The sequence below is a fragment of the Prevotella sp. LCP21S3_D2 genome, assembly GCF_052118345.1.
GTDB lineage: Bacteria > Bacteroidota > Bacteroidia > Bacteroidales > Bacteroidaceae > Prevotella.
The window spans coordinates 57,672-113,704 of record NZ_JBQKHJ010000007.1 but is presented as its reverse complement, the minus strand read 5'-3'; the positions used below and the strand labels follow the sequence as shown (position 1 = coordinate 113,704).

The 56,033-nt window shown below is 44.4% G+C and carries 62 protein-coding genes and 5 tRNA genes (2 of these 67 cut by a window edge); 62 read left to right on the top strand and 5 right to left on the bottom strand.

Annotated elements, in window-relative coordinates:
* Together ACTQ16_RS07010 and ACTQ16_RS07005 are read left to right on the top strand one after the other, a co-directional pair.
* Positions 1-1,075: the 3' portion of a carcinine hydrolase/isopenicillin-N N-acyltransferase family protein gene (locus tag ACTQ16_RS07010; RefSeq protein ID WP_295023654.1), read on the top strand. 152 nt of this gene lie to the left of the window's left edge; only the last 1,075 of its 1,227 coding nucleotides appear in the window; its start codon lies beyond the left edge, outside the window; its stop codon occupies positions 1,073-1,075.
* Positions 1,076-1,087: 12 nt separating this feature from the next.
* Positions 1,088-2,581 carry a hypothetical protein gene (locus ACTQ16_RS07005; protein WP_235389781.1) on the top strand — a complete coding sequence of 498 codons (1,494 nt, stop codon included), beginning with the start codon at positions 1,088-1,090 and terminating at the stop codon, positions 2,579-2,581.
* A 315-nt stretch (positions 2,582-2,896) separates the two neighbouring features.
* Here the strand turns inward: ACTQ16_RS07005 and ACTQ16_RS07000 are convergent, their stop codons facing one another.
* The 4 genes from ACTQ16_RS07000 to ACTQ16_RS06985 all read right to left on the bottom strand — a co-directional run bounded on the left by ACTQ16_RS07000 (position 2,897) and on the right by ACTQ16_RS06985 (position 7,033).
* Positions 2,897-3,421 (bottom strand): nitroreductase family protein, encoded by a 525-nt coding sequence (locus ACTQ16_RS07000; RefSeq protein WP_218416625.1) that lies wholly within the window; start codon positions 3,419-3,421, stop codon positions 2,897-2,899.
* Between the two features lie 76 nt (positions 3,422-3,497).
* Complete coding sequence (locus tag ACTQ16_RS06995) at positions 3,498-4,700, bottom strand: MalY/PatB family protein (protein WP_441936740.1); 1,203 nt, start codon at positions 4,698-4,700, stop codon at positions 3,498-3,500.
* Positions 4,701-4,963: 263 nt separating this feature from the next.
* Complete coding sequence (locus ACTQ16_RS06990; RefSeq protein WP_441936739.1) at positions 4,964-5,818, bottom strand: DUF3737 family protein; 855 nt, start codon at positions 5,816-5,818, stop codon at positions 4,964-4,966.
* Between the two features lie 222 nt (positions 5,819-6,040).
* The gene (locus ACTQ16_RS06985) at positions 6,041-7,033 is read right to left on the bottom strand and encodes a malate dehydrogenase (protein WP_441936737.1); all 993 of its coding nucleotides are present in this window, start codon (positions 7,031-7,033) and stop codon (positions 6,041-6,043) included.
* Between the two features lie 304 nt (positions 7,034-7,337).
* On the opposite strand from ACTQ16_RS06985, the gene ACTQ16_RS06980 reads away from it, so the two are divergent.
* The 56 genes from ACTQ16_RS06980 (at position 7,338) to ACTQ16_RS06705 (ending at position 47,891) form a co-directional block, all read left to right on the top strand.
* A complete protein-coding gene (locus tag ACTQ16_RS06980) occupies positions 7,338-9,125 on the top strand; it encodes an aminopeptidase P family protein (protein ID WP_295348176.1) in 1,788 nt (595 codons plus the stop codon).
* Between the two features lie 138 nt (positions 9,126-9,263).
* A complete protein-coding gene (gene rpsU / locus ACTQ16_RS06975; RefSeq protein WP_006848852.1) occupies positions 9,264-9,455 on the top strand; it encodes a 30S ribosomal protein S21 in 192 nt (63 codons plus the stop codon).
* Between the two features lie 83 nt (positions 9,456-9,538).
* Positions 9,539-10,420 carry a tyrosine-type recombinase/integrase gene (locus ACTQ16_RS06970; protein WP_441936748.1) on the top strand — a complete coding sequence of 294 codons (882 nt, stop codon included), beginning with the start codon at positions 9,539-9,541 and terminating at the stop codon, positions 10,418-10,420.
* 22 nt (positions 10,421-10,442) lie between these two features.
* Complete coding sequence (gene hpf / locus ACTQ16_RS06965; protein ID WP_217760866.1) at positions 10,443-10,742, top strand: ribosome hibernation-promoting factor, HPF/YfiA family; 300 nt, start codon at positions 10,443-10,445, stop codon at positions 10,740-10,742.
* Between the two features lie 100 nt (positions 10,743-10,842).
* Positions 10,843-10,916 (top strand) — tRNA-Thr (locus ACTQ16_RS06960).
* Positions 10,917-10,932: 16 nt separating this feature from the next.
* Positions 10,933-11,014: transfer RNA gene (locus tag ACTQ16_RS06955), tRNA-Tyr, on the top strand.
* Positions 11,015-11,027: 13 nt separating this feature from the next.
* Positions 11,028-11,100, top strand: a tRNA-Gly gene (locus ACTQ16_RS06950).
* Positions 11,101-11,114: 14 nt separating this feature from the next.
* Positions 11,115-11,186, top strand: a tRNA-Thr gene (locus tag ACTQ16_RS06945).
* Positions 11,187-11,255: 69 nt separating this feature from the next.
* A complete protein-coding gene (tuf, locus tag ACTQ16_RS06940) occupies positions 11,256-12,452 on the top strand; it encodes an elongation factor Tu (protein ID WP_441933164.1) in 1,197 nt (398 codons plus the stop codon).
* 62 nt (positions 12,453-12,514) lie between these two features.
* Positions 12,515-12,587 (top strand) — tRNA-Trp (locus ACTQ16_RS06935).
* A 16-nt stretch (positions 12,588-12,603) separates the two neighbouring features.
* Positions 12,604-12,792 (top strand): preprotein translocase subunit SecE, encoded by a 189-nt coding sequence (gene secE, locus ACTQ16_RS06930; RefSeq protein ID WP_006848848.1) that lies wholly within the window; start codon positions 12,604-12,606, stop codon positions 12,790-12,792.
* A 12-nt stretch (positions 12,793-12,804) separates the two neighbouring features.
* A complete protein-coding gene (nusG, locus tag ACTQ16_RS06925) occupies positions 12,805-13,347 on the top strand; it encodes a transcription termination/antitermination protein NusG (protein WP_153125275.1) in 543 nt (180 codons plus the stop codon).
* Positions 13,348-13,408: 61 nt separating this feature from the next.
* Positions 13,409-13,849: a 50S ribosomal protein L11 gene (gene rplK / locus ACTQ16_RS06920; protein ID WP_089543938.1), complete on the top strand. Its 441-nt coding sequence runs from the start codon at positions 13,409-13,411 to the stop codon at positions 13,847-13,849.
* Between the two features lie 21 nt (positions 13,850-13,870).
* On the top strand, positions 13,871-14,563 hold the full coding sequence (gene rplA / locus ACTQ16_RS06915) for a 50S ribosomal protein L1 (RefSeq protein WP_294700320.1): 693 nt from the start codon (positions 13,871-13,873) through the stop codon (positions 14,561-14,563).
* An 18-nt stretch (positions 14,564-14,581) separates the two neighbouring features.
* On the top strand, positions 14,582-15,100 hold the full coding sequence (gene rplJ / locus ACTQ16_RS06910) for a 50S ribosomal protein L10 (protein ID WP_294969765.1): 519 nt from the start codon (positions 14,582-14,584) through the stop codon (positions 15,098-15,100).
* A gap of 55 nt (positions 15,101-15,155) precedes the next feature.
* Positions 15,156-15,533, top strand: a complete 378-nt coding sequence (gene rplL / locus ACTQ16_RS06905) for a 50S ribosomal protein L7/L12 (protein WP_089543935.1) — start codon at positions 15,156-15,158, stop codon at positions 15,531-15,533.
* 111 nt (positions 15,534-15,644) lie between these two features.
* The gene (rpoB, locus tag ACTQ16_RS06900) at positions 15,645-19,457 is read left to right on the top strand and encodes a DNA-directed RNA polymerase subunit beta (protein ID WP_294969762.1); all 3,813 of its coding nucleotides are present in this window, start codon (positions 15,645-15,647) and stop codon (positions 19,455-19,457) included.
* A gap of 31 nt (positions 19,458-19,488) precedes the next feature.
* Positions 19,489-23,820 (top strand): DNA-directed RNA polymerase subunit beta', encoded by a 4,332-nt coding sequence (gene rpoC, locus ACTQ16_RS06895; protein ID WP_294969760.1) that lies wholly within the window; start codon positions 19,489-19,491, stop codon positions 23,818-23,820.
* A 311-nt stretch (positions 23,821-24,131) separates the two neighbouring features.
* Complete coding sequence (locus ACTQ16_RS06890; protein WP_441936736.1) at positions 24,132-24,647, top strand: sigma-70 family RNA polymerase sigma factor; 516 nt, start codon at positions 24,132-24,134, stop codon at positions 24,645-24,647.
* Positions 24,640-25,281, top strand: coding sequence for a DUF4974 domain-containing protein (locus tag ACTQ16_RS06885; protein WP_441936735.1), 642 nt, complete (start codon positions 24,640-24,642; stop codon positions 25,279-25,281). The genes ACTQ16_RS06890 and ACTQ16_RS06885 overlap by 8 nt, the downstream gene beginning before the upstream one ends.
* 68 nt (positions 25,282-25,349) lie before the next feature.
* Positions 25,350-27,896: an outer membrane beta-barrel family protein gene (locus tag ACTQ16_RS06880; RefSeq protein WP_441936733.1), complete on the top strand. Its 2,547-nt coding sequence runs from the start codon at positions 25,350-25,352 to the stop codon at positions 27,894-27,896.
* Between the two features lie 191 nt (positions 27,897-28,087).
* Positions 28,088-28,414: a DUF3467 domain-containing protein gene (locus tag ACTQ16_RS06875; RefSeq protein ID WP_153125293.1), complete on the top strand. Its 327-nt coding sequence runs from the start codon at positions 28,088-28,090 to the stop codon at positions 28,412-28,414.
* Between the two features lie 241 nt (positions 28,415-28,655).
* Positions 28,656-29,036: a 30S ribosomal protein S12 gene (gene rpsL / locus ACTQ16_RS06870; protein ID WP_006848839.1), complete on the top strand. Its 381-nt coding sequence runs from the start codon at positions 28,656-28,658 to the stop codon at positions 29,034-29,036.
* A 186-nt stretch (positions 29,037-29,222) separates the two neighbouring features.
* On the top strand, positions 29,223-29,699 hold the full coding sequence (gene rpsG / locus ACTQ16_RS06865; protein ID WP_153125295.1) for a 30S ribosomal protein S7: 477 nt from the start codon (positions 29,223-29,225) through the stop codon (positions 29,697-29,699).
* Positions 29,700-29,728: 29 nt separating this feature from the next.
* Positions 29,729-31,843 carry an elongation factor G gene (gene fusA / locus ACTQ16_RS06860; protein ID WP_294969745.1) on the top strand — a complete coding sequence of 705 codons (2,115 nt, stop codon included), beginning with the start codon at positions 29,729-29,731 and terminating at the stop codon, positions 31,841-31,843.
* 113 nt (positions 31,844-31,956) lie between these two features.
* Positions 31,957-32,262, top strand: coding sequence for a 30S ribosomal protein S10 (rpsJ, locus tag ACTQ16_RS06855; RefSeq protein ID WP_006283658.1), 306 nt, complete (start codon positions 31,957-31,959; stop codon positions 32,260-32,262).
* Positions 32,263-32,282: 20 nt separating this feature from the next.
* Positions 32,283-32,897: a 50S ribosomal protein L3 gene (gene rplC / locus ACTQ16_RS06850; protein ID WP_294686191.1), complete on the top strand. Its 615-nt coding sequence runs from the start codon at positions 32,283-32,285 to the stop codon at positions 32,895-32,897.
* On the top strand, positions 32,897-33,526 hold the full coding sequence (rplD, locus tag ACTQ16_RS06845; protein WP_153125301.1) for a 50S ribosomal protein L4: 630 nt from the start codon (positions 32,897-32,899) through the stop codon (positions 33,524-33,526). Before rplC ends, rplD begins: the two co-directional genes overlap by 1 nt.
* Positions 33,527-33,543: 17 nt before the next feature.
* Positions 33,544-33,837: a 50S ribosomal protein L23 gene (gene rplW, locus ACTQ16_RS06840; protein ID WP_006848834.1), complete on the top strand. Its 294-nt coding sequence runs from the start codon at positions 33,544-33,546 to the stop codon at positions 33,835-33,837.
* 8 nt (positions 33,838-33,845) lie between these two features.
* Positions 33,846-34,673 carry a 50S ribosomal protein L2 gene (gene rplB, locus ACTQ16_RS06835; protein ID WP_089543925.1) on the top strand — a complete coding sequence of 276 codons (828 nt, stop codon included), beginning with the start codon at positions 33,846-33,848 and terminating at the stop codon, positions 34,671-34,673.
* A gap of 10 nt (positions 34,674-34,683) precedes the next feature.
* Positions 34,684-34,950, top strand: a complete 267-nt coding sequence (rpsS, locus tag ACTQ16_RS06830; RefSeq protein WP_006848832.1) for a 30S ribosomal protein S19 — start codon at positions 34,684-34,686, stop codon at positions 34,948-34,950.
* Positions 34,951-34,986: 36 nt separating this feature from the next.
* Positions 34,987-35,391 (top strand): 50S ribosomal protein L22, encoded by a 405-nt coding sequence (gene rplV / locus ACTQ16_RS06825; protein ID WP_006848831.1) that lies wholly within the window; start codon positions 34,987-34,989, stop codon positions 35,389-35,391.
* Positions 35,392-35,400: 9 nt separating this feature from the next.
* Positions 35,401-36,138, top strand: a complete 738-nt coding sequence (gene rpsC, locus ACTQ16_RS06820) for a 30S ribosomal protein S3 (RefSeq protein WP_153125305.1) — start codon at positions 35,401-35,403, stop codon at positions 36,136-36,138.
* 16 nt (positions 36,139-36,154) lie between these two features.
* Complete coding sequence (rplP, locus tag ACTQ16_RS06815; RefSeq protein ID WP_006848829.1) at positions 36,155-36,583, top strand: 50S ribosomal protein L16; 429 nt, start codon at positions 36,155-36,157, stop codon at positions 36,581-36,583.
* Positions 36,584-36,585: 2 nt separating this feature from the next.
* On the top strand, positions 36,586-36,780 hold the full coding sequence (gene rpmC / locus ACTQ16_RS06810) for a 50S ribosomal protein L29 (RefSeq protein ID WP_006848828.1): 195 nt from the start codon (positions 36,586-36,588) through the stop codon (positions 36,778-36,780).
* A 2-nt stretch (positions 36,781-36,782) separates the two neighbouring features.
* Positions 36,783-37,049: a 30S ribosomal protein S17 gene (rpsQ, locus tag ACTQ16_RS06805; RefSeq protein ID WP_006848827.1), complete on the top strand. Its 267-nt coding sequence runs from the start codon at positions 36,783-36,785 to the stop codon at positions 37,047-37,049.
* A 2-nt stretch (positions 37,050-37,051) separates the two neighbouring features.
* Entirely contained in the window at positions 37,052-37,417 is a 366-nt protein-coding gene (gene rplN / locus ACTQ16_RS06800) for a 50S ribosomal protein L14 (protein ID WP_294969736.1), read from the top strand.
* A 20-nt stretch (positions 37,418-37,437) separates the two neighbouring features.
* Entirely contained in the window at positions 37,438-37,755 is a 318-nt protein-coding gene (rplX, locus tag ACTQ16_RS06795; protein ID WP_089543922.1) for a 50S ribosomal protein L24, read from the top strand.
* Positions 37,755-38,309 (top strand): 50S ribosomal protein L5, encoded by a 555-nt coding sequence (gene rplE / locus ACTQ16_RS06790; RefSeq protein ID WP_288231472.1) that lies wholly within the window; start codon positions 37,755-37,757, stop codon positions 38,307-38,309. The genes rplX and rplE overlap by 1 nt, the downstream gene beginning before the upstream one ends.
* 5 nt (positions 38,310-38,314) lie before the next feature.
* Positions 38,315-38,617 carry a 30S ribosomal protein S14 gene (gene rpsN, locus ACTQ16_RS06785; protein WP_089543921.1) on the top strand — a complete coding sequence of 101 codons (303 nt, stop codon included), beginning with the start codon at positions 38,315-38,317 and terminating at the stop codon, positions 38,615-38,617.
* 71 nt (positions 38,618-38,688) lie between these two features.
* Positions 38,689-39,084 (top strand): 30S ribosomal protein S8, encoded by a 396-nt coding sequence (gene rpsH / locus ACTQ16_RS06780; RefSeq protein ID WP_006848822.1) that lies wholly within the window; start codon positions 38,689-38,691, stop codon positions 39,082-39,084.
* A gap of 14 nt (positions 39,085-39,098) precedes the next feature.
* Positions 39,099-39,671, top strand: a complete 573-nt coding sequence (rplF, locus tag ACTQ16_RS06775; protein WP_153125309.1) for a 50S ribosomal protein L6 — start codon at positions 39,099-39,101, stop codon at positions 39,669-39,671.
* Positions 39,672-39,689: 18 nt separating this feature from the next.
* Complete coding sequence (rplR, locus tag ACTQ16_RS06770) at positions 39,690-40,034, top strand: 50S ribosomal protein L18 (RefSeq protein WP_022122151.1); 345 nt, start codon at positions 39,690-39,692, stop codon at positions 40,032-40,034.
* A gap of 6 nt (positions 40,035-40,040) precedes the next feature.
* Entirely contained in the window at positions 40,041-40,553 is a 513-nt protein-coding gene (rpsE, locus tag ACTQ16_RS06765) for a 30S ribosomal protein S5 (protein WP_117662536.1), read from the top strand.
* A 16-nt stretch (positions 40,554-40,569) separates the two neighbouring features.
* Positions 40,570-40,746: a 50S ribosomal protein L30 gene (gene rpmD, locus ACTQ16_RS06760; protein WP_153125311.1), complete on the top strand. Its 177-nt coding sequence runs from the start codon at positions 40,570-40,572 to the stop codon at positions 40,744-40,746.
* 26 nt (positions 40,747-40,772) lie between these two features.
* On the top strand, positions 40,773-41,219 hold the full coding sequence (gene rplO, locus ACTQ16_RS06755; RefSeq protein ID WP_294969726.1) for a 50S ribosomal protein L15: 447 nt from the start codon (positions 40,773-40,775) through the stop codon (positions 41,217-41,219).
* 4 nt (positions 41,220-41,223) lie between these two features.
* Complete coding sequence (gene secY / locus ACTQ16_RS06750) at positions 41,224-42,561, top strand: preprotein translocase subunit SecY (protein WP_118116704.1); 1,338 nt, start codon at positions 41,224-41,226, stop codon at positions 42,559-42,561.
* A 15-nt stretch (positions 42,562-42,576) separates the two neighbouring features.
* Complete coding sequence (gene map / locus ACTQ16_RS06745; RefSeq protein ID WP_441936731.1) at positions 42,577-43,377, top strand: type I methionyl aminopeptidase; 801 nt, start codon at positions 42,577-42,579, stop codon at positions 43,375-43,377.
* A 2-nt stretch (positions 43,378-43,379) separates the two neighbouring features.
* The gene (gene infA / locus ACTQ16_RS06740) at positions 43,380-43,598 is read left to right on the top strand and encodes a translation initiation factor IF-1 (RefSeq protein ID WP_006848815.1); all 219 of its coding nucleotides are present in this window, start codon (positions 43,380-43,382) and stop codon (positions 43,596-43,598) included.
* Between the two features lie 17 nt (positions 43,599-43,615).
* Positions 43,616-43,732, top strand: coding sequence for a 50S ribosomal protein L36 (gene rpmJ, locus ACTQ16_RS06735; RefSeq protein WP_006848814.1), 117 nt, complete (start codon positions 43,616-43,618; stop codon positions 43,730-43,732).
* A gap of 101 nt (positions 43,733-43,833) precedes the next feature.
* Entirely contained in the window at positions 43,834-44,214 is a 381-nt protein-coding gene (rpsM, locus tag ACTQ16_RS06730; protein ID WP_022252022.1) for a 30S ribosomal protein S13, read from the top strand.
* Between the two features lie 20 nt (positions 44,215-44,234).
* Positions 44,235-44,624 (top strand): 30S ribosomal protein S11, encoded by a 390-nt coding sequence (gene rpsK, locus ACTQ16_RS06725; RefSeq protein WP_294969718.1) that lies wholly within the window; start codon positions 44,235-44,237, stop codon positions 44,622-44,624.
* A 42-nt stretch (positions 44,625-44,666) separates the two neighbouring features.
* Complete coding sequence (gene rpsD, locus ACTQ16_RS06720) at positions 44,667-45,272, top strand: 30S ribosomal protein S4 (RefSeq protein ID WP_217760887.1); 606 nt, start codon at positions 44,667-44,669, stop codon at positions 45,270-45,272.
* Between the two features lie 12 nt (positions 45,273-45,284).
* Entirely contained in the window at positions 45,285-46,280 is a 996-nt protein-coding gene (locus tag ACTQ16_RS06715; RefSeq protein ID WP_153125320.1) for a DNA-directed RNA polymerase subunit alpha, read from the top strand.
* A 33-nt stretch (positions 46,281-46,313) separates the two neighbouring features.
* Complete coding sequence (rplQ, locus tag ACTQ16_RS06710) at positions 46,314-46,796, top strand: 50S ribosomal protein L17 (protein ID WP_294969712.1); 483 nt, start codon at positions 46,314-46,316, stop codon at positions 46,794-46,796.
* Positions 46,797-46,967: 171 nt separating this feature from the next.
* Positions 46,968-47,891: a hypothetical protein gene (locus ACTQ16_RS06705; protein WP_441936730.1), complete on the top strand. Its 924-nt coding sequence runs from the start codon at positions 46,968-46,970 to the stop codon at positions 47,889-47,891.
* Between the two features lie 193 nt (positions 47,892-48,084).
* Here ACTQ16_RS06705 and ACTQ16_RS06700 read toward each other — a convergent pair whose 3' ends face one another.
* Positions 48,085-48,702, bottom strand: coding sequence for a septal ring lytic transglycosylase RlpA family protein (locus ACTQ16_RS06700; protein ID WP_441936728.1), 618 nt, complete (start codon positions 48,700-48,702; stop codon positions 48,085-48,087).
* Between the two features lie 99 nt (positions 48,703-48,801).
* Here ACTQ16_RS06700 and ACTQ16_RS06695 point away from each other — a divergent pair, with 99 nt between their 5' ends.
* From ACTQ16_RS06695 to ACTQ16_RS06680, 4 genes are all read left to right on the top strand, one after another.
* Positions 48,802-51,843 carry a PEP/pyruvate-binding domain-containing protein gene (locus tag ACTQ16_RS06695; protein ID WP_153125328.1) on the top strand — a complete coding sequence of 1,014 codons (3,042 nt, stop codon included), beginning with the start codon at positions 48,802-48,804 and terminating at the stop codon, positions 51,841-51,843.
* 269 nt (positions 51,844-52,112) lie between these two features.
* Positions 52,113-53,675: a glycoside hydrolase family 43 protein gene (locus ACTQ16_RS06690; protein ID WP_441936726.1), complete on the top strand. Its 1,563-nt coding sequence runs from the start codon at positions 52,113-52,115 to the stop codon at positions 53,673-53,675.
* Between the two features lie 69 nt (positions 53,676-53,744).
* Positions 53,745-54,965: an MFS transporter gene (locus ACTQ16_RS06685; RefSeq protein WP_294969694.1), complete on the top strand. Its 1,221-nt coding sequence runs from the start codon at positions 53,745-53,747 to the stop codon at positions 54,963-54,965.
* A gap of 203 nt (positions 54,966-55,168) precedes the next feature.
* Positions 55,169-56,033: the 5' portion of a class II fructose-bisphosphate aldolase gene (locus tag ACTQ16_RS06680; RefSeq protein WP_040553598.1), read on the top strand. 149 nt of this gene lie beyond the right edge of the window; the window shows 865 of its 1,014 coding nt (coding positions 1-865); it begins with the start codon at positions 55,169-55,171; its stop codon lies beyond the right edge, outside the window.

The following is a 56,033-nucleotide window of genomic DNA, read 5'->3' as shown; positions in this document are numbered from 1 at the left end:
AGCCTACATCAAAGACGACGGCAAACTGGCAATGCTGCATGCCATGAGGGATGTTGACGGGACCGGCCGACTGTACGAAATCGACTATACGGCCGATTACAGACTGGATGACGTACTGAAGGCCGGTTACACACAAACCGACCAGCTCTTCAGCTACATCGCCTACCTGCTCTATGACAGTATTCCTAAAAGTCAGGCAAAGGTCTCTCTTGGCACAGGCTGTAGCGCCTTCGCTGCACCTGAGCGTCAAAGCGGCAACTTCATGATGGGACGCAACTACGACTACCGTCATTCCACTGCCGACGGAAAGAGCTACAAGTCAATAGCGGCCATCTTAGTGCATACGGCACCGGCTGGCGGGAAACGGTCCATTTCGATGGTCGATGGCATGAACTTAGGCTATGGCAAGGGGTTCTATACCGATGGAACAACTGATCTCTCACTCTTGATGGGACTGCCTTATGCCGCCCTCGACGGCATCAATGAGGACGGCTTTGCCATCGGTGTGCTGTCACTTAACGAGAACCAGACCAACCAGCAGACAGGCAAGCCGCGCATTGGTACGACGACAGCTATAAGAATGTTGCTCGACAAGGCCTCAACCGTGAATGAGGCAATACAGCTCCTGGGCAGTTACGATATGGACATGCGCGGCAGCGGACGCGGCAACTACCACTACTTCATGGCCGATGCCACTGGCGACTATGCCATTGTGGAATATACCCGTTCCAAAGGCGAGACCACACCGAGAGTAATGGAGGTGCTGAAAGGGAACGACACCCTGCGCTGTGTCACCAATTTCTATGTCTCGCCGACGATGGTTGGCACTACCGACGGCTGGGGATCAAAACACGGCAAGGTGCGTTATGATACACTGAGAAACACCCTGCGTGCCAACAACTATGTACTGAAAGCGGCCGATGCCATGCCGCTGCTTCAGGCCGTCTCACAGCCTCCGACCGAGGAACTCACGTCGCAGACCCAATGGTCAGCCCTCTACGACCTTTCTGAAAAGACGCTCCGTCTGTCCATTCTTCGCGAATATGGCAAGACGTTTAACTTCAAGATAAAATAATTTAACACTGGCATGATGAACAAGACCTTATTCAAACTTATTCCGGCACTAAGGCAAGCCAATTGCTTTCATTGGCTAGCTATCATGCTGATAATCCCTGCCTTCTTTGTAACAGGTTGCTCAGACGACGCAGCATCCCCGGGAGGCAGCGGGGCTGAGACGGCTGACTCATCCGCTATCTCACTGACCTACCACCACTTCACGGCATCCGATGATGTCATTATCCTAAATGCCGACACCACACGGATTGCTGTCAGCAAGGCATTGGCCGACAAGATGGGCATCACCCGCTTCTCTGGCAGACCAATGGCGGTATGGCAAAAAGTGAACAGCCTTCCTTACATCCGGCGCGTCACATCTGAAATGCTGGATAACGGCCGCTATGTGCTCACTGTTGACAAGAGCGCTTCGTTGGCAGACGTACTGCCGGAGGATGCGGAGATAAATTTCGATACAAAAATCCATGTCAACCATCAAGCCGCAAAAGCCTGGACGCGCGCCGGTGGCACCAATGCCGTTGAAGACATGTCCGCCCGATATATGGAGGGAGACACCATCCATCCGGCAGTTATCCTCTATACCGACAATGGTGGCGCTGGAGAGGACGTGCAGGTGACGGAAGACATGGCACTTGCACGCAGCCAGTTCACCCGGGCCTCCGGGACGGACGGCTATGCTTATGCAACGGCCGAGGATCTGGACAAGTCTGACATCGACTGGGCTATTGTCAATAAGGATGTCACGCTGAAAGCAAACATCAAGTTGGATTCAAAAGCGGATGCGAGCATCGGACTGAAAGTTCCCGTTAAGGCAAAGGTCAACGCCAAGCTGCAATTAAAGACCGGCTTCTCGTTTAAGAAAGGCATAACGTTAAAGAAATTTGATGCCGGTGTCTATGGCGGACTCGCTTTCAAGCCCGAAATGAACTTGAATGTTGGCAAGAGCCTTACATTGCCAAAAGACAAGTTCACCAAGCGGCTGATAAGTTTTCCCGGCTATACCGCGGTCTTCATGGCTGGCATTGTCCCCGTGAGCATCACTTTCAGTCCTGGTGTCATTTTCAAGGTTGACGGTACGCTGACAGGCAGCCTCAGCACCGGCCTGTCGTATAGGTTTGAGAATAAACTCAAGGCCGGTGTCCTCTATGAGGGCTCATGGAAGGCCTATGGTGAATACAGGCAGATAGAGAACAAGTTTTCCATGGATGTCATCAAGGGCAACGTGAACTTGAGAACAGGCATAGGCTTCTATGTCTCTTGCGATGCGATGATCTACGGTTTCGCCGGTCCGGAAATCGCTGTCGGCCCGCGGTTAGGACTTGATGCCGATGCTTCCATCACGGTGCCGGCAAAAGGTGATCCGACATTCGCATTCAATGCAAGCCTGAAATGCGGGGTGCAGTCACTGATAGGCGCAAAACTGAAGATTTGGAAGTGGACGCTGGCTGACTGGAATACTACTTTCGCCATATCGCCCCAATGGACAATTTGGCAATATAAGACATGATTTTCGGCTTTATCAGCATTCCCTATTCCACATGATTCATCCCATGAGTCTTAATTTTGCATCCATAACAGTTACTCTTTAAATCGTTGTTTTTTTTCTTTAGCGATTACAAAGATACAACTTTTTATTGAGAAACAGTTATTTTTACCCCATTATTTTGGGGTGGGAAACTTTAGTTACATTATATAATATATAGAATCTTATATATAAATAAAAGGTCTCATGGTTTTTGAAATCCTGAGACCTTTTTTTTGATGTTTGGCATAGAATTCTATTTGTTTCCTTCCATGCTTGCATTGTTCTTTTTGCTTTTTTTTATTTGATGATGCGGTAGTAATCCTCCTTGCGAGGCTTTACGGTATGAGGATGTGCAGATGCGTAACCCAATGCCAGGGCTCCGACGCCCATTAATCCCTCTGGCAGATTCCAGTCCTTCATCAACTTCTTGCCTTCTTCTGATGCGAACATACCGTCTTCACGGTTAATCCAGCAAGATGCAAGGCCGATGGAGTGGGCTGCAAGCATCATATTGCCCAAGATGAGGCTGCCGTCTTTTACTCCGTTCACATTACTTTCTGGAGCCAGGACGATGACGATGGTTGGCGCTCCGTAGTATGGATCACTCTCTACACCCATGATGTCTGCGTTCATCTTGCGAAGCTGTGCGCAAATCTCAGGATTCTGAACGGCAATGATGAAAGGCTCCTGGGTTCCATGACCTGTTGCTGCCCATGTGCCGGCCTCCAATACAGTCTTCAACTCTTCGTCGGTAATCTGGTCTGCCTTGAAACGACGAATACTTCTTCTCTCCTTGATGGCTTTCAAAACTTCATTTTCCATATTATCTTGTTTTAAACATTGTATTTAGTATTCTTTTCTCTTTCTTCGCTCTTTTATGCAGGGCATCCGCTCTTTTTTATGCAGGGCATCCGCTCAAATCCTCTTCATCCATATACTGGCTGAGAACTCGTGCGATGCGAATCAAACCCTGCATCAGGGTCTTGCGAGGACAGGCGATGTTGAGGCGCAGGTAGCCCTGACCAGCCTTTCTGCCATACATAGTTCCACTGTTGACGAATACCTTGCCATCATTCATCAGCTTCTCATAAGCCTCGTCGCTTGACAGTTCGAATGGCAGGATATCGAGCCATACCAGGTAGGTGCCTTCAAGGCGGGTAACGCGAACTTGTGGCAATTCGGTATTGAAGAATTCCTTTACTGCCTGATAGTTCTCGTAGAGATATTGGTTCAATTCATCCAACCATTCTTCTCCCTCATTGTAAGCTGCCTGGAGAGCGATAACGCCGAATGGGTTTACGTCACAAACCTCGTTGATGTTGATGGCACGGTTGATGCGGCGGCGCAATGTTGCATCCGGACTGATAATGTTGGCTATCTGAAGTCCTGCAATATTGAATGACTTTGATGGAGAGTTCAATACCACGCAGTTGTCACGGCAAGCCTCGCTGATGCTGGCAAACGGAGTGTATTGATTGCCAGGCATGATGAGTTCGCAATGAATTTCATCTGCGATGACTTTTACCCCATGTTTGAGACAGATGTCGTTCATTCGCTCCAGTTCCTCTTTCTTCCACACTCTTCCGGCTGGATTGTGAGGATTGCAGAGGATGAAGGCTGTGGTCTTCTCGTCGGCACATTTGCGCTCGAAGTCTTCGAAATCAATCTCATAAGTGCAGTTGCCCACACGTTTCAGTTCGTTTTCTACTACTTCGCAGCCGCTGTTTGTAATGCAGGAGAAGAAGCAGTTGTAGACAGGTGTCTGTACCAATACCTTTTCGCCAGGCATGCAGATGGCTTTCAGACAGCAAGAAATGGCTGGTACAACGCCTGAAGTATAGAGAATCCAGTCTTTCTCTATCTTCCACTGGTGGCGGCGGGAGAACCAGCTGATGATAGCCTCGTAATAAGAATCAGGTACGAGGGTATAGCCGAAGATGCCGTGAGCTACGCGCTTCTGCAGAGCTTCGATGATGCAGGGAGCAGTCTGGAAGTCCATATCTGCTACCCACATCGGAATAACGCCGTCTTCCTTCACCAGATCCCATTTGTATGAGTTGGTTCCACGACGTTCGATGATTTCATCAAAATTGTATTTCATATTTGTTTTCTATCTATGTTGTTTCTTCTATCTATATAGGATAAATCTCTTATTTATATAGGATGATTCTCTTTTTCTCCTAATCGAAATCTTCGTTCATAGACTTTGAATCTCCGTTCAAAGACATTGAACGTACATTCAAAGCTTTTGAACGGCCGTTCAGTGTCTATGAACGGAGATTTCAGTTAAGTGTAAGAATAATTAGTTATGGGAACAATAAGTAATTTACTTGATTGTTGTCATTTCTGTAATTACCTCTTAAACTATTTCGATTTATCTGTGATTTTACATGCACCCTTTGGCGCTTTGGCAAACTCTGTATATGTTACGCTTCCCACTTCGTCTGCCTCGATTCTTCCGGAGATAGGGTTCTTGATATTGGTGATACTTCCCTTAATCTGTGCATCGATGTTGGTGCAATCCTCGAAGGCACGGTCGCATTCCTTATCAAAGGTGCAATCCTCCAGAGTTACATGGTCCATGTAGCAGAGAGGCTGCTCGCCGCTGATGTGGCAACGTACGAACTTGATGTTCTTGCTGTGCCAGGCCAGATACTCACCATTCAGTTCCGAATCATAGACGGTTACATTCTCGCATTCCCAGAAACTGTCCTTGGTTGTAATCTTTGCGTTGTGAATCTCCACATTCCTGCAGTATTGGAATACATACTTGGAATCGCTCTCCAGTCCATCTACATAGATGTTCTTGGAAAACATGAATGGATAGGTGCCGTCGTGGAGCTTTACGTTCTTCAGTTTCAGTCCATCTACCTTCCAGAAAGTCTCGTCTGCATCCGTGATGTTGACGTTCTCCAATTCCAGGTTCTTCATTTCGCGGAAGAACTTAGGTCCATCGATGGTGCAGTCTTTCATCACCATATTATCACTATACCAGATGGCGGAACGGCTCTCTGGGGCGAAGTAGCAGCCTGTGATGAGGGAACCATCCACATGCCACCAAGGGTATTTGCCATAAAACTTGGAATGGTGGCATTCTATGTTTTGGCAGCACTTGATGCCCGATTCGCCATCTGTAATCGTAATATCTTCTAAACGCACATCGTGAGCACCGAAGAGAGGGCGCTCGCCTCCGAATGATTTGTTCTTTATCAATTCCATAATTTTCTATTATCCTTTTTTATTTGTTATTTCTGTTTGCAAAATTACAAAAATAATGCCAAAGTCGTATAACCTGATTTACTGAAAAGTGTAACTTTATGGCGTATTTGCGGATAAAGTTGCTGAAGGCAGGAAAAATGGAAATCAAAAAAGGCTGAATCATGAAGCATTTTCACGATTCAGCCCTTATCGGGTTAACTTCTAAAAATCCGAAGTGGAGAATTACAAGTTAGGGTTCATCTCTTTCCACTCAGCTACTGGAGGTACGATGCCAAGCTCTACGATCTCATCGCGCATCTTGCAAAGGTGCTCGTAAGACTTCTGGAGGCTAGCGAGCTCTTCCTCAGTACCTGTAGGCTCTGTGAAGTGAACACCAGTCTTGTCGATAGTAGTAGGCATAGCCATCATTACGTTCTTGAAACCGCACTTGTCGCAGTTTACATAGCAACCTGCTGGCAATGTGAACTTCTCACCACCCATAGCAGCCTGGATCATCTTAACTGCGTTGTAAGCTGGGCTCTGGAATGAAGAACGGCCACGGAGCTTGATGATGTTAGAACCACCCTGTACTGTGTGGTGCTTGATCTCCTCCCAACGCTCGTCAGAAAGACCCATCTCTGCCAATGGCTTGCCGTCAACCTTAACCTGAGAAGCAAATACTGCCATCTGCTCGCCGTGACCACCATAAGTGTGAGCACCAGTAACCTTATCCTGCTGTACACCGAACTCGAGAGCCAAAGCCTGCTGCAAACGAGTAGAGTCGAGAGCTGCGAGTGAAGTCAACTGATTTGGCTTCAAACCAGAGTGGATAAGAGCTGTCAAAGCTGTAACGTCAGCTGGGTTGAAGATAACAACTACATGCTCAACCTCTGGGCAGTACTTCTTGATATTGTCACCGAACTCAGCAGCGATCTTGCAGTTACCCTTGAGAAGGTCCTCACGAGTCATACCCTCCTTACGAGGAGCACCACCAGAAGAGATGATGTACTTAGCACCAGTGAAAGCTTCCTCTGGATTTACTGTATAAGTAACGTTAACACCAGGGAATGCGCACTGCTGAATCTCATCGAATACACCGTGAACACCCGGCTCGAAGATGTCGTAGAGACAAATATTAGGAGTAAGACCGAGCATCAAAGCGCTCTGAACCATGTTTGAACCAATCATACCGCCTGCACCGACGATAACGAGCTTGTCATTTGTTAAAAATTCCATAACTACAATATTTTATTTAAGATGTTTATAAATTTCTTGCTTACTGAGTTGCAATGTGTTGCAACTTTTGTTTTGCTGGATTGTCATCAGATAAAAAGACCGTAAATCTCGCTCTTTTGGCTTTCCGACCGCAAAATTACTAAAAAGTAATGTAAAACGTGCATTTATTTCCGCTTAAATTTGTGATTAATTCTTAAAATTCGTATCTTTGTAATCTCTAATTAGCAAAATACTATATTTTCTTCTCTTTCCAGAGAGGAATGGTAGTAATAAACGAAATGCATAATTATAATAATGTGTGCCGATGAATATGATTAATCAAAGATTGGAAAGTTTAAGGGAGGTTATGAAGCGTGAGCATCTTGCTGCGTTCATTTTTCCTAGTACTGATGCTCATCAAAGTGAGTATGTTGCTGACCATTGGATGGGTAGGGCTTGGATATCAGGCTTTGATGGTTCTGCAGGAACAGCGGTCGTGACCATGCATTCTGCTGCGTTGTGGACAGACTCCCGCTATTTTCTTGCTGCTGAGGAACAGTTGAAAGGTACTGAGTTTCAGTTGATGAAATTGAAAATTCCGGGAACTCTTTCGATTGCAGAATGGCTGGGGAAGGAGCTGCAGGATGTAGACTCTCCAGAAGTGGGTTTGGACGGATGGGTTAATTCCTATTCCTCAACTTCTGGATTGATTGCTGATTTGCGTAAAGCAGGTGGCATCACGGTTCGTACCAATTTTGATCCGTTGGAGGAAATTTGGAAAGATCGTCCTTCCATTCCTTTGAAACCTGTAGAAATTCAGCCAATGGAATTTGCTGGTGAGGATGTTTCTTCTAAGATTAAGCGTATCAGACAGGCTTTAAGAGCTCAGCATGCTGATGGCATGTTGGTTTCTGCCCTGGATGATATCGCCTGGACTCTGAATCTGCGTGGTACTGACGTGCATTGCGTCCCTGTGTTTGTCAGCTATCTCCTGATAGCTTCGGACAAGGTGTCACTTTTTGTTGATGAAGCTAAAGTCAGCTCCGAGATACGTGCATATCTGGAATCCAACGGTGTCTCTATATATAAATATAATAAGGTGGAAGAGGGGCTGAAGGCTTATTCTGAATATAATATTCTCCTGGATGGTAACGAAACCAGCTATTATCTTTGGAAAGCAGTAAGATGTCAGGAGATAGTTCAAGCTTCTTCCCCAATACCGGCAATGAAGGCTGTGAAGAATGAGGCCGAGATTGCCGGATATCGTAGTGCGATGTTGAAAGACGGTGTGGCGATGGTGAAATTCCTCAAATGGCTGCTTCCGGCTGTTGAGGCTGGAGGGGAAACCGAAATCTCAATCGATAAGAAGTTGACTGCTTTGCGTGCAGAACAGAAATTGTTCCGTGATATCTCATTTGACACAATTGCCGGATATCAGGCTCATGGAGCTATCGTTCATTATGAGGCAACGCCAGAAACTGATATTCCTTTGAAGCCGGAGGGATTGCTGCTCCTTGATTCTGGTGCACAATATCAGGATGGCACTACTGATATTACCCGTACCATTGCTCTGGGGCCGATTACCGAGGAAATGAAACACATCTATACGTTGGTACTGAAGGCTCATATACAGTTGGAATTGGCTAAATTCCCTGATGGCGCTTCCGGTACTCAACTCGATGCTTTGGGACGAGAGTGCATGTGGAGAGAAGGATTCAATTTCCTGCATGGTACAGGTCACGGTGTTGGATCCTATCTGAGCGTGCATGAAGGACCTCACCAAATCCGAATGGAGTATATGCCGACTCCATTACGTGCCGGCATGACTTTGACGGATGAACCAGGACTCTATCTGGCGGGAAAGTTTGGAGTACGTATCGAAAACACAGTCTTGCTTTCCGATTATATGAAAACGGAATTCGGTAAGTTCTTACAGATAGAACCTCTAACCCTTTGTCCAATAGATACAGCACCAATTGATTTGACAATGCTCATGCCGGAAGAGCTGGCTTGGCTCAATGAATATCATGCTAAGGTGTATGCAGAATTGGCTCCTTATCTTGATGAAGAGGAGAAAAAATGGCTGGAAAATGCCACAAAAACCATAAAATGAAGGCGTTAAAACAAAAAAAACGTCTAAATTCTTGGTTATCTGAAAAATAAGATGTAATTTTGCACCCGCAAATTGTGGCATCATGCCCATTACGCAAGAAATAATATAAGTTTAACATTATAAATTAAAAGCAAAAAAATGATTATTGTACCAGTTAAGGACGGTGAGAACATCGAGAGAGCTCTCAAGAAGTTTAAGAGAAAGTTTGAAAAGACAGGTGTTGTTAAGGAGTTGCGTGCTCGTCAGCAGTACGACAAGCCATCTGTTTTGAAGCGTCTCAAGATGGAACACGCCATTTACGTACAGCAGTTGCGCGCAAACGAGGAATAATAGTAAAAAATCCTCAAAAAATTTGGTAGTTTGAATTAATTTTCGTAACTTCGTTGCCGAATAACAGAATGAGCAACCTTATGCTGAATATTGGCAAGTTCTTAGAATACTTAGAGTGCGAACTGAATAGGTCGCAAAGGACAGTAGAAAGCTATCGGGATGATTTGAAACACTTCGAGAAGTTTGCTAGGGACTTGTCTGATTCCTTCTCTTGGGAAACCGTTGATGCTGATCTCGTCCGTAACTGGATGGCTCAGATGATTGACGAGGGAAATAAGGCTACTTCAGTCTGTAGAAGGTTGAGTGCTTTGAAGACTTTTTATCGTTTTGCCTTGTCGAGGCATTATGTGGGAAGTGATCCTGTTTATCAAGTCCAAGGGCCGAAAAAAGAAAAACCTCTGCCGCAATTCTTGAAAGAGAGTGAGTTGGAGGATTTGCTGGATAAGCAACAGTGGGGGACTGATTATAATAGTGTACGTGCGCGTACCTTAATTATAACGTTCTATGAAACTGGGATGCGAGTCTCGGAACTGGTTGGTTTGAATGATGAGGATGTCAACTTTCTGAATAAAGAGTTGAAGGTCACGGGAAAGGGAAATAAGCAGCGTGTCATTCCGTTTGGTGACGAGCTTTGTGAAACTTTACAAGGATATATAAGGCTAAGGAATCTTAGCTTGGAGCGAAAGTCGGATGCTTTGTTTCTTTCTAGAAAGGGGATGAGGATGAGTACTGCAAATGTTCGCTCTATTGTGAAGGAAAACCTCTCGAGGGTCTGCTCGTTGAAAAAGAAAAGCCCACATGTCTTGAGGCATACGTTTGCTACGGCAATGTTGAATCATCATGTTGGTATTGAAAGTTTGAAAAAACTGTTGGGACATGCCAAGCTCTCTACTACGGAGATTTATACGCATACAACGTTCGAACAGTTAAAGCGAGTTTATAATGAAGCCCATCCAAGGGCATAACCTTTTAAAATTGGAGGTCACTATGGAAATTAAGATTCAGTCGATTCATTTCGACGCTACTGAGAAGTTACAGGCGTTTATCGAGAAGAAAATCGCCAAGTTGGAGAAAACTTATGAAGATATACAGAAAGTAGAGGTGCAATTAAAGGTCGTAAAACCTGCTACTGCCCTTAACAAGGAAGTCCATCTCGATGTTGCAGTCCCAGGAACCCATTTGTTTGTGGAGAAGACATGCGATACTTTTGAGGAGGGAGTTGACCAGGCAGTGGATTCTATGAAGGTTCAATTGACCAAATTTAAAGAAAAAACAAGGAATCGATAAAAAAAACACGAAAAAATTTTGTGGATTCAAAAAATAGTTGTATCTTTGCAGCCGTTTTCCGATAGGTCGAAAACTTAGCCGTATTGCGGCTGTAAAGATTGCCTCTTTAGCTCAGTTGGCCAGAGCACGTGATTTGTAATCTCGGGGTCGTTGGTTCGAATCCGACAAGAGGCTCGAAAGGAAAGTTTATGGGTAGTTACCAGAGTGGCCAAATGGGGCAGACTGTAAATCTGCTGGCTATGCCTTCGGTGGTTCGAATCCATCACTACCCACTTTCTTTGATAAGCGGAAATAGCTCAGTTGATAGAGCACTAGCCTTCCAAGCTGGGGGTCGCGGGTTTGAGCCCCGTTTTCCGCTCAATTTATTAACTTGCTGTAATAGCTCAGTGGTAGAGCACTTCCTTGGTAAGGAAGAGGTCCTGAGTTCAACTCTCAGTTACAGCTCTATCGTTCTAGATGCTTTAGGATGGTAGAGGAACAGATTATTCATTTATATAAATAAAAAGAAAAGCTATGGCTAAAGAAGAATTCGTGCGTACCAAACCGCATGTTAACATTGGTACAATTGGTCATGTTGACCATGGTAAGACTACTCTGACCGCTGCTATCTCTAAGGTATTGAATGAGAAGCTCGGTACAACTGAGGAAGTTAAGTCATTCGATCAGATTGATAATGCTCCTGAGGAGAAAGAGCGTGGTATCACTATCAACTCTGCTCACATCGAGTATGAGACTGCAAAGCGTCACTATGCGCACGTTGACTGTCCTGGACACGCTGACTATGTAAAGAACATGGTTACTGGTGCTGCTCAGATGGATGGTGCTATCTTGGTTTGTGCTGCTACTGATGGTCCTATGCCACAGACACGTGAGCACGTACTTCTTGCACGTCAGGTAAACGTTCCTCGCTTGGTTGTTTTCTTGAACAAGTGTGATATGGTTGACGATGAGGAGATGCTTGAGCTCGTTGAGATGGAGCTTCATGAGATCCTCGAACAGTACGGTTATGAGGAGGATACTCCAATCGTACGCGGTTCTGCTCTCGGTGCTTTGAACGGTGTAGAGAAGTGGGTTAAGTCTGTTGAGAACTTGATGGACGTAGTTGATGAGTGGATTCAGGAGCCTGAGCGTGAGGTTGACAAGCCATTCTTGATGCCTATCGAGGACGTATTCTCAATCACAGGTCGTGGTACTGTTGCTACTGGTCGTATCGAGACTGGTCGTTGTAAGGTAGGTGACGAAGTTCAGTTGCTCGGTCTTGGTGAGGATAAGAAGTCTGTTATCACTGGTGTTGAGATGTTCCGTAAGGTACTCGCTGAGGGTGAGGCAGGTGATAACGTAGGTTTGCTTCTCCGTGGTATTGACAAGGCAGAAGTTAAGCGTGGTATGGTTGTTGTACATCCAGGTGCTATTACTCCTCACGATCACTTCAAGGCTTCTATCTATGTATTGAAGAAGGAAGAGGGTGGACGTCATACTCCATTCGGTAACAAGTATCGTCCTCAGTTCTATCTCCGTACTATGGACTGTACAGGTGAAATCAAGCTTCCAGAGGGAGTTGAGATGGTAATGCCTGGTGATAACGTAGAGATTGAGGTAGTGTTGATCTACAAGGTTGCTTTGAACGAGGGTCTTCGTTTCGCTATCCGTGAGGGTGGTCGTACAGTAGGTTCTGGTCAGATTACAGCACTCCTCGACGATATTCAGTAATTTTAGAATTATCTAGACTTACTATATATGACTTCCGCTTCTGCGGAGGCGGAAGTCAACTTACGGGTTTAGCTCAGTTGGTAGAGCACTGGTCTCCAAAACCAGGTGTCGAGGGTTCGAGCCCTTCAACCCGTGCAAAATAGAAGATAATATGAATAAAATAGTAAATTATTGCAAGGCATGTTACGATGAACTTGCGCATAAGACTACTTGGCCATCACGTGCCGAACTTACTCATAGTGCAATGGTTGTATTATCTGCTTCCCTAGTCATTGCATTGGTGGTGTTCGCGATGGACTCTATATTCAAAGCCTTTATGGGTGTTGTTTATCCAGGTTAATTTTTAAAGGAAATGGCAGACGCAGGAAATAAATGGTATGTGCTCAAGGCCGTAAGCGGTAAAGAGGCTAAGGTGAAAGAATACATCGAAGCTGAGATGAAGCACAATGACTTACTTGCAGCAAATGTTTCTCAGGTGCTTATACCAGTTGAGAAGCATGCGGCTGTGCGTAATGGTAAGAGAGTAGTTAAAGAAAAAGTATCTCTTCCAGGTTATGTTTTTGTGGAGGCTAAACTGAAGGGTGATGTTGCGCATACACTGCGTTTCATGCCTAATGTTCTAGGTTTCCTTGGAGGATTGGATGAGCCTACACCTGTCCCACAGAGAGATATAAATCGAATGTTGGGAGCAGCAGAAGAGACTGAATTTGAGGAGAATCTAGATTGTCCTTATCTCGTTAATGATACTGTTAAGGTAATGGAAGGTCCATTCAGTGGATTCAGCGGTGTTATCGAAGAGGTTAACTTGGAGAAACATAAGCTGAAGGTAACGGTTAAGATCTTCGGACGTAAAACTCCGTTGGAATTAGGTTTTATGCAAGTAGAAAAGGAATAGGATTCTGTTACGAGAATTTTAGATCCTTTTATAAGTTTCAATTTTAAATATTAACAAGAAAATGGCTAAAGAAGTTGCTGGATTAATCAAATTACAGATTAAAGGTGGCGCTGCAAATCCTTCACCTCCAGTAGGACCTGCTCTGGGTTCTAAAGGTATTAATATCATGGGATTCTGCAAGGAGTTCAACGCCCGTACCCAGGACAAAGCAGGTAAGGTATTGCCAGTTGTTATTACATACTACACTGACAAGTCGTTCGATTTCGTTATCAAGACTCCTCCTGCTGCTGTACAGTTGAAAGAGGCTGCAAAGATCAAGAGTGGTTCTGCTCAGCCTAATCGTCAGAAGGTTGCTTCTCTTACTTGGGATCAGGTAAAGGTAATCGCTGAGGATAAGATGAAGGACTTGAACTGCTTTACTGTAGAGTCAGCTATGAAGCTCATCGCTGGTACTGCAAGAAGTATGGGTATTACTGTAAAGGGAGACTTCCCTGGTAAATAATTTAAAACTTCAATTAGAAAAATGAGTAAACTGACAAAAAATCAAAAATCAGTAGCTGATAAGGTTGAAGCAGGGAAGATGTACACTTTGAAAGAGGCTGCAGAGTTGGTTAAGGAAATTACCACAACCAAGTTTGATGCATCTCTTGATATTGATGTACGTTTAGGTGTTGACCCACGTAAGGCTAACCAGATGGTTCGTGGCGTTGTTTCATTGCCAAACGGTACCGGTAAGGTTACTCGCGTGCTCGCTCTCTGTACTCCTGATCAGGAAGCTGCTGCTAAGGAAGCAGGCGCTGACTACGTAGGTCTCGACGAATATGTTGAGAAGATTAAGGGTGGTTGGACAGATATTGATGTCATCATCACAATGCCATCTTGCATGGGTAAGATTGGTCCTTTGGGTCGTGTTCTCGGTCCTCGTGGATTGATGCCAAACCCTAAGAGTGGCACTGTAACTATGGATGTTGCTAAGGCAGTTAAGGAAGTTAAGCAAGGTAAGATTGACTTTAAGGTTGATAAGGCTGGTATTATCCACACTTCAATCGGTAAGGTTAGTATGACCTCAGAGCAGATCTACGGAAATGCTAAGGAGTTCATCAATACAGTTATCAAGTTGAAGCCTGCTGCTGCTAAAGGTACATATATCAAGAGTATCTTTATTTCTAGCACTATGAGTAAGGGTATCAAGATTGATCCTAAATCAGTTGAATAACTCTAAAAGTTTTGTAAAATGAAGAAAGAAGTTAAAGATACTATCATCACCAAACTTGGACAGTTGCTTCAGGAATTCCCTCACTTCTATCTTGTAGATGTTACAGGATTGGATGCAGAGAAGACAAGCAATCTTCGTCGCAAGTGTTTCAAGAGTGAGATTAAGATGGTTGTTGTTAAGAATACCTTGCTTCACAAGGCATTTGAGGCATCAGACATCGATTTCTCTGAGCTTTATGGCAGCTTGAAGGGTACTACAGCAGTTATGTTCACTAACGTAGCTAATGTACCAGCTAAGTTGTTGAAGGAATACGAGAAGGAAGGCATCCCAGCATTGAAGGCTGCTTATGCAGAGGAAGGATTTTATGTTGGTGCAGACAAGCTCGCAGAACTTTCAGCAATCAAGAGCAAGAGCGAGGTTATCGCAGAGATTGTTGCTTTGCTCCAGTCTCCAGCAAAGAACGTTGTTTCTGCTCTTCAATCAGGAAGCAACACTATTCACGGTGTGCTTAAGACATTGGGCGAGCGTCCTGAGTAATCAATCACAATGTTATCAATTTTAATAGTATAAACAAATAAAAATTTAGAATAAAATGGCAGATATCAAAGCTATTGCAGAAGAGTTAGTAAATCTTACTGTTAAGGAAGTTAATGAGTTGGCAACAGTCCTCAAGGACGAGTATGGAATTGAGCCTGCTGCTGCAGCTGTAGCTGTAGCTGCTGGTCCTGCTGCTGGTGGTGCAGCTGCAGCTGAGGAGAAGTCTTCATTCGACGTAGTTCTCGCTGAAGTTGGTGGCGCTAAGCTCCAGGTAGTAAAGGCTGTTAAGGAGGCTTGTGGTCTCGGTTTGAAAGAGGCTAAGGATCTCGTAGACGGTGCTCCTTCTACAATCAAGGAGGGTGTATCTAAGGACGAGGCTGAGAACCTTAAGAAGGCTATCGAAGAGGCTGGTGCTAAGGTAGAGCTCAAGTAATTAGATTAATTACATCTCTTACATAATGGTTAGGATTCTCCTAGTAGGCGAGTCCTAACCTTTTTGTGTCTTTTATTATCATGTTAATAAAACCCCATTTAATAACTTCTAATGGCTACAAAAATTGTTGATAACAGAGTAAATTTTGCCAGCGTCCATAATCCGTACCCATATCCGGATTTTCTCGATGTGCAGTTAAAGTCTTTTAAGGACTTCTTACAGTTGGATACTCCGCCTGAGGAACGCAAGAATGACGGTTTGTATAAGGTGTTCTCTGAGAATTTCCCTATCACCGATACTCGTAATAATTTCGTTCTTGAGTTCTTGGATTACTATATTGACCCTCCTCGTTATTCTATCGATGAGTGCTTGGAGCGCGGTCTTACATATAGCGTACCTTTGAAGGCTAAGATGAAACTGTATTGTACTGATCCTGACCATGAGGATTTCGGTACTTTCATTCAAGATGTATTCTTGGGTACTATCCCTTACATGACTTCTAACGGTACATTCGTCATCAATGGTGCTGAGCGTGTTGTTGTTTCTCAGTTGCACCGTTCACCTGGTGTGTTCTTTGGACAGGGTGTTCATGCAAATGGCACTCTTCTCTATTCTGCCCGTATCATTCCTTTCAAGGGTAGCTGGATTGAGTTTGCTACTGACATCAATAATGTGATGTATGCTTACATCGACCGTAAGAAGAAGTTGCCTGTTACTACCTTGCTTCGTGCTATCGGCTATGAGCAGGATAAGGATATTCTCCAGATTTTCGACCTTGCTGAGGAGGTTAAGGTTAACAAGAAGAATATGAAGGCTGCTATCGGTCGCAAGCTTGCTGCACGTGTCCTGAAGAGTTGGTATGAGGACTTCGTTGATGAGGATACTGGTGAAGTTGTATCTATCGAACGTAACGAGGTTATCATGGAACGTGAAACCGAGTTGACTGTCGATAACATCGAGGAGATTGTTGAGAGTGGTGCTTCTACTGTTCTTCTTCACAAGAATGAAGAGGCTGCTAACAAGTTTACCATCATCTTCAATACATTGGCAAAGGACCCAAGTAACTCTGAAAAAGAGGCTGTCAACTACATTTATCGTCAGTTGCGTAATGCTGATCCTGCTGATGATGCCAGTGCACGCGAAGTATTCCAGAACTTGTTCTTCTCAGACAAGCGTTATGATTTGGGTGAGGTAGGTCGCTACCGTATTAATAAGAAGTTGGGTCTCGATACAGATATGGATGTCCGCGTTTTGACTAAGGACGATATCATCGAGATTATCAAATATTTGATTCAGCTCATCAACTCAAGTGCTACAGTTGATGATATCGACCACTTGTCTAACCGTCGTGTTCGTACCGTTGGCGAGCAGTTGGCTAACCAGTTCTCTATCGGTTTGGCACGTATGAGCCGTACAATCCGTGAGCGTATGAACGTTCGTGACAATGAGGTGTTTACACCAACAGATTTGATCAATGCCAAGACCATCTCTAGTGTTATCAACTCATTCTTCGGTACAAACCCATTGTCTCAGTTCATGGACCAGACCAACCCATTGGCTGAGGTAACTCACAAGCGTCGTCTTTCTGCCCTCGGTCCTGGTGGTTTGTCTCGTGAGCGTGCAGGTTTCGAGGTTCGTGACGTACACTATACTCACTATGGTCGTCTTTGTCCTATTGAGAGTCCTGAAGGTCCAAACATCGGTTTGATTTCTTCTCTCTGTATGTATGCAAAGATCAATGACCTTGGCTTTATCGTTACTCCTTACCGTAAGGTTAACGACAGCAAGGTTGACATGGATAATGCTGATGTCGTATTCTTGACCGCTGAGGATGAAGAGGCTAAGATTATTGGTCAGGGTAATGCTCCTTTGACAGAAGAAGGTGAATTTATCCGTGACGTTGTTAAGTGCCGTCAGGATGCTGATTACCCTGTTGTTCCTCCTGCAGACGTTGATTATGTTGACGTGTCACCTCAGCAGATTGCTTCTGTATCAGCAGGTTTGATTCCATTCTTGGAGCATGATGACGGTCACCGTGCGTTGATGGGATGTAACATGATGCGCCAGGCTGTTCCATTGCTTCACAATGATGCACCTATCGTAGGTACTGGTCTTGAGAAGCAGGTTTGTGAAGATTCACGTACTATGGTTACTGCAGAAGGCGAGGGTGTTATCGAATATGTAGATGCTACAACCATCCGTATTCTTTACGATCGTACAGAGGATGATGAGTTCGTAAGCTTCGAGCCTGCTTTGAAGGAGTATCGTATTCCTAAGTTCCGTCGTACCAACCAGAATATGACCATCGACTTGCGTCCTATCTGCAATAAGGGTCAACGTGTGAAGGCTGGCGATATCCTGACTGAGGGTTATGCTACTGAAAATGGTGAGTTGGCTTTGGGTCGTAACTTGCTCGTTGCTTATATCCCTTGGAAGGGTTATAACTATGAGGATGCCGTCGTTATCTCTGAGCGCATGGTTCGCGATGACGTGTTGACTTCTGTTCACGTAGACGAGTATTCTCTTGATGTTCGTGAGACTAAGCGTGGTGTAGAGGAATTTACTTCCGATATTCCAAACGTAAGCGAAGAAGCTACAAAGGACCTCGATGATAATGGTATCGTTCGCGTAGGTGCTAGAATTGAACCAGGCGATATCATGATTGGTAAGATTTCACCTAAGGGTGAGAGCGATCCTTCACCAGAAGAGAAGTTGCTCCGTGCTATCTTCGGTGACAAGGCTGGTGATGTGAAGGATTCTTCATTGAAGGCTAATCCATCTTTGAGTGGTGTTGTTATTGACAAGAAGTTGTTCTCACGTGCAGTGAAGACTCGTGAATCCAAGAAGCAGGATAAGATTATACTTGCAAAGATTGATGAGGAGTACGAGGCAAAGGGAGACGACTTGAAGGATATCCTCGTTGATAAGTTGCTCACTCTGACAGAGGGAAAGACTTCTGAGGGCGTCAAGGATTATACAGGTGCTGAAATCATTACCAAGGGTAGCAAGTTCACTGCTACTGCCTTGAAGAACCTGGAGTATGATGGTGTTCAGTCTAATGGTTGGACAGATGATGACCATACCAATGGTTTGATCCAGCGTTTGATCATGAACTATATCCGCAAGTACAAGCAGCTTGATGCTGAGTTGAAGCGTCGCAAGTTCGCTATTACTATCGGTGATGAGCTTCCATCAGGAATTCTTCAGATGGCTAAGGTTTACATCGCTAAGAAGCGTAAGATTCAGGTAGGTGATAAGCTTGCTGGTCGTCACGGTAATAAGGGTATCGTTTCTAAGGTAGTTCGTCTTGAGGATATGCCATTCATGGCAGACGGTCGTCCTGTTGATATGGTATTGAACCCTTTGGGTGTGCCTTCTCGAATGAACCTTGGTCAGATCTTTGAGTGTATCCTCGGTGCTGCAGGTAAGAAGTTGGGTGTTAAGTTCGCTACTCCTATCTTTGACGGTGCTAAGCTGGAAGACCTTTCTGAATGGACAGATAAGGCTGGTTTGCCTCGCTTCTGTTCTACTTACCTCTATGATGGTGAGACAGGTGAGCAGTTCGACCAGCCAGCTACAGTTGGTATGACTTACTTCTTGAAGTTGGGTCACATGGTTGAGGATAAGATGCACGCACGTTCCATCGGTCCTTACTCTCTGATTACTCAGCAGCCACTTGGTGGTAAGGCACAGTTTGGTGGTCAGCGATTCGGAGAGATGGAGGTTTGGGCCATCGAGGCATTCGGTGCCAGCCACGTATTGCAGGAGATTCTGACTATCAAGTCAGATGACGTTGTAGGACGTAGCAAGGCATACGAGGCAATCGTGAAGGGTGATCCAATGCCAACACCTGGCATTCCAGAGTCACTCAACGTATTGCTCCATGAGCTTCGCGGCCTTGGCTTGAGCATCAAGCTGGATTAATTTTGAGAACCCCTAATTAAGATATAGAAACATGGCTTTCAAAAAAGATACAAAGGTAAAGAATAATTTTACGAAGATTACCATCGGTCTCGCTTCCCCTGAGGAGATCCTGGAAAATTCGTATGGTGAGGTTACTAAGCCTGAAACCATTAATTATCGAACATACAAGCCGGAGCGTGATGGTCTCTTCTGCGAGCGCATTTTTGGTCCTACCAAGGACTATGAGTGCGCCTGCGGTAAGTACAAGCGCATCCGCTACAAGGGAATCGTCTGCGACCGATGCGGTGTAGAGGTTACTGAGAAGAAGGTTCGTCGTGAGCGTTCTGGTCACATCGAACTCGTTGTTCCTGTAGCTCACATCTGGTATTTCCGTTCTCTTCCTAACAAGATTGGTTACCTCCTCGGTATGCCAACCAAGAAACTTGATGCTGTTATCTACTACGAGAAGTATGTAGTTATCCAGCCTGGTGTGATGGAAGGTAAGACAGATGCTGATGGATTGGAAGTAAACGGTTCTCATAAGCTCGATCTCCTGACAGAAGATGAGTATATCGACATTATCGACAACCAGATCAGCGAGGAAAATGATCGTTTGGATGATTCAGATCCTAACAAGTTCATTGCCAAGATGGGTGCAGAGGCTATCTATGAGCTTCTTCAGGATGTAGACCTCGACAATCTGTCATACGAACTTCGTGACCGAGCTAACAACGATTCTAGCCAGCAGCGTAAGACTGAGGCTTTGAAGCGTCTTCAGGTAGTAGAGGGTTTCCGTGCCAGCAAGGGTATTAACAAGCCTGAATGGATGATCATGAAGATTATTCCTGTTACTCCTCCAGAGCTTCGCCCATTGGTACCGCTGGACGGTGGTCGTTTCGCTACATCAGACTTGAACGACCTCTATCGTCGTGTTATCATCCGTAACAACCGTTTGAAGAGATTGGTTGAAATCAAGGCTCCTGAAGTGATTCTCCGAAACGAGAAGCGTATGTTGCAGGAGGCTGTTGACAGCTTGTTCGACAACTCTCGCAAGAGTTCTGCTGTCAAGAGTGAGAGCAATCGTCCATTGAAGTCTCTCTCTGACTCTTTGAAGGGTAAGCAGGGTCGTTTCCGTCAGAACTTGTTGGGTAAGCGTGTTGACTACTCTGCTCGTTCGGTAATCGTTGTAGGTCCTGAGTTGAAGATGGGTGAGTGTGGTCTTCCTAAGTTGATGGCTGCTGAGCTTTACAAACCATTTATCATCCGCAAGTTGATTGAGCGTGGTATTGTCAAGACTGTTAAGAGTGCCAAGAAGATTGTTGACCGTCGCGAGCCTGTTATCTGGGATATCCTCGAGAACGTGATGAAGGGTCATCCGGTTATGTTGAACCGTGCCCCTACACTTCACCGTCTCGGTATTCAGGCTTTCCAGCCTAAGATGATTGAGGGTAAGGCTATCCAGTTGCACCCATTGGCATGTACAGCGTTCAACGCCGACTTCGATGGTGACCAGATGGCTGTTCACCTTCCATTGAGCAATGAGGCTATCTTGGAGACTCAGATTCTGATGCTCCAGAGCCATAACATTCTGAACCCTGCTAATGGTGCACCTATCACCGTTCCTTCTCAGGATATGGTGCTTGGTCTCTACTATATTACAAAGATTCGTCCAGGTGCAAAGGGCGAGGGATTGACATTCTACGGTCCTGAGGAGGCTTTGATTGCCCGTAACGAGGGGCGTTGTGATCTCCACGCTTTGGTAAAGGTTGTCGTTGACGACTTGGTTGACGGTAAGATTCAGAAGCGTATGGTTGAGACTTCTGTAGGTCGTGTTATCGTGAATGGTATCATCCCTGATGAGGTAGGATTCTTCAACGATGTCATTTCCAAGAAGACTCTCCGTGGCTTGATTTCTAGTGTAATCAAGGCCGTAGGTATGGCTGAGGCATGTGAATTCCTCGATGGTATCAAGAACTTGGGTTATCGTATGGCATACGTTGCAGGTTTGTCATTTAACCTTGGTGATATCATTATCCCACCAGAGAAGGAGGCTATCGTTGAGCGTGGTCGCAAGGAGGTTGAGGAAATCACCAACAACTATAACATGGGTTTCATCACCAACAAGGAGCGTTACAACCAGGTTATCGATGCATGGACTCACGTAAATACCGATTTGGGTAACATCTTGATGAAGGAGATGACTGAAGCTGACCAGGGATTCAACGCAGTATACATGATGCTTGATTCCGGAGCCCGTGGTTCTAAGGATCAGATTAAGCAGTTGTCAGGTATGCGTGGTTTGATGGCTAAGCCTCAGAAGGCTGGTGCAGAGGGTGCGCAGATCATTGAGAACCCTATCCTTTCTAACTTTAAGGAGGGTATGTCAGTGTTGGAGTACTTTATCGCTTCTCATGGTGCCCGTAAGGGTCTTGCGGATACCGCTATGAAGACTGCCGATGCTGGTTACCTGACTCGTCGTCTTGTTGACGTTTCTCATGACGTCATCATTACTGAGGAGGATTGTGGTACATTGCGCGGTCTGGTATGTACAGCATTGAAGAATGGTGATGAGATTATTTCTTCACTCTATGAGCGTATCCTGGGTCGTGTATCAGTTCATGACATTATCCACCCAACTACAGGTGAGTTGATAGTCAAGGCAGGTGAGGAAATTACAGAGCCAAAGGCTAAGGCAATCGATGAGTCTCCTATCGAGAGCGTTGAGATTCGTTCCGTACTTACCTGTGAGAGCAAGAAGGGTGTCTGCATGAAGTGTTACGGTCGTAACTTGGCTACAGCCCGCATGGTTCAGCTTGGTGAGGCTGTCGGTGTCATCGCAGCTCAGGCTATTGGTGAGCCTGGTACTCAGCTTACTCTCCGTACATTCCACGCCGGTGGTATTGCGTCTAACGCTGCTGCCAATGCTAAGATTGCTGCGAAGAACAAGTCTCGTATCGAGTTTGATGAATTGAGCACTGTTCCTTTCATCGAGGAAGATGAGGAAGGAAATGATATCAAGTGCGAGAAGGTAGTAAGCCACTTGGCCGAAATCCGTTTCGTTGATCCAAATACAAACATCATCCTTGCTACATTGAATGTTCCTTACGGTTCTTCTCTGTATCATAAGGAAGGTGAAGTTGTTGAAAAGGATACTGTGATTGCCCGTTGGGACCCATTCAACGCCGTTATCGTCAGCCAGTATGCCGGTACATTGAAGTTCAATGACGTTCAGAAGGATCAGACCTACCGTGCCGAGGTCGATGAGACCACTGGTTTGGAGGAGAAGATCATCACTGATTCAAAGAATAAGGCGATGGTTCCTTCTTGTGATGTTATCGATGCTAATGGTGAGGTAGTTGGTACATACAACTTCCCTGTAGGTGGTCACCTCATTGTTGAGGATGGTCAGACTATCAAGACCGGTGAGGTGTTGGTTAAGATTCCTCGTGCGGTTGGTGGTGCTGGTGATATCACCGGTGGTCTTCCACGTGTTACCGAGCTTCTCGAGGCTCGTAACCCATCTAACCCTGCTGTCGTATCAGAAATCGATGGTGAGGTAACCATGGGTAAGGTAAAGCGTGGTAACCGTGAGATCATCGTAACATCTAAGACTGGTGATCAGAAGAAGTATCTCGTTTCTCTCTCTAAGCAGATCCTGGTACAGGAGCATGATGCTGTACGTGCAGGTACTCCTCTTTCTGATGGTAGTGTAACTCCTGGCGATATCCTCGCCATCATGGGTCCTACTGCTGTTCAGGAGTATATCGTTAACCAGATTCAGGACGTTTACCGTCTCCAGGGTGTGGCTATCAACGATAAGCACTTCGAGGTTGTGGTACGTCAGATGATGCGTAAGGTTCGTATCGACGATCCAGGTGATACAACATTCCTGGAGCAGGAGTTGGTTGACAAGCTCGACTTCGCTGAGGAAAATGATCGTATCTGGGGTAAGAAGGTTGTTACCGATGCCGGCGACAGCACCGAACTTAAGCCAGGTCAGATTATCACAGCACGCAGATTGCGTGATGAGAACTCTGCATTGAAGCGTCGTGACAAGAAACTTGTACAGGTTCGTGATGCAGTTGCTGCTACTTCTACTCAGATTCTTCAGGGTATCACCCGTGCTGCTCTTGGTACAAAGAGCTTCATGAGTGCTGCTTCCTTCCAGGAAACTACTAAGGTCTTGAACGAGGCTGCTATCCGTGGTAAGGTTGATTACCTTGAGGGTATGAAGGAGAATGTAATCTGCGGTCACTTGATTCCTGCAGGTACTGGTCTCCGTCAGTGGGAGAAGCTCATCGTCGGCTCTAAGGAAGAGTACGAGCGTATGCAAGCTAATAGAAAGAATGTACTCGACTATGCAGATACTCCTATCGTGGACTAATCAGTAGAATAGAGTCACATATATAATAAGGAGGGTGTGTCATAAGATTATGATGCACCCTCTTTTTCTTTTGTATGCTATTGATATATTGTTGGAAAAGACAGCTAAAGTTTTTGGAAAAGCTAGTATCTCTGGTCGCACAACAGCTGTTGTGCGCTTGCATATCAGCTGATATGCGCTTGCATGACAGGTGATGTGCATGCGGTGGTCTACTGTTATGCGCTAACTTTTTTATATTTTTTCTTCTTCATGGGTTGGGAATTTTGTACTTTGATGTGTTCTTGGGATAAACAATACAGATAAAAATAGAAATGGAAAAGATAGAACAACTTTTTCGCCAGCATTATTCAAAGATGTTTCTCGTTTCGAGGATGATTCTAGGCGATGAAGAGACCGCAAGGGATGTGGTGAGCGATATTTTTGCAGATTTGCTCAGTGGAAAGCTTCGGCTTCCACCTAAAAGTACGGAAGGTTACTTTCTCGTTCTTACTCGAAACCGATGTTTGAATTATCTCAGAAAGATGACCCTTCACGAAAAGGTCAAGGCTGGTCTTAAAGTGGACCATACGGTAGATATCGTGCATGATGAAAACCGAATCATTCGCGAGATAGACCATGAGATGAGCAAGGCAGATCAGATGCTTCGTTTTGTAGATGAAGAATTGACGCTCCAAACCCGGCGCGTGGTCAATATGCATTATCGCCAGAAACTCACTTATCATGAAATCTCAGAAGAGTTAGGTATCAGTGAGGCTGCCGTCTATAAGCATCTTGCTCAAGGTATCAAACGAATAAAAGAACATTTTAATCCCAAGAACAATGGATAAGTTAACACAAGTAATCGACATGATTGAGCACCCAGAGCATTATTCTGAGTCTCAGATGAAAGAGATTCTCCAAGATGAGAAGTCTCGCCAGACCTATCTCACGATGATGGAGATGCGTATGGCTTTTGATAAAGAAGCGACAGAGAAAGATTTGGATGTAGATAAGGAATGGCAATTGTTTGCTGAACAGCATCCGGTAGTGAAGTCCCGTTTTGATTGGCGCAAACTCGCTGCTTCCTTTATAGGTGTATGTTTGCTGTCTTGCATCGCCTTTGCTGCCATTCATACATTCAGTTCGCATCGTCAGGTAGAAGAAACATCGGCAGGGGATACGTCTCAGGTAAAAGTAGTATCCTGTCCAAATACTGCTGCTGTCAGTGATAAAGCTACGTCATCTGATGTCAAGAAGGAAATTGTGCATAAGACTTTCGACAATGTTTCCTTAGAAACGATGCTCGGAGAAATGGCAGAGTATTATGGAGTGAAGATTGTGTTCCAGAACCAGGAAGCCAAGCAGCTTCGTTTCTATTATGAATGGAACAGCGAGAACAGTCTGCAGAGTGTAGTGGATGAATTGAATCATTCACAGCAGATAGTTCTCTCTTTGGACAATGAGCAACTTGTTGTAGAATAACCCAGTCGCTGACAGGTCTGTTTACAAGTTGGCTTATTTGTAATATGTATCAAATCAATATAAAGATTATGAAGAAATATATGTTCGCTTTCCTGATGTGTCTGTTGGTACAGGCATCGTTTGGACAGCGCATCTCTCGAAGCTATAGCAACCGTTCAATGTCCGAAGTCCTGAAGGATTTAGACAAGGCAACCCGTCGATATAAAATCAGTTTTATCTATAATGAACTGGAAGATTTCACCGTCACTACCTCTTTCCGTAATCTCGATTTGCAGGAAGCTTTGGGGCGGGTCTTTGGATTTTATCCGATGAAGGCTACGATAGAGGATAGCTTGATATTCGTGGAATGTACCCAAAAGGAACCTACCAAATTGATGGGACGGGTGATTGATGAACGTCATCGACCAGTGGATTTTGCCAATGTGGCTTTACTCAATCCTAGGGATTCTTCCTTTCTCACAGGTGGTGTGACCAATGCCAGCGGCAATTTCGTGATACCTTGTGGCATGAAGAAGGTTCTCGCCAAAGTAAGTTGTGTTGGTTATTACACCTTATATAATATATATAATGTGGGAAAAGTCGGAAATGTGGTATTGAAGGAGAGTACCATGCATATCAATGGTGTTACGGTGAAGGCGAAATTGCCATCTTTCAAGATGGGACGTGAAGGAATGCTCATAGACATACAGCATTCTGATTTGTCAAAAGTAGGAGATGCCGTTGATGTACTCCGACAATTACCTCGCATCAATGTAAGTAGTACCGATGTCATCAGCGTTTATGGCAAGGGTACACCTATTATATATATCAACAATAAGCAGGTGAGAGATTCCAGGGAATTGCAGCGCCTGAAGTCTGATGCCATCAAGAATGTGGAAATCATTACTTCGCCTGGTGCAAGATATGATGCCACGGTCAGTTCGGTGATTCGTATCCGGACCGTCAAGAAGCAAGGTGAAGGTATGAGTGGTTCCTTGAATTCCATGGTATGGTATAATGGATATCTGGGAGGGTCAGAACAGCTTAGTCTCAATTATCAGAGTGAAAAGCTCAACATGTTTGGGTCTCTTTGGGGATATACAAGAGGGCATAAGGAGGCTACTTCGCTAATTCAGCATATTGAAGGAACGAAGAATGTTACCGTAAACCAGTATGATCCCTTATCCTATCGCAATACAATGGGAGAAGTAAACTTTGGTTTCAATTATGATCTCAATGATGAAAACTCTATCGGTGCTTCTTATGATTTAGAATGCGAACCCTATGCGAAAGGGCATGTTGATGGACAGCAGGAAATATTCAATGAGGGACAACCTGTGGATATCATCAAACAGAAAGCATTGGTCGATGATATAGGTGGTCCTACCCATGAGTTGAATGCTTACTATGTGGGAAAGGTCAATAAACTGGGAATAGACTTTAATGGAACCTATCTCTGGCAAAAAACTGGGCGGGATATGTTGGAAACAGAAGAGGCTACCGTATTGGAAAATCGGGAAATCCATACTGCGAGTCGCCGCCATAATCAGTTGCTTGCAGGCAAACTGGTTCTTTCTTATCCCATAGCCAAGGGGCAGTTGGAGTTAGGAAGCGAAGTGAGCCATACCCACAGTAGCGGAGAATATAGCAATGCGGAAGGCATTGTGGCGGATGCTTCTACCGATATGAAGGAAGATAATTTGGCGGGATTTCTTGCCTTTTCATATCCTTTAGGCTCGTTTTCAATGGATGCAGGATTGAGATACGAGTATGTGTCTGCCAAGTATTATTCTTTCGGTAAGTATGAAGAAGAGCCTAGCAGGAATTATAGCAATTGGTTTCCCAACCTGACCCTGTCATGGAATAAGGAACCATGGGCGGCATCTCTGGCGTATACCTGCAAGACAAAGCGTCCTTCTTATAGTTCCTTGCGCAATGAGGTGCAGTATGATAATCGCTATATGTATGAAGGTGGCGATCCTTATCTTCGTCCTACCATTGCTCATGATGTTTCATTGGATGTGATGTGCAACTGGGTTTCGTTTGGTGTGGAGTATCTTTATGAGGACAATCCCATCATCTGGTATGTTACCCTTTATAATCATCAGGATATAGCCTTCTTGAGAAATGTGAACTTTTCCAGCAAGCAGACGATGACAGCGTATGTCATAGCTGCTCCCAAGTTCGATTGGTATCAGCCTACATGGCAAGTCTTCTTTCAGAAGCCTTTTTTTGATGCGGAAAAATATGGTGCTCCTCGTGGTTTGTCGAAGCCTGCCTTGGGTATTACATGGAACAACCAGTTTAAGTTGAGCTCCACTTGGACTTCATGGGTAACTCTTCATGCCAATACTACATCCTATAATGCTTTCCGCCGGTATCGCTCTGGTTATTATGCCTCCATGCGAATGGTTAAGACATTTTTGGATGAAGCTTTGACTGTTAATTTCTATGCAGACGATATCTTCAGAAGTCAGAAAGACCAATGGACCATGTATGGTGACCATGCAACCTTGACGAAGGATAGTTATAATAGTGCCCGTGAAATTGGTGTCAGGGTGGTCTATAAATTCAATTCCGGTCATAGAAAGTATAAGGGCTCAGGTGCTGGTAATGCAGAGAAGAGCCGCTTCTGACAGACCGGTTCTTCAGATAAAAAAGAATTTATATTTCAAAAGTCCTTTCATACTAAGCTTGTGTCTTTGAAGCGTTTTAGTGTGAAAGGACTTTTAACACAAAATAATTGGCAGATTATTCGTTTTTTCCAGATATTATGTGTAAATTTGCATCATAAATTAAAGTTTAACCCTATTAACTTGATAAAATTATGGAAGAAAATAAGAATAAGGAACAGCAGAATCAGTTCCAGATGGGTATCAGCCCAGAAGTAGCAGAAGGTACATATTCAAACTTGGCATTGATTACCCATTCTAGCTCAGATTTCATTTTGGATTTTGCTTGTGCACTCCCAGGAATGCCGGCACCTCAGATCAAGAGCCGTGTCATCATGGCACCAGAGCACGCTAAGCGTTTGCTTCAGGCCTTGCAGAGTAATGTATATAATTATGAGCAGACTTTCGGTAAGATTAAGATGGCAGAAGAGCAGCAGGATCGTACTATCGCTCCATTCGGCACACCAAAAGGTGAGGCTTAATCCATAAAACATACATACTAAGACTAAATTTCCTGCTAAATTCCACTTTTTCTTTATAAGTTTTGTTTTTAATAGTTATATAAAGTTAAAATTTAGAATCCTTTTTCAAAAGTTACCTATAATATTAGGTAGTTTGCAGAAAAAATCGTAACTTTGCACCCCGAAAAACCCCATAATGTGGTGGCTTATACGGAAATAAGACAATAATAAAAAACAAAATAATAAATTAAAAAGTAAAATTATGCCTACTATTTCACAGTTAGTAAGAAAAGGCAGAAGAGTTTTGGTAGACAAGAGCAAGTCTCCAGCTTTGGATTCATGTCCTCAGCGTCGTGGTGTTTGCGTTCGTGTTTACACAACAACTCCAAAGAAGCCTAATTCGGCAATGCGTAAGGTTGCCCGTGTACGTTTGACAAACTCTAAGGAGGTTAACTCTTACATTCCAGGAGAGGGACACAACTTGCAGGAGCACTCAATCGTATTGGTTCGTGGTGGTCGTGTAAAGGACCTTCCTGGTGTTCGTTATCACATCGTTCGTGGTACTCTTGATACCGCAGGTGTTGCAAACCGCACACAGCGTCGTTCTAAGTACGGTGCTAAGCGTCCAAAGGCTAAGAAGTAATTCTAAATCCGGACAAAATTAAAAGAAATCCGAAAACTCACGGTCGGAGAAGGTCGAGAGTTTAGGTAAAAAGATTATTTTATTAAACGTTTTGCTGGAGAAGTAACAGGTTGAGTAAATACTCGGGTGCGAGTGTTGAAGAACGATATACAGCCCCATGCAGAATTTAAATTTTTTCGATTAAAAATGAGAAAAGCAAAACCAAAGAAGAGAGTGATCCTCCCAGATCCAGTCTTCAACGACCAGAAGGTCTCTAAATTCGTAAATCATTTGATGTATGATGGTAAGAAGAATACATCTTATGAGATTTTCTACAATGCACTCGATACCGTAAAGGCTAAGATGGCTAACGAGGAGAAGTCTGCACTTGAAATTTGGAAGCAGGCTCTCGATAATATTACTCCACAGGTTGAGGTTAAGAGCCGCCGTATTGGTGGTGCTACCTTCCAGGTTCCTACAGAAATTCGTCCTGACCGTAAGGAAAGTATCTCTATGAAGAACCTTATCAGCTTCGCTCGCAAGCGTGGTGGTAAGACTATGGCAGACAAGCTTGCTGCTGAGATTATGGATGCTTATAACAATCAGGGTGGCGCTTTCAAGCGTAAGGAGGATATGCATCGTATGGCTGAGGCTAACCGTGCATTTGCTCACTTCAGATTCTAATTTAACATATAAAATAGGTTTAAAAGAAAATGGCAAATCGCGATTTACATTTGACACGTAACATCGGTATCATGGCGCACATCGATGCCGGAAAGACAACAACATCTGAGCGTATCTTGTTCTATACAGGTAAGACTCATAAGATCGGTGAGGTACACGATGGTGCTGCTACAATGGACTGGATGGTCCAGGAGCAGGAGCGTGGTATTACTATCACTTCTGCAGCTACAACTTGTAACTGGAACTATCTCGGTAAGTCTTATAAGATTAACTTGATCGATACTCCGGGACACGTTGACTTCACTGCTGAGGTTGAGCGTTCACTCCGTGTACTCGATGGTGCTGTTGCTACATATTCTGCAGCTGACGGTGTACAGCCACAGTCAGAGACAGTATGGCGCCAGGCTGACAAGTACAATGTACCTCGTATCGGTTATGTAAACAAGATGGACCGTTCAGGTGCTAACTTCTTTGAGACAGTTCAGCAGATGAAGGATATCTTGGGTGCTAATCCTATTGCTATTCAGATTCCTATTGGTGCAGAGGAGAACTTCAAGGGTGTAGTTGACCTGATCAAGATGAAGGCTATTCTCTGGCACGATGAGACTATGGGTGCTGAGTATGACGTAGAGGAAATTCCTGCTGATTTGGCTGACGAGGCTGCAGAGTGGCGTGATAAGCTTCTTGAGGGTGCTGCTAACTTCGATGACGAGGTTATGGAGCTCTATCTCGATGGTCAGGATATTCCAGAGGAGAAACTCCTTGCTGCTATCCGTAAGGGTTGCTGCGCTATGGAATGCTGCCCAATGTTGCTCGGTTCTTCATACAAGAACAAGGGTGTTCAGCCATTGCTCGACTATGTATGTGCATTCTTGCCATCACCAATGGATACTCCAAATATCATCGGTACTAACCCTGATACAGAAGAGGAAGAGGATCGTAAGCCATCTGAGGATGAGCCAACATCTGCTCTCGCATTTAAGATTGCTACTGACCCATTCATGGGCCGCTTGGTATTCTTCCGCGTTTACTCAGGTAAGGTTGTTGCTGGTTCTTATGTTTACAACCCACGTTCTGGCAAGCGCGAGCGTATCAGCCGTCTGTTCCAGATGAACTCTAAGCAGGAAATTCCAATGGAGTCAATCGACGCAGGTGATATCGGTGCAGGTGTAGGTTTCAAGGATATCCGTACTGGTGATACACTCTGTGATGAGGATCACCCAATTGTATTGGAGTCTATGACATTCCCTGATACTGTAATCTCTATCGCAGTTGAGCCTAAGAGCCAGGCTGACATCGCTAAGTTGGATAACGGTCTCGCTAAGTTGGCTGAGGAGGATCCAACCTTTACAGTACGTACTGATGAGCAGAGCGGTCAGACAATCATCTCTGGTATGGGTGAGCTCCACTTGGATATCATCATCGACCGTTTGAAGCGTGAGTTCAAGGTTGAGTGTAACCAGGGTAAACCTCAGGTTAACTACAAGGAGGCTATCACTAAGACAGCTCAGAGCCGTGAGACTTACAAGAAGCAGTCTGGTGGTCGTGGTAAGTTCGCTTGTATCGATGTAACCATCGGTCCTAAGGACGAGGATTACAAGGAGGGCGACTTGCAGTTCATCAACGAGGTTAAGGGTGGTAACGTTCCTAAGGAATTCATCCCATCAGTACAGAAGGGCTTCGCTGACTGTTTGTCAAATGGTGTACTCGGTGGCTTCCCAATGACAGGTTTGAAGGTAACTTTGACCGATGGTAGCTTCCACCCAGTTGACTCTGACCAGTTGTCATTCGAGTTGGTAGCACATCAGGCATTCAAGGTACTTTGCCCTAAGGCTGGTCCTGTTTTGATGGAGCCTATCATGAAGGTAGAGGTTGTTACTCCAGAAGAGAACATGGGTGACGTAATCGGTGACTTGAATAAGCGCCGTGGTCTCGTTCAGGGTATGGAAGAAGGTCGTAGCGGTGCTCGCATCGTAAAGGCAATGGTTCCATTGGCTGAGATGTTCGGTTATGTAACAGCTTTGCGTACTATCACTTCTGGTCGTGCAACAAGTTCTATGGAGTACGATCATCATGCACCTCTTTCTTCAACAATTGCTAAGGCTGTGTTGGAGGAGGTTAAGGGTCACGCAGAACTTCTTTAATAACAAAGAAATAATGGTAAGATGAGGCGCTGCTTAGCGAATGACTCTTAAGCAGCGTACCTCTTCTTCCTTTAGACTAAAATAATTCATATAATAATAACTTAATTTTAAAAATGAGTCAGAAAATCAGAATTAAGCTGAAGTCTTACGACCACCAGTTGGTTGACAAGTCAGCTGAGAAGATTGTGAAGGCTGTAAAGGCAACAGGCGCTATCGTTAGTGGTCCTATTCCACTGCCAACACACAAGCGTATTTTTACTGTAAACCGTAGTACTTTCGTTAACAAGAAGTCTCGCGAGCAGTTCCAGCTCTCAGATTTCAAGCGTCTCATTGACATCTACAGCTCAACAGCTAAGACAGTTGATGCCTTGATGAAGCTTGAATTGCCAAGTGGTGTAGAAGTAGAAATCAAAGTCTAATTATTAAAAATTAAATTGAAATGCCAGGATTAATTGGAAAGAAAATCGGAATGACATCCGTTTTCAGTGCCGACGGTAAGAACATTCCGTGCACTGTTATCGAAGTAGGTCCTTGTGTTGTAACCCAGGTTAAGACCGTAGAAAAGGATGGTTACAAGGCTTATCAGTTAGGTTTCGAAGAGGCAAAGGAGAAGCGTACTTCTCAGCCTATGATGGGAATCTTCAAGAAGGCAGGCACAACACCTAAGAAGCACTTGGCCGAGTTCAAGTTTGATGAGGAGTACAACCTCGGTGACACCATTACAGTTGAAATCTTCAACGGCTGCAAGTTCGTTGACGTAATTGGTACATCAAAGGGTAAAGGCTTCCAGGGCGTTGTTAAGCGTCACGGATTCGGTGGTGTAGGTCAGTCTACTCATGGTCAGGATGACCGCGCCCGTAAGCCGGGATCTATTGGTGCATGTTCTTACCCTGCTAAGGTATTCAAGGGTATGCGCATGGGCGGCCAAATGGGAGGTGATAGAGTAACAACTCAGAACCTTCAGGTGTTAAAGGTAATTCCAGAGCAGAATCTCCTTATCGTTAAGGGTTCTTTCGCTGGATGCAAAGGTTCAACTGTTTTAATTGAGAAATAATGGAAGTTAGCGTATTAGATATCAAAGGTCAGGAGACCGGCCGCAAGGTAGCTCTTAATGATGCAGTCTTCGGCATTGAGCCTAACGATCACGTTCTCTACCTCGACGTAAAGCAGTATCTCGCTAACCAGCGTCAGGGTACAGCTAAGTCTAAGGAGAGAAGCGAGATGAGCGGTTCTACTCGTAAGCTTGGTCGTCAGAAGGGCGGCGGCGGTGCTCGCCGTGGTGATATTAACTCACCTGTACTCGTAGGTGGTGCTCGCGTATTTGGTCCTAAACCACGTGATTACCGCTTCAAGCTCAACAAAAAAGTAAAGATTCTTGCTCGTAAGTCTGCTTTGTCTTACAAGGCACAGGAGAGCGCAATCGTAATGTTGGAAGATTTCACATTCGAGGCTCCAAAGACTAAAGAATTCTTAAGTGTTCTTAAGAATCTTAAAATCGAGGGCAAAAAAGTACTCTTTGTTTTGCCAGAATCAAATAAAAACGTATATTTGTCTGCACGTAACTTACAGCGCGCTGAGGTTATCCTCGCATCTAACGTCAATTCGTACAAAATTTTGAACGCAGATGTTGTAGTGATTACAGAAAAGTCGCTTGAGACTATCGACCAGATCTTAACAAAGTAAAAAGGAGATATTAGAATATGGCATTTATTATCAAACCATTGGTTACTGAGAAGATGACCAAGATTACAGACAAGCAGCCTAACCGCTATGGCTTCGTTGTTCGTCCTGAGGCTAATAAGCTCGAGATTAAGAAGGAAGTTGAGAGTCTGTATAATGTTACAGTAGTTGACGTGAACACTATTCGCTACGCTGGCAAGCGCTCTGCTCGTTACACAAAGGCAGGTCTTGTTAAGGGTCAGAAGAATGCGTTCAAGAAGGCAATCGTTACTCTTAAGGAGGGCGATACAATTGATTTTTACAGCAATATTTAAAATAAAAAATGGCAGTACGTAAATTAAAACCGGTTACTCCGGGTCAAAGACACAAGGTTATTGGCACGTTCGAGGATATTACTGCATCCGTGCCAGAGAAGTCTCTCGTTTACGGTAAGCGTTCTACCGGCGGTCGAAACAACACCGGTAAGATGACCGTTCGCTACATTGGCGGTGGTCATAAGCAGAAGTATCGTTTAATCGACTTCAAACGTGAGAAAGATGGTGTTCCAGCAGTTGTTAAGACAATCGAGTACGATCCAAACCGTTCGGCTCGTATCGCTTTGCTTTACTACGCTGATGGTGAAAAACGTTACATTATTGCTCCTAACGGACTTCAGGTAGGCGCTACTTTGATGTCAGGTGCAGAGGCTGCTCCTGAAATCGGTAACTGTCTTCCATTGGCAAACATCCCTGTAGGTACAGTGATCCACAACATCGAGTTGCGTCCTGGTCAGGGTGCTTTGTTGGTTCGTTCGGCTGGTAATTTTGCTCAGTTGACTTCTCGTGAGGGCAGTTATTGTGTAATTAAGCTCCCTTCTGGTGAAACACGCCAGATTTTGAGTGCTTGTAAGGCTACAGTTGGTAGTGTTGGTAACTCTGACCATGCTCTTGAGCAGTCTGGTAAGGCTGGTCGTTCACGCTGGTTGGGTCGTCGTCCACACAACCGTGGTGTTGTTATGAACCCTGTTGATCACCCAATGGGTGGTGGTGAAGGTCGCCAGAGTGGTGGTCATCCACGTTCACGTAAGGGCTTGTACGCTAAGGGTCTTAAGACTCGCGCACCTAAGAAGCTTTCTAACAAGTATATTATTGAAAGAGCTAACAAAAAATAAAGAGTAAATTATGAGTCGTTCACTTAAAAAGGGTCCATACATCAACGTTTCTCTCGAGAAGAAGATTCTCGCTATGAACGAGAGTGGCAAGAAGAATGTTGTTAAGACATGGGCTAGAGCTTCAATGATATCTCCTGATTTCGTAGGACATACTGTTGCAGTTCATAACGGTAATAAATTTATCCCTGTTTATGTTACAGAGAATATGGTTGGCCACAAGCTTGGAGAGTTCGCTCCAACACGTCGCTTTGGCGGTCACTCTGGTAACAGAAAGTAAGCTAAGGGTTAAACCATTTAAAAATTTAAGTAAATAATGGGAGCAAGAAAACATATTGCGGCTGAGAAATTGAAAGAAGCCCGTAAAAACTTGTACTTCGCTAAGTTGGTAGGCGTTCCTTCTTCTCCACGTAAGATGCGCTACGTTGTAGACATGATTCGTGGTATGGAGGTAAACCGTGCACTCGGAGTACTTCGCTTCTCTAAGAAGCAGGCATCTGCTGACGTTGAGAAATTACTCCGTTCAGCTATAGCTAACTGGGAAGCAAAGAATAATCGCAAGGCTGAAGACGGTGAGCTTTATATCAGTAAGGTCTTCGTTGACGAAGGCGTTACAATGAAACGTATGAGACCTGCACCACAGGGTCGTGGTTATAGAATCCGTAAGCGTTCTAACCATGTAACTCTCTTTGTTGATGCAAAAACTAATGACGAAAAATAATTAAGTAGAATGGGACAGAAAGTTAATCCGATTAGTAACCGACTTGGTGTTATCCGTGGTTGGGATTCAAATTGGTTCGGTGGTAAGAACTTCGGTGACAACCTCGTAGAGGATCAGAAAATCCGTAAGTATCTTAACGAGCGCCTTGCTAAGGCAAGTGTTTCTCGTATCGTTATCGAACGTACATTGAAACTTGTTACCATTACTATTTGCACAGCCCGTCCAGGTATTGTCATTGGTAAAGGTGGTCAGGATGTAGATAAGTTGAAGGAAGAGTTGAAGAAGCTCTACAAGAAGGAGATTCAAATCAACATCTTCGAGGTTAAGAAGCCTGAGCTTGATGCTACCATCGTTGGTAAGAACATCGCGAGCCAGATTGAGCACATGATTGCTTATCGTCGCGCTATCAAGATGGCAGTTGCTAACACCATGCGTGCTGGTGCTGAGGGTATCAAGATTCAGATTACAGGTCGTCTGAACGGTGCTGAAATGGCACGTAAGGAAATGTACAAAGAGGGTCGTACTCCTCTTCACACTTTCCGTGCAGACATCGACTATTGCCAGTGCGAGGCTCTTACTAAGGTAGGTTTGCTTGGCATCAAGGTTTGGATTTGCCGTGGTGAGGTTTATGGTAAGGCTGATCTTACTCCAAATTTCGCTCAGGACAACAAGAGCAACAATAATAACCGTGGAAACGGTCGCTCTAACAACCGTGGTGGTAATCGTAAAAGAAACAATAACCGTTAAATTTTAGAAAGCTATCATGTTACAGCCAAAAAGAGTAAAATATAGAAGACCTCAAGATGGTCGTGGCAACAAAGGCAACGCTCACAGAGGTACACAATTGGCATTCGGTTCTTTCGGCATCAAGACTCTTGAGTCAAAGTGGATCGATAGCCGTCAGATTGAGGCAGCTCGTGTGGCATTGAACCGCTACATGAACCGTCAGGGTCAGGTCTGGATCCGAATTTTCCCTGATAAGCCAATCACTCGTAAGCCTGCAGATGTCCGAATGGGTAAAGGTAAGGGTGATCCAGCAGGATGGGTTGCACCTGTTACACCAGGTCGTATTCTCTTCGAAGTAGAGGGTGTAAGTTTCGATATCGCTAAAGAAGGCCTTCGCCTTTGTGCTCAGAAACTTCCAGTGAAGACTAAGTTTATTGTTAGACGTGATTACGATAAAAACGCTTAATTATGAAGATTGCAGAAATTAAAAATATCGAGACCAAGGAATTGGTTGAGAAGTTGGAGGCAGCTGTTGACGCTTTGAACAAGAAGAAGATCAACCACAATGTTACTCCACTTGAGAATCCATCAGAGATTAAGGTTGCTCGTCGTGATATCGCACGTATGAAAACTGAACTTCGTCAGAGAGAACTTAACAAATAATAATGGTCCAGATGGAAACAAGAAATTTAAGAAAAGTAAGACAGGGTGTTGTTATCAGCAACAAGATGGATAAAACCATTGTTATTGCAGCTAAGTTCAAGGAGATGCACCCTATTTATGGTAAGTTTGTCCAGAAGACAAAGAAGTACCATGCGCATGACGAGAACAATGAGGCTAACGTAGGTGATACAGTTATGATCATGGAAACTCGTCCTCTGTCTAAGACAAAGAGATGGAGATTAGTACAAATCGTAGAAAAAGCTAAGTAATTATGATACAGACTGAATCAAGACTTACAGTATGTGATAACAGCGGCGCTCGCGAGGCTCTCTGCATTCGAGTTCTCGGTGGTACAGGCCGTCGTTACGCAAGTGTTGGTGACGTAATTGTCGTTGCTGTCAAGAACGTTATGCCATCAAGTGATTTGAAGAAGGGTGCAGTATCAAAGGCTTTGATTGTTCGCACAAAGAAGGAGATTCGTCGTCCAGACGGTTCATATATCCGTTTCGACGATAACGCTTGTGTATTGCTCAACAATGCAGGTGAGCTTCGTGGTAGCCGTATCTTCGGTCCTGTTGCTCGTGAGCTTCGTGCAGTTAATATGAAAGTCGTTTCTTTGGCACCTGAGGTTCTTTAATATTAAAAAAGTAAAAAGTAATGAGTAAGTTACATATTAAGAAAGACGATACCGTTATCGTTATTGCCGGTGCTGATAAGGGCAAGACAGGTAAGGTGCTCAAGGTCCTCGTTGACGAGAACCGTGCCATCGTTGAGGGTGTGCACATGGTATCTAAGAGCACTAAGCCATCTGCTCAGAATCCTCAGGGAGGCATCGTAAAGCAGGAGGCTCCTATTCATATCTCAAATTTGAGTTTGATCGATCCTAAGAGTGGCAAGGCTACTCGCGTTGCTATCAAGCATGAGGGTAAAAACGTTGTTCGCATCGCTAAAAAGTCAGGGGAGGAAATCAAGTAATGGATACAGCACAGTTAAAGAAAGTATATAAGGAGACAATCGCACCAGCTCTTCAGAAGCAGTTCAACTATTCTTCTGCTATGGAGATTCCAGTATTGAAGAAGATTGTCATCAACCAGGGTCTCGGTGACGCTACTCAGGACAAGAAGCTTGTTGACGTAGCTATCAATGAGATTACTGCTATCACCGGTCAGAAGGCTGTTGCTACATATTCTAAGAAGGATATCGCAAACTTCAAGCTTCGTAAGAAGATGCCTATCGGTGTTATGGTAACATTGCGTCGTGAGCGTATGTACGAGTTCTTGGAGAAACTCGTTCGTGTTTCTCTTCCTCGTATCCGCGACTTCAAGGGTATTGAGAGCAAGTTTGATGGTCGTGGTAACTACACATTGGGTATCACAGAGCAGATCATCTTCCCAGAGATCAATATCGATGAGATTGATCGTATTCAGGGTATGAACATTACCTTCGTAACAACTGCTAAGACAGACGAGGAAGGTTTTGCTCTTTTGAAGGCTTTCGGTCTTCCATTCAAGAACGCAAATAAAGATTAAGAGATATGGCAAAAGAATCAATGAAAGCTCGCGAGATTAAGCGTGCAAAGCTTGTAGCTCGTTACGCTGAAAAGCGCGAAGCTCTGAAAAAGATTATTGCAACTTCTAATGATCCAGCCGAAGCATACGAGGCAGCTCGTAAGCTTCAGGCTATCCCAAAGAATGCAAACCCTATCCGTCTTCACAACCGTTGCAAGATCACTGGTCGTCCTAAGGGTTATATCCGCCAGTTTGGTCTTTCTCGTATCCAGTTCCGTGAGATGGCTTCTGCAGGTTTGATTCCTGGTGTAAAGAAGGCTAGCTGGTAATCTTTAAAGGCAAAGAATTTTTTTATTTAATATTGTCGGGGTAGTCCCGATTAATTAAACATTTATATTTTATGACAGATCCAATAGCAGATTATCTGACAAGACTCAGAAACGCAATCATGGCACATCACCGTGTTGTTGAAGTTCCTGCGTCTAACTTGAAGAAAGAGATTACAAAGATCCTCTTCGAGAAAGGTTACATCCTCAACTACAAGTTTGTAGAGGATGGTCCTCAGGGCTCAATCAAGGTTGCCTTGAAGTACAACCCAACTACAAAGCAAAACGCTATCAAGTGTTTGAAGCGCGTGTCTACTCCAGGTTTGCGTAAGTACACTGGTTACAAGGACATGCCTAGAGTTATTAACGGATTAGGTATCGCAATCTTATCTACATCCAAAGGTGTAATGACAGACAAAGAGGCTTCTGATCTTAAGATCGGTGGCGAGGTTCTTTGCTATATTTATTAATTGGAGGCTTTTATATGTCTAGAATAGGAAAATTGCCAATTAGTATCCCTGCAGGTGTTACTGTAAACTATGACAACGATTCACACGTTTGTACAGTAAAGGGCCCTAAGGGTGAACTTTCTCAGTGGATTGATCCATCTATCAAGTTTATCAATGCAGATGGTCATATTAGCTTTGAAATCGATGAAAATAGTCCTGTAAATGTTAAGCAGAAGCAGGCTTTCCACGGTTTGTATCGCTCTCTCGTCCACAACATGGTTGTTGGTGTTAGCGCTGGTTATACAAAGGTTTTGGAATTGGTAGGTGTTGGTTATCGTGTTTCTAACCAGGGCAACCTTATTGAGTTTGCTTTGGGTTACACTCACCCTATTTTCATCCAGTTGCCTAAGGAGATTAAGGTTGAGACTAAGTCTGAAAGAAACCAGAACCCAATCTTGACATTGGAGTCATGTGACAAGCAGTTGTTGGGACTCGTTTGTGCAAAAATTCGTTCTTTCCGCAAGCCTGAGCCTTATAAGGGTAAGGGTATTCTCTTTAAGGGTGAAGTTATTCGCAGAAAGTCTGGTAAGAGTGCTTCAGCTAAGTAATTTTAATTATTTACGATTATGACAACAAAGAAAGTAGAAAGACGAATTAAGATAAAGTTCCGCATTCGTAAGAGTGTGAACGGTACAGCTGAGCGTCCACGTCTTAGTGTATTCCGCTCTAACAAGCAGATTTACGCTCAGGTTATTAACGATTTGACAGGCACTACACTTGCATCAGCTTCTTCACTTGGTTTGGAGAAGATGCCTAAGCAGGAGCAGGCAACTAAGGTTGGCGAGCTCATTGCTGAGAAGGCAAAGGCTGCTGGCGTTGAGGCAGTAGTTTTCGACCGTAATGGTTATCTTTACCATGGTCGCGTAAAGCAGTTGGCTGAGGGTGCTCGTAACGGTGGTCTTAAATTTTAAACGATTATGGCAATGGATAAAGTAAAAGTAAATAACGAAGAAGTACTTAAGGATCGCTTGGTTGCTATCAACCGTGTAACTAAGGTTACTAAGGGTGGTCGTACTTTCACATTCGCTGCTATCGTCGTTGTTGGTGACGGTAATGGCGTAATCGGCTACGGTCTTGGTAAGGCAGGTGAGGTTACAGCTGCTATCGCTAAGGGTACTGAGGCTGCAAAGAAGAACTTGGTTAAGGTTCCTGTACTCAAGGGTACAGTTCCTCACGAGGTTGAGACTGCATTCGGTGGTGCTAAGGTTCTTATTAAGCCAGCTGCTGCCGGTACAGGTTTGAAGGCCGGTGGTGCTATGCGTGCTGTTCTTGAGAGCGTTGGTATCAAGGATGTCATTGCAAAGTCTAAGGGTTCTTCAAATGCCCACAACCTTGTAAAGGCTACTATTGCTGCTCTTGCTGAGATGCGTGATGCATACACAGTGGCAGGTGAGCGTGGTATCAGTATGGATAAAGTATTTAACGGTTAATTAGGAAATATCGAATATGGCAACAATTAAAGTCAAGCAGATTAAGAGTAAGATCGGTGCTCCAGTAGATCAGAAGCGTACACTCGCTTGTCTTGGTCTCCACAAGATTTCTCAGGTTGTTGAAGTAGAGGATACTCCTAGCAACCGTGGTATGATCCGTAAGGTTCATCACCTCGTAAGTGTAGTTGATTAATTAATCTTTATAAATTAGGAACGATTATGAAATTAAATAATTTGAAACCTGCTGCAGGTTCTACCCATTCACGTCGTCGTATTGGTCGTGGTCCAGGTTCTGGTCTCGGTGGTACTTCTACACGTGGTCACAAGGGTGCCAAGGCTCGTTCTGGTTATAAGAGAAAGATTGGTTTCGAAGGTGGTCAGATGCCATTGCAGCGTCGTGTTCCAAAGGCTGGATTCAAGAATATCAACCATAAGGAGTACTTCGCAGTAAACCTTTCAACTCTTCAGGCTCTTGCTGAAGCAAAGAACCTTACAAAGATCGGTATTGAGGAACTTAAGGCTGCTGCTCTTACCAATGGTAAGGAGCTCGTTAAGGTTCTCGGTAACGGTGAACTTAAAGCAAAATTGGAAGTTGAAGCTAATGCTTTCTCAAAGACTGCCGAAGAAGCAATCAAGGCAGTAGGTGGTAACGCAACTATAATCTAAGTAAATGAAAAAGTTTATTGAGACACTAAAGAACTGTTGGAAGATAGAGGATCTCCGTCAGAGACTCCTCATCACTCTTCTGTTTACGGCTATTTACCGTTTTGGCTCGTTTGTGGTGCTTCCTGGCATTAATCCGAGCATGTTGGAAAAATTACAGTCGCAGACCTCTGGCGGTCTTATGTCGCTTTTGGACATGTTCTCTGGTGGTGCATTTTCTAATGCGTCTATCTTCGCATTGGGAATTATGCCTTATATCTCAGCTTCAATTGTAATGCAGCTTCTTGCTGTCGCTGTACCTTATTTCCAGAAGATGCAGCGAGAGGGCGAGAGCGGCCGCAAGAAAATACAATGGTATACTAGAGTCCTGACAGTAGCCATTCTGGTCTTTCAGGCTCCTAGTTACCTCTTGAATTTGAAGATGCAGGCTGCTAATGCTCTTGCAACTGGTATTAGCTGGACAGTCTTTATGATTCCAGCTACTATCATTCTTGCAGCAGGAAGTATGTTCATCCTTTGGCTTGGTGAGCGTATCACTGATAAGGGTGTTGGAAATGGTATCTCTCTGATTATTATGATTGGTATCATCGCACGTTTGCCTCAGGCATTCGTTCAAGAGGTTACTTCGCGTTTGCAGGCTATCTCCGGTGGTGGTTTGATTATGTTTATCGTAGAGATTCTGATTCTTTATGCTGTTGTCTGTGCTTCAATTCTTTTGGTGCAGGGAACACGTAAAATCCCTGTTCAATACGCTAAGCGTTTGGTTGGTAATAAGCAGTATGGTGGTGCACGTCAGTACATTCCTTTGAAGCTTTTTGCTGCTAACGTAATGCCTATCATCTTTGCTCAGGCTTTGATGTTTATTCCATTGGCTATAGTTCGCTATCAGTCTGAGAATGCTAGTAGCGTTGTTCAGCAGTTGATGGATAATCGTAGTTTGCTTTACAATGTTGTTTATGTAATCTTGGTTATTGCATTTACATACTTCTATACTGCGATTACATTGAATCCTACCCAGATGGCAGAGGATATGAAACGCAATAATGGTTTCATTCCAGGTGTTAAACCAGGAAAGGATACAGCTGAGTACATTGATACCGTAATGTCTCGTATTACTTTACCAGGTTCATTATTTATTGCATTTATTGCGATTATGCCTGCTCTTGCAGGACTTCTCGATGTGCAGCAGGCCTTCTCACAATTCTTCGGAGGTACTTCTCTGTTGATTTTGGTAGGTGTCGTTATTGATACTTTGCAGCAGATCGAAAGTCATTTGCTTATGCGCCACTATGATGGCCTTCTCAATTCTGGTCATACTCGTCAGGGTGGTGTTGCAGCATATTAATCTTTATCTTTTGAAATGAAGATATTTCTGAAGACAGAGGATGAAATTAACCTGATGCGACAAGCTAACCAGTTAGTTGGTAAAACACTTGTTGAATTAGGTAAACATATAAAACCAGGTGTAACGACTCTCCATTTGGATAGGATAGCAGAGGAGTTTATCCGTGATCACGGGGCAATTCCAACGTTTAAGAATTTTCCTAATCCATATGGAGAGCCTTTTCCCGCTAGTATATGTACATCTATCAATGATGTGGTTGTACATGGCATTCCTAGTGAAAAGGATGTTCTCAATGATGGTGATATCATTTCCATCGACTGTGGAACTCTTTTGAATGGCTTCAATGGAGATAGTTGTTATACTTTTGCCGTTGGAGAAATATCTTCTGATGTTAAGCAACTTCTTAAGGTGACCAAAGAGTCTTTATATCTAGGTATCGAACAGGCTGTAGTAGGAAAACATTTGGGTGATATTGGTTACGCTGTACAGAGCCATTGTCAACAATATGGCTATGGAGTTGTGCGGGAGTTAACAGGTCATGGCATTGGCAAGGATATGCATGAGGATCCTCCGGTACGTAATTATGGTAGTAGGGGCTCTGGTATTTTGTTAAAGGAAGGCATGTGCTTAGTCATCGAGCCGATGATAACTATGGGCGACCGTCAAATTGGTATGCTACCAGATAAATGGAGTATAGTTACTAGAGATCGTCAACCGGCTGCTCATTACGAGCATACTATTGTTGTTCGAAAAGGTAAAGCTGAAATTTTATCTTCATTCGTAGAAGTTGAACATTTAGAAGGACAAAATTTTTAATTATGGCAAAACAGGCCGCTATTGAGCAAGATGGAACAATTGTAGAGGCATTATCAAATGCGATGTTCCGCGTTGAATTAGAGAATGGTGTCGACATTACTGCCCACATCTCTGGTAAGATGAGAATGCATTACATTAAGATTTTACCTGGTGATAAAGTTAAGGTGGAAATGAGTCCATATGACTTGACAAAGGGTAGAATTGTTTTTAGATACAAATAATTATCACATATAAGGTTATGAAGACAAGAGCATCATTGAAGAAGCGTTCAGCTGATTGCAAAATTGTACGTCGTAAGGGTCGTCTCTTCGTTATCAACAAGAAGAACCCTAAGATGAAATTGCGTCAGGGTTAATGTTAAAGTTCTGTAAAAGTATGGCTGTTAAAAAAAAAAGTTGTACTTTTGCACCGCTTTTAACGCAAAGGTATTAATTTATTAATTTTTTTTATTAAACAATGGCAATAAGAATTGTTGGAGTAGATTTGCCCCAGAATAAGCGTGGCGAAATCGCATTGACCTATATCTACGGTATTGGTCGAAGTAGTTCAGCAAAGATATTGGATAAGGCAGGTGTAAGCCGTGACCTGAAAGTCAGCGAGTGGTCTGACGATCAGGCAGCCAAGATCCGTGAAATTATCGGCGCTGAGTTCAAGGTTGAAGGTGATCTCCGTTCTGAGATCCAAATGAACATTAAGCGACTGATGGATATTGGTTGCTATCGTGGAGTTAGACATCGTAATGGTCTTCCTGTTCGCGGTCAGAGCACCAAGAATAATGCTCGTACTCGCAAGGGTAAGAAGAAGACTGTTGCTAATAAGAAGAAGGCTACTAAGTAATTCTAAGGAGGAAATTAATTATGGCAAAGCAAAAAGCAACATCTAAGAAGAGAAACGTACGTGTTGACGCATTGGGTCAGCTTCACGTACATAGCTCATTTAACAACATTATTGTATCTCTTGCTAATAACGAGGGTCAGGTTATCTCTTGGTCTTCTGCTGGTAAGATGGGTTTCCGTGGTTCTAAGAAGAATACTCCATATGCTGCTCAGATGGCAGCTGAGGATTGTGCTAAGGTAGCTTTCGATCTTGGTCTTCGCAAGGTTAAGGCTTACGTTAAGGGTCCAGGTAACGGTCGTGAGTCTGCTATCCGTGCCGTACACGGTGCAGGTATCGAGGTTACTGAGATTGTAGACGTTACTCCATTACCACACAACGGATGTCGCCCTCCAAAGCGTCGTCGTGTATAATAGCATTCATTGATACAAACAATATAGCATTTTATTAATATTATGGCTAGATATATAGGTCCGAAATCTAAAATTGCGCGTCGTTTTGGTGAGCCAATCTTCGGCGCAGACAAAGTTTTGTCCAAGAGAAACTTCCCTCCTGGACAGCATGGCAACAACCGTCGTCGCAAGATGTCTGAGTACGGTGTCATGTTGGCAGAGAAGCAGAAGGCTAAGTACACTTACGGTGTATTAGAGCGTCAGTTCCGTAATATGTTTGAGAAGGCAGCAAAGGCTGAAGGTATTACTGGTGAGGTTCTTCTTCAGAGCCTTGAGTGCCGTCTCGATAATGTGGTGTTCCGTCTTGGTATCGCTCCTACTCGTGCTGCTGCACGTCAGTTGGTTGGTCACAAGCACATCACTGTTGATGGCAAGGTAGTTAATATCCCTTCATTTGCAGTTAAGCCTGGTATGGTTGTTGCTGTTCGTGAGAAGTCTAAGTCTCTCGAAGTTATTGAAGCAGCACTTGCAGGTTTCAACCATAGCAAGTACCCATGGATTGAGTGGGATGATAATTCAAAGAGCGGCAAGTTCTTGCACAAGCCAGAGCGTGCTGACATTCCAGAGAATATCAAGGAGCAGTTAATCGTTGAGTTGTACTCTAAATAAATCATTAAATTAATGGCGATATTAGCATTTCAAAAACCTGATAAAGTAGTAATGCTGGAGGCTGATAACCAGTTCGGAAAATTTGAATTCCGTCCTTTGGAGCCTGGCTTTGGCGTGACCATTGGTAACGCCTTGCGCCGCATTCTCCTTTCATCATTGGAGGGTTACGCAGTGAACACCATCCGTATTGCGGGTGTTGAGCACGAGTTCTCTTCAGTTCCTGGTGTGAAGGAAGATGTTACCAACATTATCTTGAATCTCAAACAAGTTCGATTCAAGCAAGTAGTAGAAGAATTCGAGAATGAGAAAGTTAGTATCACCGTTGAGAATTCTACAGAATTCAAAGCTGGTGACATTGGTAAGTATCTGACTGGATTTGAAGTGTTAAACCCTGATTTGGTGATTTGTCATTTAGATGCCAAAGCTTCGATGCAGATTGATTTGACTATTAATAAGGGACGCGGTTATGTTCCTGCTGATGAGAATCGTCAATTCTGCACAGATGTTAACGTTCTCCCAATCGATTCCATCTACACCCCTATTCGTAATGTAAAGTACGCAGTTGAACCTTATCGTGTTGAGCAAAAGACCGATTATGATAAGCTCGTTCTTGAGGTTACGACAGATGGTTCCATTAGTCCTAAGGATGCACTGAAAGAGGCTGCGAAGATTCTTATTTATCATTTCATGCTTTTCTCAGATGAGAAGATCACTCTTGAAAGCCCAGATCAGGAGAACAATCAAGAGTTTGATGAAGAAGTTCTTCATATGCGCCAGTTGCTTAAGACTCGTCTCGTAGACATGAACCTCAGCGTTCGTGCTCTAAACTGCTTGAAGGCAGCTGATGTTGAGACACTTGGTGATTTGGTACAGTATAATAAGACTGACCTCTTGAAGTTCCGCAACTTCGGTAAGAAATCGCTCTCAGAGCTTGATGATTTGCTCGAGAGTCTGAATCTGTCTTTTGGAACTGATATTTCAAAGTATAAATTAGACAAGGATGCTTAATGCATCCTTTGTCCAAAAAGAACAAAAATTAAAATGAGACACAATAAAAAATTCAACCATTTAGGTCGTACTGCTTCTCATCGTAACGCGATGTTGGCTAACATGGCTTCATCTCTTATCTTGAGCGAGCACAAAAGAATCACTACGACCCTCGCAAAGGCAAAGGCTCTTAAGAAGTATGTTGAGCCATTAATCACTCGTTCAAAGAATGATACAACTACATCACGTCGTGTTGTTTTCCGTTATCTTCAGAACAAGTATGCCGTTAAGGCTCTCTTCGGTGAGGTAGCTGAGAAGGTAGCTAACCGTCCTGGTGGTTACACTCGCGTAATCAAGTTGGGTACCCGTCAGGGTGACGCAGCTGAGATTGCTTTCATCGAGCTCGTTGACTTTGATGAGAACATGGCTAAGACTCCTAAGGCTGCTAAGAAGACTCGTCGTAGTCGCAAGGCAACAAAGGCTGAGGAGGCTCCTGCAACTGAGGCACCTGCAACTGAGGAGGCTGCAGCTGAATAAGTTACAAAAGATCTCACTATATATAGCGCTTCTGTCGTTAGACAGAGGCGCTTTTTTTTGCGAATACTGTTTTCTTTGTTTTAGGGGATTCCCTAAGGTTTTTTAGGGATTCTGGCTTGAATATTCAACTAAATAGTTGTATTTTTGCAGAAGAATTTAAAAAGATATGATATGAAAAAGATGATATTTTTGATGCTTTGCTCTTCCTTGGTGTTGAGTAGCTGCGATACATATACAGGCAGTGGAGCTTATGCCGGAGGTTCCATTGGTTCAATCTTAGGGTCTGCCATCGGTGGTTTGTCTGGTGGTCCTAGGGGATCAGATATGGGAACTATCATCGGTATGGCTGGAGGAGCAGCCATAGGTGCTGTTATAGGAAGCCAGGCTGATAAAGCGCAGGCTGATCGTGATGCTGCTTATCGGCAGGATAGGATAGAATTACGCTCGGATTATCCGGGTTCGTCACGCCGATATCCTACAAACCCTAGTGGCAACCGCTCTTCACATTATGGGGGGAATGAAGTTTATGACTATAGTATTCCTTCTACTGATTCTAGCAGATCCGGAAGCGATTATAGCAATGCTCGTGTAATAGATAACCCAGAGATTTTCGATTCCAATAATGGAGGAGACGATCGTTTATATGATTTTCAGGGAAAGGACTATACCGGAGATTATAGTGCCCAGAAGCCGACTACTTCGATGCCAACTGCTACCGTAGAGGAGCTTGGCGCCCGTCTTTCTTATTCTACAACCCTAGAGATTGTGAATGCCCGATTCGTTGATTCCAACGAGGATAATTGTTTGAATAGGAATGAGATCTGCAAGGTGATATTTGAGATTGTCAACCGCGGCAAGTTTCCGGTTTATGATGTTGTACCTACTGTACTTGAAACCACAGGAAACAAGCATATCTTTATTTCACAAAGCATTCATGTTGAGAAGATATTGCCTGGCTCTGGTGTCAGATACACGGCTATGGTGAAAGCGGACAAGAAGTTGAAGGATGGAATGGCTAGATTCTGTGTGAGTGTCATTCATGAGGGTAAATCCATCTCGAAGGTCAACGAGTTTAACATTCCCACTAAGAGATAAGAATCATAGTAGTTGCAAAATAAAATAAAAAAAACAAGAACCGGCTTTTATGCTAGTTCTTGCTTTTTTTCTTTTGGGGATATTAAGCTTTTGCCCTTACAGAGTGCACAGAGCTTAGCTGGTTTGCCCAGGGGGGTACCTTGTGCTAGGAGCTTCAGTTCTTTGCTTTTCCCTTCGGCCTGTGACCGTTGGTTCAAGGCGTATGGCGATGATTAGGGGCTTTTTCCTTTGGCTTTTCCTTTAGCTTTTCCTTTTCCTTTAGCTTTTCCTTTTCCTTTGCTTTTTCCTTTTCCTTTGCTTTTTCCTTAGTCTGTACTTTTTCCTTAGCCTCGACCTTGGTTTCAGCTTGCTCCCTTGCCATTTCTTTCTTTTCGAAATAATGGTCAGGTTCAAATTCAGCCATTTCGAAATCAACCTTCGGGAGCTTGGTTTGCTCAGGCTTGAAAGGAACAGGGTTATCCAGTCTTTCCACCTTGACCGTTGCTACACCCTGTGAAATCATATCCAGTTTCTTGGCAGCAGCCCAGGAAAGGTCGATAATTCGGCCTCTTCCGAAAGGTCCTCGGTCGATGACCTCTACGATTACACTCTTGTCATTTCTGAGGTTGGTAACTTTCAGCATCGTACCGAAGGGATAATATTGGTGTGCACACGTCAGGTTGTCGTGATGGATTCTCTGTCCGCTTGCTGACCTGGCTCCTGTAGCTCGTTTAGAGTAATAGGATGCCTTGCCACGTTGATGCTTCTGGCCGCAACATGGTATACATAAAAATGTACTCAATAATGCTATGATTAATAATCTTCTTTTCATAACTTCTCGATATTTTGGTTGCAAATATATAAAAAAATGATGAAAAATGCAAGGAAATATCAGAAAATCAGTATCTTTGCAGAATAAATAGCAATAGAAATGGAGAATAATGTACCTCAAGAGTGGAATAAGTTCTACTTGAAAGACGTATCGTTTGTCAATCTTATGATGCGTCGTATCTACAATGTGTTGATTGTAGCTAACCCTTATGATGCGTTCATGCTTGAAGATGATGGGCGAATCGAGGAGAAGATATATAATGAGTATATGGAACTTGGCCTTCGTTATCCGCCTACTTTTACTCAGGTTTCTACCACGGAGGAGGCTACGCAAGTATTGCGTTCTACTGTGATCGACCTGGTAATCTGTATGCCAGGTAATGCGGATAATGATGCCTTTGATGTGGCCCGTGACATCAAGGGCAAGTTTCCTAATATTCACTGTGTAGTTCTTACTCCATTCTCTCATGGCATTACCAAGCGAATGCAGAACGAGGATTTGAGCATCTTCGATTATGTCTTCTGCTGGTTGGGTAATACCAACTTGATTCTTTCCATCATCAAGTTGATTGAGGATAAGATGAATCTTGAGCATGATATCCGGGAGGCTGGTGTACAGATGATTCTTCTTGTAGAGGATTCCATCCGCTTCTATAGCTCCATCTTGCCTAACCTCTATAATTATATTCTGGAGCAGAGTAAGAACTTCTCCAAGGAAGCCTTGAACCGGCATGCTGCCACCATGCGTATGCGTGGTCGTCCGAAGGTGGTATTGGCTCGTACTTATGAAGAGGCGAAGAAACTGTATGATAAGTATTCCAATAATACCCTTGGCGTCATCAGTGATGCCCGATTCCCGTTGAAAAGTGCCGCCAAAGCTTTTGGAAATGAAGTTGAACAGGAAGTCAAACCAGAGTATGGCACAGATACCTTTGGTCGTGAGAAATGTCCGGATGCAGGTTTGCAGCTTTTCCGCTATATCAGAAAGAATGACTCTTTTGTGCCCCTTATCCTCGAGAGTTCTGAGAGTGATAACCGTGCCAAGGCAGAAGCAGAAGGCTTCCGCTTTGTAGACAAGAACTCCAAGAAGATGAGTGTGGACTTGCGCCGTTTGATGGAGGAGCACATGGGGTTTGGCGATTTCATCTTCCGAGATCCGAAAACCCATGAGGAAATCATGCGCATCAGAAGCCTGAAGGAGCTGCAGGATAATATCTTCAACATCCCCAACGATTCGATGCTCTATCATATCAGCCGCAATCACATGAGCCGCTGGCTTTGTGCCCGTGCCATATTCCCGGTATCGGCTTTCCTGAAGCACGTTACCTGGGAGAAACTTCAGGATGTAGATGCTCACAGACAGATTATCTTTGATGCGATTGTGCAATATCGTCATATGAAGAATTTGGGTGTGGTAGCCGTGTTTGATAGAATGAAGTTTGATAAGTATGCCCACTTTGCCCGCATTGGAGAAGGATCCCTGGGTGGTAAGGGTAGGGGCCTAGCTTTCCTCGACAATATCATCAAGCGTCATCCTGAGTTCAACCAGTATGAGAATGCCACCGTGCAGATTCCGAAGACGGTGGTGCTCTGTACCGACATCTTTGATGCATTCATGATGAATAACAACCTTTATCCGATAGCGCTGAGCGATGCCAGCGATGAAGAGATATTGAAGCACTTCCTGCATGCGCAGTTGCCGGATTCCCTGATAGCCGACTTCTTCACCTTCTTCGAGGCCACGAAGAGTCCTATAGCCATCCGTTCCAGTTCGCTTCTTGAGGATGCGCACTACCAGCCTTTCGCCGGCATCTATTCCACCTATATGATTCCTTATCTGGAGGATAAGTATCAGATGCTCCAGATGTTGGCATGTGCCATCAAGGGCGTGTATGCTTCTGTATTCTATCGTGATTCCAAGGCGTATATGACAGCCACCAGCAATGTCATCGACCAGGAAAAGATGGCGGTTATCCTGCAGCAGGTGGTGGGTAAGGATTATGGCACCCGCTTCTATCCAACGATGAGTGGCGTGCTCCGTTCGCTCAACTATTATCCTATCGGCGATGAGGAGGCTGAGGAAGGTATTGCCAGTCTTGCCCTCGGATTGGGTAAGTATATCGTGGATGGCGGTCAGACCCTGCGCGTCTGTCCTTATCATCCTCATCAGGTACTGCAGACTTCGGAAACGGAGATGGCGTTGCGTGATACGCAGACCCAGTTCTATGCCCTCGATATGAAGCATGTAGGTGATGATTTCAAGGTAGATGACGGCTTCAATATCCTCAAGCTTCGGGTGAAGGATGCCGTGGAAGACCAGAGTCTTACCTATATAGCCTCTACTTTCGACCCATACGATCAGGTTATCAATGATGGAGTGTATGAAACGGGCAGAAAACTGATTACCTTCGCCAGTGTGCTCCAGCATGAGGTGGTACCATTACCGGAACTGATGCAGATGTCAATGAAGTTTGGTTCCGAGGCGATGCGCCGTCCTGTGGAAATCGAGTTTGCCTGCAATATCAACAATGACAGAACCTGTGAGTTCTATCTGCTTCAGATTCGTCCGATAGTGGATGCCAAGGAGATGCTCGACGAGGATGTGAAGGCGATACCGGATACCGACTGTCTGCTCCGTTCGCACAATTCCCTGGGGCATGGTATCAGCGAGGATATTGTAGATGTGGTTTACGTGAAGTATGATGATAACTTCTCTGCGATGAACAACTTTTATGTGGCTGATGACATCGAACGCATCAATCGCAAGTTCCTTGCCGATGGCAAGAACTATGTGCTGATAGGACCTGGACGCTGGGGCTCCAGCGATCATTATCTCGGAGTTCCTGTCAAATGGCCGCATATCAGTGCTGCCCGGGTCATCGTGGAAGTAGCATTGAAGAACTATAATATCGACCCGAGCCAAGGCACTCATTTCTTCCAGAACCTCACCTCTTTTGGCGTGGGTTACTTCACGGTAGACACCAATACCGAAGAAGGAGGCTTTGTGAATAAGGAGATTTTGGATGCGATGCCTGCCGTGGAAGAAACGCAGTATGTGCGCCATGTGCGTTTTGAGCATCCGATGAGAATATTGATGGACGGAAAGAAGCAGGAGGGAGCTGTCCTGATTCCGAAGGAATGATGATGTTTCCTCTTAAGGTAGAAACTTTCTGATATTGGGAATAAATGTTTTTGCTTCTAGGTCAAATCTTCGTTCATAGACGTTGAATCTCCGTTCAGTGACTTTGAACCGCCGTTCAGTGTCTTTGAACCGCCGTTCAAAGTCTATGAACGGAGTTTGTACTGATGCTCAAAACATTTTTATTTAGCATAAATAATAAAAAACACTAGGATTGTTTGGAAATCTCATCAAAAAGCCTTACCTTTGTTCCCAATTTAAACGAATTCCTTATGAATAGACAAAACCTATTTTTATTTGTATGGATGCTGATGCTGGCATGGCTGCCGGTTTCGGCACAGGAGTATCGTAATCCGGTGATTCCAGGTTATCATCCCGACCCGTCCGTGTGTCGGGTAGGAGATACTTTCTATCTTGTCAACTCATCCTTCCAGTATTTTCCGGGCGTTCCTATCTTCCAGAGCAAGGATATGGTGCATTGGCAGCAGATTGGTAACGTTCTTGATCGTGAAAGCCAGATTCCCTTGAAGGGGGCTAGTTCTTGGCTCGGCATCTATGCCCCAACCATTCGCTATCACGAGGGTACCTATTATATGATAACTACGAATGTGGGCAATGGCGGCAACTTCTTTGTTACTGCTACAGATCCTCGTGGCCCCTGGAGCGAACCTGTTTGGTTGAAGCAGCAGGGCATAGACCCGTCGCTCTATTTCGAGAACGGCAAGTGCTATATGGTGAGCAATCCGGGCGATGCCATCTGGCTCTGCGAGATCAATCCAAAGACTGGCGAACAGCTTACAGAAAGCAAGCAACTATGGCAGGGCGATGGCGGCCGCTATCCGGAAGGTCCACATATTTATAAAAAGGACGGTTATTACTATCTTCTTATCTCAGAAGGTGGAACTGAACTGGCGCATCGTCTTACCATCGCCAGAAGCCGGAATATAGAAGGTCCATACGAGAGTAATCCCGATAATCCGATACTGACCAACTGTAGCAGACTGGGACAGTCGAAGCAGATTCAGGGTACGGGGCATGGCGACTTAGTACAGGCAGGAGATGGCAACTGGTGGATGGTGTTCCTGGCATACCGCAACTATGGCGGTTCTTATCATCACTTGGGTAGAGAGACCTATCTGGCTCCTGTGGAGTGGAAGGAAGGTGAGTGGCCTGTAGTGAATGGTGGGATGCCTATCGATACTCTGGTGAAGGCTAATACCTTGCCAAGTGTCCTTCTGGAGAAGCATCTGGAAGCGGATGCCGAGGATGCGCCTGCGACAGGAGCTTTCGAATGGGTGCAATTGCAGAATCCTATTCCGGGCAACTATCTCCGCAATGATACGATGGCTGTGGAAGAGAAGTACTTCGTGCGTCTTTATCCTCATGGAACCTTGACGGAAAATCAGCAGCCTACCTTCGTAGGACGCCGACAGGAGAGTGCCAGCTTCTCCCTGGAGACGGATGTTGTCACGAAGGGGGAGGTAGAGGCAGGTCTGTCTGTCTATCAGATCAACGACGGTCATCTCGACTTTTTCGTATCCCAGAAGCAGGTGGCATTGCGCTGCAAGCTGAAGAGCATCGACTATGTGGTGAAGAGCGTGCCTCGCCTGCGCAAGGGTTCGGTCAAGTTGCGCATCAGAAGCAATGGCGAGATGTATTTCTTCGACTATTCGCTTGATGGAAAGCGATTCCATGAGTTGGCTTCCATGAACTGTAGCCTGATGAGTACAGAGGTCGCCGGCGGATTTACGGGCGTAGTTCTCGGCATGTTTGCAGAAGGTAAGGAAAAGAGTGGATATGCAGATTTCGGTTATTTCTACTATGATGAAAAGTAAGGATTATCTTCCGATAGTCTCTTTAAAATGAACAGAAATATCTTTTTAGATGAATAAATAGAAAAGTAAATGTTGACAAAAGAAACAGATTCGAAACAAACAGCTGACAAGAAATATCTTGTCCCTTTCATATTGATAACGTCGCTCTTCTTCTTGTGGGGCTTTGCTCGTGCCATTCTGGATGTGCTGAACAAGCATTTCCAGAATGCTCTGCATATTAGTATTACCCATTCAGCCCTCATTCAGGTTACCACCTATCTGGGTTATTTCCTGATGGCGATACCTGCGGGTATCTTTATTAATAGGTATGGCTATCGCAGGGGTGTAGTCTTTGGATTGTTGCTCTTTGGATTGGGCTCATTGCTTTTTGTCCCAGGAGCAGCAATCGGCAGTTTCTATGCATTTTTACTTTGCCTCTTCATTATCGGCTGTGGATTGGTCTTCCTGGAAACGGCAGCCAATCCATACGTAACGGAATTGGGAGCCAGGGAGACAGCTACCAGCCGCCTGAACCTTTCGCAGTCTTTTAATGGCTTGGGTAGTATCTTCGCTACATTTTGCATCGGTCAGTTTCTTTTCAATAATACCGATGAAGGTGGCAACGTGGCTGTACCTTATGCCATTTTGGGTGTCTTAGTACTCGCTATAGCCGTGGTCTTCTCACGTGTCAGTTTGCCTGAAATCCAGCATGATACAACAGCCGAGGATGAGGCACGGGGAAGTAATATCGGCAAGCTTTTTGCCCATCACAGGATGTTTGTCTTTGGTCTCTTTGCCTTGCTATGCTATGAGATTGCAGAGATTTCCATCAATTCCTACTTCATTAATTTCGTAACCGGCATGCATTGGATGACGGATCGTACGGCTTCGCTCGTGCTCACTTGTGCCCTGGCATTCTTCATGGTAGGTAGATTCCTGGGCAGTTGGGTGATGCGCCACATCAAGGCCACTACGATGCTCTTGATCTGCGCCATCGGCAGCGTAGTGTGTATCGGTTTGGTACTTTGCGATTTAGGTTTCATCTCCTTGGCAGCCTTGGTGGGCAATTATCTCTTCGAGGCAATCATGTTCCCTACCATATTCTCTATTGCCCTCACGGGATTGGGTAATCTTACCAAGAGTGCATCCTCGCTTCTGATGATGACTCCGATAGGAGGTTGTGGCTTCCTGCTGATGGGATTGATAGCCGACCGCACCCATGTGGTGTTACCTTTTGTAGTGCCGTTTATCGGTTTCCTGGTTGTGCTGGCTTATGCAGTAAGAGAGTATAAAATTGCAAAGTGCAATTAGCAATTTGCTAGAAGTGGGGTGTGCAAAAGGGTATAATTAACTTTTTTAACTCGATTGAAACGCTAAAAAGTAAGTTAACATTTTGTCGTATCAAAAGAAAAAGGTAAATTTGCAGTCGGTTAGGGTAGAAATCCCATAAGTTCTTTCCCTTATCAATGGAAAAAGAAAGAATGTTTCATTAAAACAATAAAATTAATACAATTATGGCAGTAGATTACAAGAAAATCGGTCTTGTGAACACTAAGGACATGTTCGCAAGAGCTATCAAGGGCGGTTGGGCCGTTCCTGCTTTCAACTTCAATAACTTGGAGCAGCTCCAGGCTATCATCCAGGCTTCTTCAAATTTGAAGTCACCAGTTATCCTTCAGGTATCTAAGGGTGCTCGTAAGTATGCTAACCCTACATTGCTCCGCTACATGGCAGAGGGTGCTGTAGAGTATGCAAAGGAGTTGGGTTGCAACCATCCAGAGATCGTTCTTCACCTCGATCACGGTGATAGCTTCGAGACATGTAAAGACTGTGTAGATTTCGGTTTCTCTTCTGTAATGATCGATGGTTCTGCACTTCCATACGAGGAGAACATTGCATTGACAAAGAAGGTTGTTGACTACGCTCATCAGTTCGGTGTAACTGTAGAGGGTGAGCTCGGTGTCCTCGCTGGTGTTGAGGATGACGTAGTAGCTGAGGAGTCACACTATACAAAGCCTGAGGAGGTTGTTGATTTCGCTACACGTACAGGTGTTGATTCATTGGCTATCTCTATCGGTACTTCTCACGGTGCTTACAAGTTCAAGCCAGAGCAGTGCACACGTGACCCTAAGACAGGTCACCTCGTTCCTCCTCCATTGGCATTCGACGTATTGGCAGCAGTTGAGGAGCAGCTTCCTGGTTTCCCTATCGTTCTCCACGGTTCTTCTTCAGTTCCTCAGGAGTATGTTGAGATCATCAACAAGTTCGGTGGCAAGTTGCCAGATGCAGTTGGTATCCCAGAGGAGCAGTTGACTAAGGCTTCTGAGAGCGCTGTTTGCAAGATCAATATCGACTCTGACTCTCGTCTTGCTTTCACAG

What these genes read in the sequence shown, in the direction of transcription:
- rpmC (WP_006848828.1), top strand. Translation starts at nt 36,586, where the DNA reads ATGAAGATTGCAGAAATTAAAAATATCGAGACCAAGGAATTGGTTGAG.
- secE (WP_006848848.1), top strand. Translation starts at nt 12,604, where the DNA reads ATGAATAAAATAGTAAATTATTGCAAGGCATGTTACGATGAACTTGCG.
- rplB (WP_089543925.1), top strand. Translation starts at nt 33,846, where the DNA reads ATGGCAGTACGTAAATTAAAACCGGTTACTCCGGGTCAAAGACACAAG.
- ACTQ16_RS06695 (WP_153125328.1), top strand. Translation starts at nt 48,802, where the DNA reads ATGGAGAATAATGTACCTCAAGAGTGGAATAAGTTCTACTTGAAAGAC.
- rpmD (WP_153125311.1), top strand. Translation starts at nt 40,570, where the DNA reads ATGGCAACAATTAAAGTCAAGCAGATTAAGAGTAAGATCGGTGCTCCA.
- ACTQ16_RS06980 (WP_295348176.1), top strand. Translation starts at nt 7,338, where the DNA reads ATGAATATGATTAATCAAAGATTGGAAAGTTTAAGGGAGGTTATGAAG.
- rplE (WP_288231472.1), top strand. Translation starts at nt 37,755, where the DNA reads ATGGATACAGCACAGTTAAAGAAAGTATATAAGGAGACAATCGCACCA.
- rplD (WP_153125301.1), top strand. Translation starts at nt 32,897, where the DNA reads ATGGAAGTTAGCGTATTAGATATCAAAGGTCAGGAGACCGGCCGCAAG.
- rpoB (WP_294969762.1), top strand. Translation starts at nt 15,645, where the DNA reads ATGGCTACAAAAATTGTTGATAACAGAGTAAATTTTGCCAGCGTCCAT.
- rplL (WP_089543935.1), top strand. Translation starts at nt 15,156, where the DNA reads ATGGCAGATATCAAAGCTATTGCAGAAGAGTTAGTAAATCTTACTGTT.
- rplA (WP_294700320.1), top strand. Translation starts at nt 13,871, where the DNA reads ATGAGTAAACTGACAAAAAATCAAAAATCAGTAGCTGATAAGGTTGAA.
- rplQ (WP_294969712.1), top strand. Translation starts at nt 46,314, where the DNA reads ATGAGACACAATAAAAAATTCAACCATTTAGGTCGTACTGCTTCTCAT.
- secY (WP_118116704.1), top strand. Translation starts at nt 41,224, where the DNA reads ATGAAAAAGTTTATTGAGACACTAAAGAACTGTTGGAAGATAGAGGAT.
- ACTQ16_RS06685 (WP_294969694.1), top strand. Translation starts at nt 53,745, where the DNA reads ATGTTGACAAAAGAAACAGATTCGAAACAAACAGCTGACAAGAAATAT.
- ACTQ16_RS06995 (WP_441936740.1), bottom strand. Translation starts at nt 4,700, where the DNA reads ATGAAATACAATTTTGATGAAATCATCGAACGTCGTGGAACCAACTCA.
- rplC (WP_294686191.1), top strand. Translation starts at nt 32,283, where the DNA reads ATGCCAGGATTAATTGGAAAGAAAATCGGAATGACATCCGTTTTCAGT.
- rplF (WP_153125309.1), top strand. Translation starts at nt 39,099, where the DNA reads ATGTCTAGAATAGGAAAATTGCCAATTAGTATCCCTGCAGGTGTTACT.
- ACTQ16_RS07005 (WP_235389781.1), top strand. Translation starts at nt 1,088, where the DNA reads ATGATGAACAAGACCTTATTCAAACTTATTCCGGCACTAAGGCAAGCC.
- rpsU (WP_006848852.1), top strand. Translation starts at nt 9,264, where the DNA reads ATGATTATTGTACCAGTTAAGGACGGTGAGAACATCGAGAGAGCTCTC.
- fusA (WP_294969745.1), top strand. Translation starts at nt 29,729, where the DNA reads ATGGCAAATCGCGATTTACATTTGACACGTAACATCGGTATCATGGCG.
- infA (WP_006848815.1), top strand. Translation starts at nt 43,380, where the DNA reads ATGGCAAAACAGGCCGCTATTGAGCAAGATGGAACAATTGTAGAGGCA.
- rplP (WP_006848829.1), top strand. Translation starts at nt 36,155, where the DNA reads ATGTTACAGCCAAAAAGAGTAAAATATAGAAGACCTCAAGATGGTCGT.
- ACTQ16_RS07000 (WP_218416625.1), bottom strand. Translation starts at nt 3,421, where the DNA reads ATGGAAAATGAAGTTTTGAAAGCCATCAAGGAGAGAAGAAGTATTCGT.
- rpsC (WP_153125305.1), top strand. Translation starts at nt 35,401, where the DNA reads ATGGGACAGAAAGTTAATCCGATTAGTAACCGACTTGGTGTTATCCGT.
- rplJ (WP_294969765.1), top strand. Translation starts at nt 14,582, where the DNA reads ATGAAGAAAGAAGTTAAAGATACTATCATCACCAAACTTGGACAGTTG.
- ACTQ16_RS06715 (WP_153125320.1), top strand. Translation starts at nt 45,285, where the DNA reads ATGGCGATATTAGCATTTCAAAAACCTGATAAAGTAGTAATGCTGGAG.
- rpsE (WP_117662536.1), top strand. Translation starts at nt 40,041, where the DNA reads ATGGCAATGGATAAAGTAAAAGTAAATAACGAAGAAGTACTTAAGGAT.
- rplO (WP_294969726.1), top strand. Translation starts at nt 40,773, where the DNA reads ATGAAATTAAATAATTTGAAACCTGCTGCAGGTTCTACCCATTCACGT.
- map (WP_441936731.1), top strand. Translation starts at nt 42,577, where the DNA reads ATGAAGATATTTCTGAAGACAGAGGATGAAATTAACCTGATGCGACAA.
- rpoC (WP_294969760.1), top strand. Translation starts at nt 19,489, where the DNA reads ATGGCTTTCAAAAAAGATACAAAGGTAAAGAATAATTTTACGAAGATT.
- rplX (WP_089543922.1), top strand. Translation starts at nt 37,438, where the DNA reads ATGAGTAAGTTACATATTAAGAAAGACGATACCGTTATCGTTATTGCC.
- rpsJ (WP_006283658.1), top strand. Translation starts at nt 31,957, where the DNA reads ATGAGTCAGAAAATCAGAATTAAGCTGAAGTCTTACGACCACCAGTTG.
- ACTQ16_RS06875 (WP_153125293.1), top strand. Translation starts at nt 28,088, where the DNA reads ATGGAAGAAAATAAGAATAAGGAACAGCAGAATCAGTTCCAGATGGGT.
- rplV (WP_006848831.1), top strand. Translation starts at nt 34,987, where the DNA reads ATGGGAGCAAGAAAACATATTGCGGCTGAGAAATTGAAAGAAGCCCGT.
- rplN (WP_294969736.1), top strand. Translation starts at nt 37,052, where the DNA reads ATGATACAGACTGAATCAAGACTTACAGTATGTGATAACAGCGGCGCT.
- rpsL (WP_006848839.1), top strand. Translation starts at nt 28,656, where the DNA reads ATGCCTACTATTTCACAGTTAGTAAGAAAAGGCAGAAGAGTTTTGGTA.
- hpf (WP_217760866.1), top strand. Translation starts at nt 10,443, where the DNA reads ATGGAAATTAAGATTCAGTCGATTCATTTCGACGCTACTGAGAAGTTA.
- rpmJ (WP_006848814.1), top strand. Translation starts at nt 43,616, where the DNA reads ATGAAGACAAGAGCATCATTGAAGAAGCGTTCAGCTGATTGCAAAATT.
- rplR (WP_022122151.1), top strand. Translation starts at nt 39,690, where the DNA reads ATGACAACAAAGAAAGTAGAAAGACGAATTAAGATAAAGTTCCGCATT.
- rpsG (WP_153125295.1), top strand. Translation starts at nt 29,223, where the DNA reads ATGAGAAAAGCAAAACCAAAGAAGAGAGTGATCCTCCCAGATCCAGTC.
- rpsD (WP_217760887.1), top strand. Translation starts at nt 44,667, where the DNA reads ATGGCTAGATATATAGGTCCGAAATCTAAAATTGCGCGTCGTTTTGGT.
- rplW (WP_006848834.1), top strand. Translation starts at nt 33,544, where the DNA reads ATGGCATTTATTATCAAACCATTGGTTACTGAGAAGATGACCAAGATT.
- rpsK (WP_294969718.1), top strand. Translation starts at nt 44,235, where the DNA reads ATGGCAAAGCAAAAAGCAACATCTAAGAAGAGAAACGTACGTGTTGAC.
- rpsN (WP_089543921.1), top strand. Translation starts at nt 38,315, where the DNA reads ATGGCAAAAGAATCAATGAAAGCTCGCGAGATTAAGCGTGCAAAGCTT.
- ACTQ16_RS06890 (WP_441936736.1), top strand. Translation starts at nt 24,132, where the DNA reads ATGGAAAAGATAGAACAACTTTTTCGCCAGCATTATTCAAAGATGTTT.
- ACTQ16_RS06880 (WP_441936733.1), top strand. Translation starts at nt 25,350, where the DNA reads ATGAAGAAATATATGTTCGCTTTCCTGATGTGTCTGTTGGTACAGGCA.
- rpsQ (WP_006848827.1), top strand. Translation starts at nt 36,783, where the DNA reads ATGGTCCAGATGGAAACAAGAAATTTAAGAAAAGTAAGACAGGGTGTT.
- ACTQ16_RS06985 (WP_441936737.1), bottom strand. Translation starts at nt 7,033, where the DNA reads ATGGAATTTTTAACAAATGACAAGCTCGTTATCGTCGGTGCAGGCGGT.
- ACTQ16_RS06700 (WP_441936728.1), bottom strand. Translation starts at nt 48,702, where the DNA reads ATGAAAAGAAGATTATTAATCATAGCATTATTGAGTACATTTTTATGT.
- rpsS (WP_006848832.1), top strand. Translation starts at nt 34,684, where the DNA reads ATGAGTCGTTCACTTAAAAAGGGTCCATACATCAACGTTTCTCTCGAG.
- ACTQ16_RS06690 (WP_441936726.1), top strand. Translation starts at nt 52,113, where the DNA reads ATGAATAGACAAAACCTATTTTTATTTGTATGGATGCTGATGCTGGCA.
- nusG (WP_153125275.1), top strand. Translation starts at nt 12,805, where the DNA reads ATGGCAGACGCAGGAAATAAATGGTATGTGCTCAAGGCCGTAAGCGGT.
- rpsM (WP_022252022.1), top strand. Translation starts at nt 43,834, where the DNA reads ATGGCAATAAGAATTGTTGGAGTAGATTTGCCCCAGAATAAGCGTGGC.
- ACTQ16_RS06705 (WP_441936730.1), top strand. Translation starts at nt 46,968, where the DNA reads ATGAAAAAGATGATATTTTTGATGCTTTGCTCTTCCTTGGTGTTGAGT.
- rplK (WP_089543938.1), top strand. Translation starts at nt 13,409, where the DNA reads ATGGCTAAAGAAGTTGCTGGATTAATCAAATTACAGATTAAAGGTGGC.
- tuf (WP_441933164.1), top strand. Translation starts at nt 11,256, where the DNA reads ATGGCTAAAGAAGAATTCGTGCGTACCAAACCGCATGTTAACATTGGT.
- ACTQ16_RS06885 (WP_441936735.1), top strand. Translation starts at nt 24,640, where the DNA reads ATGGATAAGTTAACACAAGTAATCGACATGATTGAGCACCCAGAGCAT.
- ACTQ16_RS06990 (WP_441936739.1), bottom strand. Translation starts at nt 5,818, where the DNA reads ATGGAATTGATAAAGAACAAATCATTCGGAGGCGAGCGCCCTCTCTTC.
- rpsH (WP_006848822.1), top strand. Translation starts at nt 38,689, where the DNA reads ATGACAGATCCAATAGCAGATTATCTGACAAGACTCAGAAACGCAATC.